The 40,893-nt window shown below is 52.5% G+C and carries 35 protein-coding genes and 1 pseudogene; 17 read left to right on the top strand and 19 right to left on the bottom strand.

Going from position 1 to position 40,893, the window contains the following annotated elements; all coding sequences use genetic code 11:
• Positions 1 to 23 precede the first annotated feature (23 nt).
• Both ACFQEY_RS18620 and ACFQEY_RS18615 read right to left on the bottom strand, forming a co-directional pair.
• Complete coding sequence (locus ACFQEY_RS18620) at positions 24 to 2,498, bottom strand: hypothetical protein (protein ID WP_379771511.1); 2,475 nt, start codon at positions 2,496 to 2,498, stop codon at positions 24 to 26.
• Entirely contained in the window at positions 2,498 to 4,204 is a 1,707-nt protein-coding gene (locus ACFQEY_RS18615; protein WP_379771509.1) for a hypothetical protein, read from the bottom strand. Before ACFQEY_RS18615 ends, ACFQEY_RS18620 begins: the two co-directional genes overlap by 1 nt.
• 568 nt (positions 4,205 to 4,772) lie before the next feature.
• Here ACFQEY_RS18615 and ACFQEY_RS18610 point away from each other — a divergent pair.
• Positions 4,773 to 5,657: a hypothetical protein gene (locus ACFQEY_RS18610; RefSeq protein WP_379771507.1), complete on the top strand. Its 885-nt coding sequence runs from the start codon at positions 4,773 to 4,775 to the stop codon at positions 5,655 to 5,657.
• 1 nt (position 5,658) lies between these two features.
• Here the strand turns inward: ACFQEY_RS18610 and ACFQEY_RS18605 are convergent, their stop codons facing one another.
• From ACFQEY_RS18605 to ACFQEY_RS18560, 10 genes are all read right to left on the bottom strand, one after another.
• Entirely contained in the window at positions 5,659 to 5,958 is a 300-nt protein-coding gene (locus tag ACFQEY_RS18605) for a DUF3006 domain-containing protein (protein ID WP_379771504.1), read from the bottom strand.
• Entirely contained in the window at positions 5,955 to 7,289 is a 1,335-nt protein-coding gene (locus tag ACFQEY_RS18600) for a lamin tail domain-containing protein (RefSeq protein WP_379771502.1), read from the bottom strand. Before ACFQEY_RS18600 ends, ACFQEY_RS18605 begins: the two co-directional genes overlap by 4 nt.
• 53 nt (positions 7,290 to 7,342) lie before the next feature.
• Entirely contained in the window at positions 7,343 to 7,789 is a 447-nt protein-coding gene (locus tag ACFQEY_RS18595; RefSeq protein ID WP_379771499.1) for a hypothetical protein, read from the bottom strand.
• A 17-nt stretch (positions 7,790 to 7,806) separates the two neighbouring features.
• On the bottom strand, positions 7,807 to 7,962 hold the full coding sequence (locus ACFQEY_RS18590; protein ID WP_162498093.1) for a hypothetical protein: 156 nt from the start codon (positions 7,960 to 7,962) through the stop codon (positions 7,807 to 7,809).
• A 197-nt stretch (positions 7,963 to 8,159) separates the two neighbouring features.
• Entirely contained in the window at positions 8,160 to 11,009 is a 2,850-nt protein-coding gene (locus tag ACFQEY_RS18585; RefSeq protein ID WP_379771495.1) for a UvrD-helicase domain-containing protein, read from the bottom strand.
• Positions 11,006 to 13,591, bottom strand: a complete 2,586-nt coding sequence (locus ACFQEY_RS18580; protein WP_379771493.1) for a PD-(D/E)XK nuclease family protein — start codon at positions 13,589 to 13,591, stop codon at positions 11,006 to 11,008. Before ACFQEY_RS18580 ends, ACFQEY_RS18585 begins: the two co-directional genes overlap by 4 nt.
• A gap of 420 nt (positions 13,592 to 14,011) precedes the next feature.
• Positions 14,012 to 15,844 (bottom strand): hypothetical protein, encoded by a 1,833-nt coding sequence (locus ACFQEY_RS18575; RefSeq protein WP_379771491.1) that lies wholly within the window; start codon positions 15,842 to 15,844, stop codon positions 14,012 to 14,014.
• Positions 15,841 to 16,242, bottom strand: a complete 402-nt coding sequence (locus tag ACFQEY_RS18570; RefSeq protein ID WP_379771488.1) for a hypothetical protein — start codon at positions 16,240 to 16,242, stop codon at positions 15,841 to 15,843. The genes ACFQEY_RS18575 and ACFQEY_RS18570 overlap by 4 nt, the downstream gene beginning before the upstream one ends.
• A 192-nt stretch (positions 16,243 to 16,434) precedes the next feature.
• Positions 16,435 to 16,620, bottom strand: coding sequence for a hypothetical protein (locus ACFQEY_RS18565; protein ID WP_379771485.1), 186 nt, complete (start codon positions 16,618 to 16,620; stop codon positions 16,435 to 16,437).
• Between the two features lie 178 nt (positions 16,621 to 16,798).
• Entirely contained in the window at positions 16,799 to 20,245 is a 3,447-nt protein-coding gene (locus tag ACFQEY_RS18560) for an Eco57I restriction-modification methylase domain-containing protein (protein ID WP_379771483.1), read from the bottom strand.
• A gap of 1,072 nt (positions 20,246 to 21,317) precedes the next feature.
• Here ACFQEY_RS18560 and ACFQEY_RS18555 point away from each other — a divergent pair.
• From ACFQEY_RS18555 to ACFQEY_RS18545, 3 genes are read left to right on the top strand one after another with little or no spacing between them, the layout of a single operon-like run.
• The gene (locus ACFQEY_RS18555) at positions 21,318 to 22,070 is read left to right on the top strand and encodes a nucleotidyltransferase domain-containing protein (RefSeq protein WP_379771480.1); all 753 of its coding nucleotides are present in this window, start codon (positions 21,318 to 21,320) and stop codon (positions 22,068 to 22,070) included.
• A gap of 3 nt (positions 22,071 to 22,073) precedes the next feature.
• Complete coding sequence (locus tag ACFQEY_RS18550) at positions 22,074 to 22,718, top strand: Cap15 family cyclic dinucleotide receptor domain-containing protein (RefSeq protein WP_379771477.1); 645 nt, start codon at positions 22,074 to 22,076, stop codon at positions 22,716 to 22,718.
• Positions 22,719 to 22,756: 38 nt separating this feature from the next.
• Complete coding sequence (locus ACFQEY_RS18545; protein WP_379771474.1) at positions 22,757 to 23,032, top strand: hypothetical protein; 276 nt, start codon at positions 22,757 to 22,759, stop codon at positions 23,030 to 23,032.
• Positions 23,033 to 23,125: 93 nt separating this feature from the next.
• Here the strand turns inward: ACFQEY_RS18545 and ACFQEY_RS18540 are convergent.
• The 3 genes and pseudogenes from ACFQEY_RS18540 to ACFQEY_RS18530 all read right to left on the bottom strand — a co-directional run.
• Positions 23,126 to 23,275 (bottom strand): annotated as a pseudogene (locus ACFQEY_RS18540) (integrase core domain-containing protein); the annotation flags it as partial.
• 120 nt (positions 23,276 to 23,395) lie between these two features.
• Positions 23,396 to 24,979 (bottom strand): hypothetical protein, encoded by a 1,584-nt coding sequence (locus tag ACFQEY_RS18535; protein ID WP_379771472.1) that lies wholly within the window; start codon positions 24,977 to 24,979, stop codon positions 23,396 to 23,398.
• Positions 24,980 to 25,046: 67 nt separating this feature from the next.
• Entirely contained in the window at positions 25,047 to 25,889 is an 843-nt protein-coding gene (locus tag ACFQEY_RS18530) for a DUF8164 family protein (RefSeq protein ID WP_379771469.1), read from the bottom strand.
• A gap of 60 nt (positions 25,890 to 25,949) precedes the next feature.
• On the opposite strand from ACFQEY_RS18530, the gene ACFQEY_RS18525 reads away from it, so the two are divergent.
• The 7 genes from ACFQEY_RS18525 to ACFQEY_RS18495 all read left to right on the top strand — a co-directional run bounded on the left by ACFQEY_RS18525 (position 25,950) and on the right by ACFQEY_RS18495 (position 34,491).
• On the top strand, positions 25,950 to 27,278 hold the full coding sequence (locus tag ACFQEY_RS18525) for a restriction endonuclease (RefSeq protein WP_379771466.1): 1,329 nt from the start codon (positions 25,950 to 25,952) through the stop codon (positions 27,276 to 27,278).
• A gap of 1,417 nt (positions 27,279 to 28,695) precedes the next feature.
• Entirely contained in the window at positions 28,696 to 30,021 is a 1,326-nt protein-coding gene (locus ACFQEY_RS18520; protein WP_379771463.1) for a Cdc6/Cdc18 family protein, read from the top strand.
• Between the two features lie 410 nt (positions 30,022 to 30,431).
• Positions 30,432 to 31,403 carry a DUF7983 family protein gene (locus tag ACFQEY_RS18515; protein WP_379771460.1) on the top strand — a complete coding sequence of 324 codons (972 nt, stop codon included), beginning with the start codon at positions 30,432 to 30,434 and terminating at the stop codon, positions 31,401 to 31,403.
• Positions 31,404 to 31,562: 159 nt separating this feature from the next.
• A complete protein-coding gene (locus ACFQEY_RS18510; RefSeq protein ID WP_379771458.1) occupies positions 31,563 to 31,856 on the top strand; it encodes a hypothetical protein in 294 nt (97 codons plus the stop codon).
• A gap of 103 nt (positions 31,857 to 31,959) precedes the next feature.
• Positions 31,960 to 32,397 carry a TRAM domain-containing protein gene (locus tag ACFQEY_RS18505; protein ID WP_379771456.1) on the top strand — a complete coding sequence of 146 codons (438 nt, stop codon included), beginning with the start codon at positions 31,960 to 31,962 and terminating at the stop codon, positions 32,395 to 32,397.
• A gap of 898 nt (positions 32,398 to 33,295) precedes the next feature.
• Positions 33,296 to 33,727 (top strand): hypothetical protein, encoded by a 432-nt coding sequence (locus ACFQEY_RS18500; protein WP_379771453.1) that lies wholly within the window; start codon positions 33,296 to 33,298, stop codon positions 33,725 to 33,727.
• A 68-nt stretch (positions 33,728 to 33,795) separates the two neighbouring features.
• Positions 33,796 to 34,491: a nucleotidyltransferase domain-containing protein gene (locus ACFQEY_RS18495; RefSeq protein WP_379771450.1), complete on the top strand. Its 696-nt coding sequence runs from the start codon at positions 33,796 to 33,798 to the stop codon at positions 34,489 to 34,491.
• 62 nt (positions 34,492 to 34,553) lie between these two features.
• On the opposite strand, the gene ACFQEY_RS18490 is transcribed toward ACFQEY_RS18495, so the two are convergent.
• Both ACFQEY_RS18490 and ACFQEY_RS18840 read right to left on the bottom strand, forming a co-directional pair.
• Positions 34,554 to 34,901, bottom strand: coding sequence for a DUF6788 family protein (locus tag ACFQEY_RS18490; RefSeq protein WP_379771448.1), 348 nt, complete (start codon positions 34,899 to 34,901; stop codon positions 34,554 to 34,556).
• Between the two features lie 87 nt (positions 34,902 to 34,988).
• Complete coding sequence (locus ACFQEY_RS18840; RefSeq protein ID WP_459864896.1) at positions 34,989 to 35,135, bottom strand: DUF7129 domain-containing putative zinc-binding protein; 147 nt, start codon at positions 35,133 to 35,135, stop codon at positions 34,989 to 34,991.
• An 89-nt stretch (positions 35,136 to 35,224) separates the two neighbouring features.
• Between ACFQEY_RS18840 and ACFQEY_RS18485 the strand changes: the two genes are divergently transcribed.
• Both ACFQEY_RS18485 and ACFQEY_RS18480 read left to right on the top strand, forming a co-directional pair.
• Positions 35,225 to 35,593, top strand: a complete 369-nt coding sequence (locus tag ACFQEY_RS18485) for a hypothetical protein (RefSeq protein ID WP_379771445.1) — start codon at positions 35,225 to 35,227, stop codon at positions 35,591 to 35,593.
• 28 nt (positions 35,594 to 35,621) lie between these two features.
• On the top strand, positions 35,622 to 35,978 hold the full coding sequence (locus ACFQEY_RS18480) for a hypothetical protein (protein ID WP_379771442.1): 357 nt from the start codon (positions 35,622 to 35,624) through the stop codon (positions 35,976 to 35,978).
• On the opposite strand, the gene ACFQEY_RS18475 is transcribed toward ACFQEY_RS18480, so the two are convergent.
• The gene (locus tag ACFQEY_RS18475) at positions 35,970 to 36,539 is read right to left on the bottom strand and encodes a hypothetical protein (RefSeq protein ID WP_144049605.1); all 570 of its coding nucleotides are present in this window, start codon (positions 36,537 to 36,539) and stop codon (positions 35,970 to 35,972) included. The two genes, ACFQEY_RS18480 and ACFQEY_RS18475, sit on opposite strands and share 9 nt — an antisense overlap.
• A 565-nt stretch (positions 36,540 to 37,104) precedes the next feature.
• Between ACFQEY_RS18475 and ACFQEY_RS18470 the strand changes: the two genes are divergently transcribed.
• The 4 genes from ACFQEY_RS18470 to ACFQEY_RS18455 all read left to right on the top strand — a co-directional run bounded on the left by ACFQEY_RS18470 (position 37,105) and on the right by ACFQEY_RS18455 (position 39,051).
• Positions 37,105 to 37,704 (top strand): hypothetical protein, encoded by a 600-nt coding sequence (locus tag ACFQEY_RS18470; protein WP_144049604.1) that lies wholly within the window; start codon positions 37,105 to 37,107, stop codon positions 37,702 to 37,704.
• Positions 37,705 to 38,151: 447 nt separating this feature from the next.
• Positions 38,152 to 38,316 carry a hypothetical protein gene (locus ACFQEY_RS18465; RefSeq protein ID WP_379771438.1) on the top strand — a complete coding sequence of 55 codons (165 nt, stop codon included), beginning with the start codon at positions 38,152 to 38,154 and terminating at the stop codon, positions 38,314 to 38,316.
• Positions 38,317 to 38,494: 178 nt separating this feature from the next.
• Positions 38,495 to 38,797 (top strand): type II toxin-antitoxin system HicB family antitoxin, encoded by a 303-nt coding sequence (locus ACFQEY_RS18460; RefSeq protein ID WP_095638286.1) that lies wholly within the window; start codon positions 38,495 to 38,497, stop codon positions 38,795 to 38,797.
• 5 nt (positions 38,798 to 38,802) lie between these two features.
• The gene (locus ACFQEY_RS18455; protein WP_095638285.1) at positions 38,803 to 39,051 is read left to right on the top strand and encodes a type II toxin-antitoxin system HicA family toxin; all 249 of its coding nucleotides are present in this window, start codon (positions 38,803 to 38,805) and stop codon (positions 39,049 to 39,051) included.
• A 99-nt stretch (positions 39,052 to 39,150) separates the two neighbouring features.
• Here the strand turns inward: ACFQEY_RS18455 and ACFQEY_RS18450 are convergent, their stop codons facing one another.
• Positions 39,151 to 40,452, bottom strand: a complete 1,302-nt coding sequence (locus ACFQEY_RS18450) for a site-specific recombinase (RefSeq protein ID WP_095638284.1) — start codon at positions 40,450 to 40,452, stop codon at positions 39,151 to 39,153.
• Positions 40,453 to 40,893: the final 441 nt, after the last annotated feature.

Below are 40,893 nucleotides of genomic sequence, written 5' to 3'. Positions count from 1 at the left end.
TCGACCTCGTTTTCCTAAACTCATTACGCCGTGATCCCGCTGCTGTCTTCCATTTTCAATAGAGCATCAATTTTTTGTTCGTAATCAGTAATCTGCTCTCGCAACGAAGTTACTGAGTTGACCAGAGCAGACGATTCCTCAATGTCATTGAGTGTCTGCTCCAGAATCCTTCGATCGCTGACAATATCGACCTCATCATCCCAATGAATAGATGGGATGTGGTCCGAAAGCAATGAGTCAGCCACTTGGAGCTTGTCTAAATGCTCAACAACATCTTGGATAACATCTCCCACATACTCATCCCCTGGATCATATCGTGGAACACGTTCCATACTTTCTGTCCTCTTCCGTTCATCTACCTCTCGTATCTCTTGGATGTGGGTGGCTAAGTCTGCTGTTTCCAGTCTGATCCCGTCGGCTTCTTGCAGCCGCTCGCCTAGCAACGACACGGAATCCTCAGTCGTTGTTGGAAGAGTCTCTGACCGAGACGCACCTATGGCGAATGAGAGCAGTTCTCGCAAGTCTGCGAGCCCACATATGCTACCATAGCGGGAATCGATCGTGTGAGAAATATCCTCCCAACTATCCTCACCGAGGATGGTAAGTGCATCATCGACCGAAGCTAGGTGAGACCGGAGAGCATTCGGAATCCCGTTTTTCTCCTGAAAGAAATCTGTTGGTTGCTCTCGTTCCCGGAGACTTTTGTTCGTCTGGTTGGCGTAGCATGCGGGGCAGTACTCAATTGACTCACTAATCGAGAGAAATTGATCGGTTAATGTCTGAATTTCTGCATGCAACTCTTCGCGATTGGCTTGATGCTCTGTGTCATCGTCTAAGGCAACCTTTCGGGCCTCAAGCTTTGCTCGCCGGTTCTCAAACTGTGCTTCAACCGTTGTGACCCATTCAGCAACCGTATCCGCATTTATTGGCTCCTCAAGCTTCCCGAGCTCATCAGCAAGGAGTTGGAGATCGGATAACCTGATCCCCCGTGAACTGAGGATTGCAGCGGCAAATGTGGATGAAGGAGACAAAGTGTCCCATGGCGATGTATCGAACTTGTTTCGAAGATTCCCCAGCGTAGCTATCTCCTGCTCCAGACGCTCGATTTCTCTTAAAATTTCCCTCTGTGTGGTGAGTTCTGAAATCTTGTTTTCAAACGTAGTCTGCAGCCCCTCAATCGTGTACGACGGCTGCGTCGTATCGAGCGTATCAATCCCAATCTGGATACGGGTGTATCGATCCTCCCACAGTCTCCAGCTTTCTGTCCACTGTGGCTCTTCTTCTGTTTCATCCTCCTGATTTGTTGAGGACGGGACTTGTACTAGCTTCCTTGTGACGCTGGAAAGATTACCCGCAGCGGTTGTTGCTTTCGAATACGACGCTTGAACTTTCTCCAGTTGTTGTTCCTTGGTACTCCGCTGCTCCTCTAAGTCTGTAATCTCATCTTCGAGATCGCTAATCTTGCTGTATGCCTCTTTCTCCAGCTTCTCTTTCTCGTCTCGAGCCTCGGTAAGCTTGTCACCGTAGAGATAGCGCTGGATTGTTTCCTCAAGATCCTGGTCAGAGCCTGTTTCTAGAAACCGGGTAGTCGCTCCCGCTTCGTGATAGTTCACCCGATAAAACTCAAGATGGCGGTCAGCTGGTCCTGTCGGTCGATATCCGTACCAGCCCGCAATACGCTGCTTAACCTTGCCAGGCTGATTAGACAATTTTGTCACCTCTCCCGCCTCATTGACGAGCGAGACCTTCAGATCCTGATAATGGCTGCTTCGCTGTTCATCTCGCTTACTCTGTCCGACCATCGATAGTGTCGTGCCGTCAAGCAGACTCGTCTTTCCACTCCCATTTTTTCCGTGGAGAAGGGTGAGCCGATCAGGAGAAATTGATCGCTTAGAAGCGTTCTGCCTGTATTCACTCCCTAAATTGATCTCATCAATGATTCCCTCCTGAGTAGAGGCTTCAACGGGCGCTGGTTGATTCGCTTCACTCGGGTTATTCTCTTTTAGTCTTTTCAGGCGATCTTCTCGAGTGGTCTTATCTTTCTCAAATAGGAAGGTGAGGTTTTCGTCGATGATATTCTGAATTAGCTCTCCTCTGTCAAACGTCTCCTCTACCGCTTGGATTTCTGATTTAACTTCAGAAATTGGTGCTAAGAATACCGGGAGATCTAATTCATCAACAGAACGGCGAAGGGCATATCGAGTGTCTTGTTCGAGATCTTGCCGGACGTCGTCCTTCAGCTCACGATCCACGACAGCCCAGATCAATTGGATATTCCAGCGGTTGATGTCATCGTCATAGAACAACACTTCCAACTCTTTGTTATCTACTTCCAGCAACTCTCGCTCATCGTCCCCTGGTTCTAGAAACCGAACAAGAAGTGTGCTGTCGGAGCCCTTGCTCCTCCCCCGAGTGATTTTGTAGAGGTTTCCTGGTGTCTCAATAGCCTCAATCGATGCCCCCGGGAGGATTTCTCGAAGGCGGTCATGATATTTCATTATTCTAGCTCCTCTAATCTGGTTGGATTATCGATCCTGTTCGGATCTTTGAGTGGGGCAGTCGCATCCTCATAGCCTGCAAGCGTTTTCATTCGATATTCGTCCCCCAATCCGTCGACCACCACAACTGGTTTGAATCGCCGATCTATCGCGTCATACCAATCATATAGCCACTCCGCACGACGCTGTTCCTTAGACTGCTTATCATCTTCCAAGACCGAAAGCTGAATCGGTACGTCTCGGCCTTGGTATGTCGCGTTGACTGGCGTATCCTCGATCCCAAACTGATCGTTGATTTCGATATCCCGATCACTCTCTGCATGATTGAGATGGAAGTGGCTTCTTCGTGCAATGTCATCAGGCAATGGACGCTGTTGTGATGTACTGTTCTCCATCCTTCGATGAGCGTGATAGCGTAATCGTGGTGCAAATGTCTCCCCGCTCTCTGTGGAAAACGATCCAATTGCTGCCCACGTGAGATCTTCATGTGGATTGAATGTCCCTGGCGGAATCACTATATCCTCGAATAGCAGCGCTGTCAGGATTTCTTCAGTGACCGCATTTGATTTCGTCCGCTTTCGAAACTCGGTGCAATTATCTGGTTGATCTGGCAGTGTAACCCTATCTGTGTTCTTGTATTCTCCCCCGGAATACTCCCAGACATTCGTGATCCGCATATCCGGAACTGTCGGGGCTTCAGTTACCCCTCCAGGTTGATACACGCGATGGAACTGATACTCACTGATGACATCATCCACAACCGAACAAACATACTCGTAGTGGCCCCCTGTGTTGGAACCAGCTACTCCACCTAAGCGACATGTGTCCTCGAATCCATCGCCGATGTTAGTATACCTATCAGCCTTCGCGAACACGCCTGAGTAGCCAAACTCATCTGAGCCTGACGGCGAGATATTACTCCAGTTTGCATTGATATATGTCGTCGGGCTCCGGGTATCGAATAGCTCTGTCCGGAATCTGCTCCATCTATCGTGGAGTGGCTCTGGATTACACTGAACATGTACAACGATTGCATCCTCTTTCTTCCCAAACTCCTGGACGGATTCTCGCAGACTTTTGTCAAGTATATCTGAACAGGTCCACACAGCTATCTTTGTTCTCGTCCCGTGGGGATCGAGCTGCCATATACCCTCACCGAGGGCTAATCGACGCTGCTCCGAGGTTGTTGCCCAGGCGCTCATGTACTTATTCTTGAACTGAATGAGGAGCGTATCCCGCTGGGTATGCTTCCGGGCAGCTGATTTAATCGGAATAATTGTTGGAGTGACGAATGATTTCGCAGTTGGATCTGGCACCCGACGAGCATCAGCAGTCGCCCGCTCATCCGCAGTGATGCAGTCATATCCAGCCCCCTCGAGCTGGTCAAGAAGTGGGCCGATGTTCTCGACAGCAACAGGAGCACAGCCCAGAATGAATAGGGGACTGTCAGTGCTGAATAACAACTGCTCGTGATCTGTTACCCAGTTGAGGTCATAACTCCACTCTGGTGCGGTTGCGATCCCAGACCCACTATCGATTGCAGTCTGCAGGAATGCTTCTGCCTTTGATTCCATCTCGAGTGGATTTGGGAATGTCTCCACATCTTCGACTTCTCCGTCGGGCTGCCAGATCGTGGCGCTCTTCTGGGATGTATCCTCATCAAATATCGAATACGGAGCAGCAATGAAGTCCTCGAGGGCTTTCATGGCACTTTGAAGCCGATGGTAACTTTTCCCGGACGTGAGCATCTATCATTTAGTCTCTCGTAAAGCTGAAATATCTTACTCTCGGGACAGGAGGGATATTTCCCAACGATGGACCGGTAGCTGATTCTCTTCGTTTAATCCTTACCCAAAAGTCAATCCAGGATGGAGAGTCTGTGACCTCTATGTTGTCACTTCCGAGTAACAGCGTGGCCGGCTTTGACAACTTGTGGTTCCTCGACGAAGAGATTCCCTACAGGAAGGTATAGCATTTCAGCTACAATTGATACGGACGCTGAAGACCGTCATCAAAAAGATCACCATCAAACACAAACCGGACGGCTTTCAGTCCACGGAACAACCCACTTTTGCGAAGTACATCTCGGAGGGCTCGAACGTTGAACCATCTGACGCACCGACAGCGGGGTCATTGCGGGTAAGACACCAAGACGTATCTTCCGGTTATGACACGGATTTAGATACCGTATTTGGTGGTTGCTCCGATCTAAATTCTCATTTCTCTCGATACTGATCTGGCTCTTTTTATTTGCTCCTAGACAACCCAGCGTGAATGTCTCGACGACAGGGAGCCCGAACCTCAACCGACGCGATGGAGATTGCCATTCTCTCTGGGGTAGTTGGTGTCCTCGTCACTGTCCATTTCTTCCTCCCCGAAGCACTCCGCTCGCAGTTCCTGTTCACGTACGGCGAGCCCACTGTAGTCTCGGCATGGACCGCGGCAATCCTCCACGATAGCGTTTCACATCTAGCGTCCAGCGTAACGTGGTACGTGATCGTGATGGCATCAGCGTGCGCACTTACCACGACCTGGAAGCGTCGACGTTCGTTCTGGCTTGCTGTAGTCGGCTGCCTCGTACTCGCACCGCCGATGACAAAGCTCGTGGATTACTGGCTGCTGAAGGTCCAGTGGAATCTCGTTGCGGACGCGACGACGGCACGCGGATTTTCTGGAGTCGTGAGCGCGTTTGGTGGATTGCTGTACGTCTCACTCGCACGTACAGTGACCGCGAGGTATGGCTATGCCGCCGGCGTCGCGACGACGGGAACAATTGTCCTCGGAGCGCTCTCCGCGCTCGCATTCACGTCTGCTGTGTTGTCTCCGTCTGTAGCTGTCGTCCTGTGTACGATTGTTGCCTTCGCGATCGGAATCGGGATTGTCAGCAACAGGCCTAAGATTCCGACGTGGCGGGCATGGGCCTGGTCACAGCGTGATGGGCTCCTGCCTATCGTAGTTGGCTGTGTAGTAGTCGTCGTACTCCTTTCGCAGCTATTCCAAGTCCAACTGGATGAAACGGGGCGATTTGTCAGCGTAATCGCTCATGGAACAGGGTTTGCGACCGGCATGATCGTTACTGTACTCGTGCTCATTACGGAGTATGTCGGCCAGCAATCGACTGAGAAACCGAGTAACCAACTCGAAACATCACCTGAGTGATCTACGAATCATCCTCCGAAGGCGGGCATTTTGAGAGCCGATCAAATCGGTTTTGTGCTGCCTCTGATCGCTCCGTGGTCTGCTCGGGTTCATACTGCGCTGTATCCAGATTGCCGTCGACGACGGTGACTGTGAGGATCGCATCAGCATGTTTCCCGTCCTCAGGGAGTCGATCAGCTTCCAAGACAGCATTCCCTACCTCCTCGCCGTCTCGTTCGAAAAACACGGTAGCGAACCCATCTTCGATCGAGTCCACCACGGCTGTGTATTCGCCGTCTTCAAGAGCAGCTAAATCAATCATGAATATATCTCCTCTAGGACACGCTCTCCGTTAGCATTACTGACGATCACGGTGTCCCCGTCGTTGTTCCAAATCGGCGACCCAGAACCCCAGTACAACTCAGTAGTTGTACTTGTCCCACTTCCTGTGTGTAGTGTCACTGTTTCACCGGTAGCAAGCTCGAACCCCTCGGGAACAGTGTACCGCTGGCCTGCTTCGTCTTCGATCGTCCAGCCAGACAGATCCAGCGTCTCGTTACCGGTGTTCTCAAAGACGACGTATTCATCATTGAGATTGTCTCGGTCATCACCAGCCGCGTCCGCGTGGATTTCGGCGACTGTCAGGCCAGCCTCAGCCGTCGTCTCATCAGGCGCTCCAACGTCGATCGGATTGTCCTCACGGAGCGTACTCGGATCAGTCGGGGCATCCCGCTGGGTTTGGACGGTAACGTTCTGTCCGTCACTGGTCAAGATGATGTTGCCGTGTGTTGCGGTCCAATACGCCGGGAGTGATCGCTCAGAGAGTCGTTGGAGGACCTCCTGGTGGGGATGTCCGTATTGGGAATCATATGCGCTCGAGATTACGACTGCTTGCGGATCGACCGCATCAAGAAACGCTCCACTTGACGAGCTCGCAGAGCCGTGGTGGCCGGCTTTCAGAATTGTCGACTCAAGTTCTGACCCGTATTCGTCGACGAGGTATGCCTCCTGGTCGTCTTCGGCATCGCCTGAGAGCAGGACGCTCGTTTTGCCGTGGGTGAGCTTGAGGACAATGCTGTTCTCGTTGCGATCTTCGTTTTCGAGGTACGGATCCGGTGGGCCGAGGACATCGACGTCGACATCGCCAAAGTCGATGGTGTCGCCTTCGCGCGTTTCGTACAGTGTCACGTCGTGTGCTTCGATCGCGTCGAGATACTCGGCGTAAGTTTGTGTGCTTGATGCGATACCGGGGTCATACACCGCCCCAATCCCGTCGGCTTCTGTTTCGTAGTACTCAATGATCGCGGCGTTTCCACCGATGTGATCCGCGTCACTGTGTGATGTTACGAGGTGGTCGATCCGGGAGATATCGTGACGTTGGAGATATGCGAGTACGTGCTCGCCGTCGTCGTTATAGTGGCCCGTATCGACGAGCATCGTCTCACCGTTCGGGCTCGTAATGAGCGTACTGACCGATTGACCGACGTTGATATAGTGGATCTCAACACTCCCGTTTGTGGTGACGGTTGACGACCCGTTGGCTGGGTCTGGATCAGCTGGAGCTGGATCGCCCGGTACCACGCCGGTACATCCGGCGAGGACGACCATCCCGGCGATGATGAGAAGAGTAGTGAGTTTTCGTGGCGATTCCATGGTCACAGTCTTCGCTGGTGGGGCGTAAAGCTACGCGCCTCCAACGAAGTGGTTCATGCGTCCAGTAGATCTCGAATATCGTCTTCATCAAGTGCATTCATTTCCTCAAAGTACTCTTGAACGTCAAACACGGTTTCAAGCGAAGTCAGCCTCTCCATCTTTGTCTGCGCCTCATGTGAGTAGGTCGCAAGAGCACGTTGTTCGTAGTCGTGATCATCGTCAATATAAAAGATATACAAAATGTCGAACTCCGCATTCCCTCTTGGGATACGTTCGACAACCTTGGAGTACAGACGGATCTGCGAGCCAATAGCAATAATATCTAGATTTTGTATCTCCTCACGGACAAAAGAACTTGGTGGACTTTCACTCTGGAGGATTGATAGAATCTTTTTCAGAATAGCCTGCTGCTCACTACCCTCTAATCCGGCCAGGTTCGAGCTCGCTTCTGAGGTGAAAATGACCCTTGTCTCGTCGTCCGATAACGGAACGTAGCTCACAGAGAGAAGGCTGTAATTTAGAAATTAAGGGCAGATTCGAGATCGTCTTTGGTTGCCGTATCACCGTTTTCAAGATCTCGAAGACCACGTAACACACCGACTGGAACGCGCGGCTCACAGGCCTCTTCAGCTTCCGGCTCGCCGTCGTTCTTGCGTGTCGGAACGTTACTCATTACACCAGAGGTTATTCCGGCAGGGTTATAAATCTACGTCTAGACAGATCTTCTTAGGAAGATCTGTCTAGATGAGAATCTACCGCGATATCATACTGTGTTCTTAGGCATCTATAGGCCATTTAGGCTCATCTTAGGGCTTATTTAATATGATGTGATAGAATATATTCGGGGATTTTAGATTTGTACAGAAGAAGTCATACACGATGTGTTCGGACCATCTCTCTGAGTTCTGATTTGCTGAGATGGGTGATCCTGCGCCGATTGCCATCATTGGTGTAGAAAATCGAAGCAGTGACCGACCGATCTGGATATTGGTCGGCAACGACGTGGTAGTAAATACTGAGCTGTTTCTCGTACTCATCTTCGGCGTGGGTTGTGAGGTCAGTTTTGTAGTCGATGATATCAACCCGGTCAGGCGTAATATGGAGCAAGTCGATGATCCCACCGATCGTCACCTCCTTGTCATCAACAGTCAGTGGAAGGAACGCGTCGATCTCAGCTTTCTTCTCGCCGTCAAGTGAGTCTAAGAATTCCTTCACATTCTCCTTATCAGGGTTGTCCCCGGTGTCGACAGCCTCACCGAGCACATACCGCTCTGCGAACTCGTGGACCTCCGATCCGAATTCCATCCCTCGACCACCGGTGCCTCCTTCGAACACGGCATCGTCGATGAACGTATGCGGGGAGTAGCTTGCTGGCCCATCAGGATCCGGAATGTCAACGGTAAACGGTGAAGACTCGTTGTCTACTGCGCTGAAGGACGACAGATCTGGATCGACTGTTTCGATATTAACGGGGAGTTCGTCGAGGAACACATTTGGATTCTCACCCCCGGTTAGAATGACGTGGCTCTCAGCACGCGTAATAGCCACGTAGAGCAGTCGGCGTTCCTCATCGTAGTTCTGGGAGAGACACTTATTGAGAACGTCTGTCTGCCAGTTGTCGTAGACGTGTGGGACATCGTGAGCCTCCTCAGAGTACACCTTTCTCTGTCGGAGTCCGATTGGGTCTGTGTACGCGATATCGCTCCCGCTGCCACCGGTTGATGGGAACTTGTTCGTGTTCATATTCGCGAGGATGACAATCGGATATTCGAGCCCTTTCGTTGCGTGGATGGTCTGAACAGTCACCGCATTCGTTCCCGCACCAGCGTCGACCTCATGGGTGCTGCCGTCTTCGATCGCGGCTTCGATAAACTGGATGAGCTCTCCACGAGTGAACGTTGTCGTCCCATGGACCGACTGAATAGTGTCAAGGACAACGTCCGCGGTTGGACCACTCCGGTCGTACCGATCGAACACGCGACGGGCGACACCCCCGAATGTCTTCATCTCCCGAAGGTTTTCACGGAAGGTAACCATCGCTTCAGGGTACGCCCCGCGATCGGTGATCGCTTTCACCTCGTCGATTGTGTATCCGGCCTCTTCTAAGACGAGTGCCCAACCACGGTCGGCGTCACGTTCGAGGATGCGGAGCCACGCTAACAGCAATTTCGCAGCATCGGTTCGGAAGACCTCGATCCCTCCCTCGTAGGCCATCGGCAGGTTGTATTCGCTTGCCGTGTCGAGTATGTCCCGTCCGAAATCGCGGGTTCGGGTCAATACGGCGATATCACCGTACGTCGGCACGCGGTACTCGCCATCGTCACCCTCAACGGCGTAGTCATCATTGTCGACGATGTCATCGATTTTCGCGAGAATCGCCTCGTGTTCATCCTCACTCGTGAGCGCCTCGATACGGCTCTCGTCATGGTCTGTGTTCGCCTTCAACCGTGTGACCGCCTCGGAGATTGCCTCAACATCGAGTAACTCACTGTTCGTCGCACGAGCCGTCAGCGCCTGTGTCGAGAACCTTAGGATAGATTGGGTCGACCGGTAGTTCCGTGTCAGTTGTTTGCTGGCAGCCGTCGTCGTCGGGAATGTGACGCGATCTGCGTCCCGATTCAGCTCTTCGGCGAACCGGTCGAGTCGCTCGTCGAACTCTCGGATGTTGTCGACATCGGCGTATTGGAAGCTGTAGATGCTTTGCTTCCAGTCACCGACCACACAGATATTCTCTGTGCCGGCCAGAAGAAGCATGAGTTTGAACTGGATCTCACTGGAGTCCTGGAACTCGTCGACCATCACATACTCGTAGCCCAGTCGTTCTCGAAGATCGTGGTCTTCACACAGAAGGACGAACGCAAACAGCTGAAGGAACCCGAAGTTCAGGTAGTTCCGTCGAAGCGCAAACTCAAGGTAGGCGTGATACACATCGTGAACGAACTGCTTGAGTGCTGTTCGATCGTCCTCGAAAACGCGTCCAGCGACATCCGCTGGAATCTGTTTGCCGTTCCCGCGAAGCTCCCATCTCTCAGGTGCCTCTGGGAGGTAGGTTTTCTCTTTCCCATATTTGCTGAGCTTCGACCGGAGCTTCGACTGCTTGCTGCCACCGTTTCGAGGTTGATTTATATCGGCGAACAGCGTCTCAAACGCCGCAAAGTCACCGTCGAGGTGTGATTCACCGTCGCGGTACCAGCCGGTTTCGGTGGGAAAGACACCCTTCGCAGAAAGCTCTTTGATGAGATCGAGCAGTTCTTTCGTTTCTGAGATCGCTGTGAAGAACTCGTTGTACTCAGGGTGCGAGTCGATGAACTGGCCGATGAACTCTCGAAACAGCGCCTGTTCGATGATATCGTCTTCGATGATCCGCGTCGAGCCGGTGATCGTCTCCTCCACGCCGAGATATGTTGGCGCATCATGGCCGTGCTCATCGAGGATATCGTGTGCCAACGAGTGGAACGTCTGGATCGGGGCGTTCGAGAGCTCCCGCATTCCGTACTCGCTGTTCCGCACGATCCGTTCTCGCATCTCCTCAGCTGCGTTGTTCGTGAACGTGACCAACAGGACATCAGACGGATCGATCCCGTCCTGATCGACGATGTTCGCATACCGCCGGGTGACAGTGAAGGTCTTCCCGGTGCCAGCACCAGCGTCGACGATGTACAGTCCGTCGGTTGACTCAATGAGGTCGCGTTGCTCCGGGTTTGGCGTAACGTCGCTCATTGGTCACCCTCCAAGAGCAAATCACGATTATTCACCCGCCGGTAATTCGGCTCGCCGGCAAGTCCCTCAATGGGAAACGGCTCGTCACCTGTACGACGTCGGTTGAGCTCTGTCAGTCGCTCCTCAACAAACGACTCAAACGCATCCAGGTCAGGTTTAAAGAACGCACCTTTCTGTTGGCGGGCGATTTCCCGCATAACCTGTTTGCTCCCCGTCTTTACGTACTTGTACTCTCCAATCTCTGCCTCGAGTCGTTCAATCATCGTCCGGCCGAACTCTGACTCGATGAGTTCGTCGCTGTCAGTTGTCTCAACGAGTGGTGCGGCATCGAAGAGAGCAGCGTACGTCTGATAGTCGATCATCGAGAGAATTTTCTGGCACTTGTTCGCCCCCTCCTCACGAAGGTACTCGAAGAACTCCTCTGTTCGGACGTGATCTGTGAGAGATCCGGGATAGTATGTCACTGTCGTCAGCGCGTCGTCGATATCGACGTCACCGGCGATGGCGTCGTCGACGAGTTCAGTGACGTAAAAGAACGTGAACGAGAGCTGTTGAGCGGGCGTTTGTGAGCGCCAGTAGGTGAGATATAGCAATGCTTGGAAATCCGGTTCGTCGGATGGTTCGTCAATCGCAGCGTCTTGGACAATTGAATTGGCGTCGTTCTCACTCCCGCTTTTGTAATCCAGCAGCTCGGTTTGCGACTGGACAAGGTCGATCATTCCGTTGATACCAAGATCCTCATCAACAAACCGGCGTTCAGTTACCGGCGACTCGATATCGTACCCGAAGTAGTCGGCAATAGCGTTCTCAGTACTGCTAGAGGGTGTAAGGAACGCTCCGTCTGTCGGGGGGTTGTCGTCGAGGTACGAGACGATTGTTTCGAGGCTTACACGGTACTCAGTGCGGCGAGTCTGTTCATCAACGGAGCGGATCAGCGGACGGACTTCATCAAGCATGAGATCAACGACTTCTGTCAGCGCCGCGTCGTCGACGACCGCAGGATAGGTGACGTAGAACTCCGCAAAGTCATGGAACAGGTTGCCTTCAGTGAGATACTCTTTCTCTGGGCCGTCGACGATCCGGCTGAAGTAGTAGTCTCGGGGTGAGTTCACGTAGGTGTTGAGACTCGACTTACTGATCGTCTCGACTGGGTCAGGAGACACGTCAACGGACTCTGTGTTGAATACAGCCCCGTCGTGTGGTTCAGATCGGAGTTGATGGGTAGTAGACGGCAGTTCTGAGAAGCGATCGTACTCTCGTTCAAGGAGCTCTTCGAAGTACAGACACGGGGTAACCGGCGATCCGCCGGTTGCATCCTGAACGAGATAGTGTTTCTGGCTCCCGCTCTGTAACAGTAACTGGAAGCTCTTGAGATTCCGCGTGAACTGAGCATCCTGATCAACCCACGGACGACGTGGTGCCGAGTGGGTCCATCGATCATCGAGGCCTAGATAGAAGACAACCTCACGACCGACGTATGATGCTGACTTCGCGTCGGCGAGCAGGACGCCTTCATTGTCTCGGTCGACAGGTACCTCATACGTCTGAAGATAGAACGACAACTCGTCGAGGCGCGCTTCCGTAACGATCTCGTCGGCGATCCCCAGCTCTTCTAGCTCCGTTCGAAAGGCATCAAGTGTGTCGTCGGCACGGTGTTCGAACGCCGAGAGCGCGTCCGAAAACGTGTACTCCTGGATCTCGTGACAGAAGTCGATCAGCCACGACAGATTTTCATCATCGAGTACGTGGAGCCGCTTGTCTGCCTCACGGTCGGCCACATCACAGTCAAACGCTGTCAGCAGCGATCGAATCTCGCTGATTCGAGTGTCAGTTCCACGGTGGGCAGTTCGGAGGAAATGAAGGAACAAGCGGTGTTCGCTGCGATCAGTAAAGCCCGGTCCGCCGAAGAATGGGATGTCGGCTGCCTCGAGTGCGGACTCAATGAGCGGTGAGTACTCGCTTTCCTGATCGAGGACAATCCCGACGTTTTCGGCGTTTGTCTCGGTGACCGCATTCACCACCGTTTCGATGATCGCTGTCGGTGACTCATGAATACGGAACGGGGGCAGCTCAAACTCTGTGTCGGCAAAGAGACTGACCGTATCGTACTCAGTAGGCAGATACGCTCGTTCGAGTTGGGTAAGCATCTTCGGCTCGACGACGACCACATCGAGATCTGAATCAATAGTGTCGGTTGTGAGCTTCATCGAGGCCGTTTCAAGATCACCGATTCGCTCAACAGCTCGTTCGGTAGCCTCGTCGATGTAGCCGTCGTACTCGAAGATAGCCTCGTGGGATCCTTGGTGTTCCCAACACTGGAGGATATTCCCGACTGCGTAGGCGCACCGTTTCCACGAAATATCTTCATTTGCGATCATGCCGAGGAACGCGAGTCGGTCCTCAGATTCTTGCCGGCGACCGACCGCAAGGCGACGTGGTGGAATAGCAAAGGGACCGAGGTGTGACCGATCAAGCTGGCGGTTGAGGGCACTCGCGAGCGGTCCGTCTGGAGTAATCACTCGGTCGTACGATTTGACTTCGTCGTAGAGTTGACGTGATGATTTTGCGCGGGGAAATGGCACATCACGTGGAGTCGGCGGTATCGGTTAAATCTTTGTTAGGATGTTATCCACTCTGAGTACCTGCGATTTCCTCGGGTTCTTACATCGAGATCGCTCCTCGAACTGGTAGTGATCGCTAACAATCTGGCCCCTTTGAGAACCGTTGATTGGGCTAAGGGGACCGAGTTCTGGCCCACTCGAGGTGGTATATAAATAGCGGAGGTTTGCGAATAATTCGAAAAGGGCTAGCTTTTAGACGGTTTCAATTGAGCGCGCTTGTGAATCAGATTGTTGGTGAGAGCCCACTAGTTCAGGTTAGTTCTAGGCTATGATCCAGCTGGATGTAGGTCCATTCTAGAGAGGGAATCCAAGCAATCTGCCTTTTACAAAACAGCTCGCCACTAATAATATTCTGCGCAATATCGTTAAGAATAGTTGAATTCAATTTGTCTGTATCCGGAGGTAATCGACGAGGAACTGGGTGTAACCCTTCTCATTATCTGGCGTTCTGAACTCCACGTAGATTTCTCCGTTGTTGTCGATATAATTGGAGGCTTGAGTGTTCAGTTGGATGGCCGTTTCGGGGGGCGCACTGTTAGTACTGCTCCGAGTTTGACTCTGATCGAGTGAAGATGACTGTAGAACGGTTCCACTGTCGTCAAGGATGGCAACGTTGACCTGTCCAACGTTGTTCCTCTCGAAGAAGTACGCGAACTCCAGAGTGTACGTCGAACCAGTATCGATATTTTCCACTCTCATTCCGACATCGATCGTTTGTTCTAGTTCGTTATTGACGTAATTCGTGTTTATCCTCGCATTATTTCTGTCTTCGACAGTCATACTGTCAAAATTATCTATATTTCCAAACGGACCTTGCTGTGTAGGAATCGAGCTATCCTCGTTAGCTTCTGTGGTCGTGTCACCGTCGTTGAACGCAGAGACGTACGTTATGGAGGTCTGTCCGCCACCGCCACCACCGCCGTTGGCTCCGTCAAACAGCGAGAACGTTGTGTTGAATCCATCGCCATCGCTTCGGCTGACATAAACTGGTAGACCAGTAGTGACGGTATCCTGTGTTGGCACTGACTGAAGTTGAATCTCAACTGTGCGACCGGTGGCAATATTTGTGCTCGGGGTGAATTCAATGGCAAACGTACCGGCGTTGTTGACGGTGTTGAGGCTCCCGGAGAAGTTCTTCGTAATCTGACCGATGTTGTTGTAGTCAACGGGGCCGTTCGCGTTGCTCAAGTCGATCGCCACCGTCTCGCCAGCCGGAATCGTACTGCCGGTCGGTGAAAATGTGATGTTCTGTGTTGGGGTCGAATCAGTCGGGAGATTCTCAACAGTACCAGTTAGTGACGGCGTTGAGATCGTGCCGTCGCTACTGTCACCGCTACCGCCACCATCAATACGTGTATTATCAGTCTGAGTCGGAGCTTCAGGTTCCTCCTGTATGCCAACTGTATCCACAGTTAGGTTGTTAGCAGTCGTATTGAGCGTCAGGTTGTAGATATTCTTGTTGTTAATGTCGTTACCTGTGTCGTTAACGCCGCCGTAGATATCACTATTCGTCGGGAGATCTGTCTTGTTTTTCCAGTTGTCTCCGCTCAACCGCGTCGGAACAGTGACAGTTAGATCACCGTTCGGAATGTTACTAGTGACATTCTCAGCTGGGCGGAGTTCAAGCGTAACCCGTCCAGTCCCGCTCCGACGAAACTCGTTTTGGAGAGCCGTAATTTGTACCTCTCCGCCATCAATGAGGGCCTGATCTTCAATAACCGCGATTCCACCTCCCTCGTCACGAGCATCAAGGTAAAGCACCGATGCGTCATACCACGTTGGCGATCGGTCAAGCTCGTTGTACCCTGGCTGATACTCAATAAATCGCGTTGGAATCGTTATCGTCCCTTCAGGTGTGCCACTATTGTTTGAGATCGTGATCGGATATGGGTCCGTCGTTCGTATGATTCCAGCTGGTGAGGGTGGATTTATTGTGAATACACGGGTTGAATATGTAGTACCCAGCTCAACCGTCTGGTACTGTGGCTGGTCGATGCTCCCGGCTTGTAGAATACCTGCTCTGAGCTCGATAAGATCGTTGCGGACCTCTCCAGAGTGTTGGAACTCGGTCTCTGCATTCTGCTGTGGAACGATTTCTACCTGGTATAGTGAGAGCGCAAGGATCAGAAACCCAAACAAAATAACGACCCCGATTACTGTCGAAACAGCACGATTGTCGTCTATTACGGACATATTACTTGAGTGTCCACTCATTGTGGATTCACCTGAACATGCTGTGTGTCTTCTACCGACGGCCAGATGGCTAGTCGAATATCTGCAGGGCTGGGAATGATATAGAGGAACCAGTACGCTATCATAAGATGATGGAGATAGTACGGATCGGCGATTTTAATCTGTTGCCAAATACCGGTTTGAATAGCGATGGCAGCAGCCACGCCGCCGACAAATAGAGGGGCAAGTGCAATCATCCGAAGTGTGGCTTTTGCCGGGAGTCTCTCAAAATCAAGGCGAAGTCGGAACGGGACCCATGAGGTCTGTTCAATCGAAAGCGGGCAGGCAATCCGGGCGACTGCTAGGTGGGTCAGTTCGTGGAGTCCTATCGCAAGAACTGGGAAACAGATAACAAGAAAGATTGCTTGAACTCCAGCCATACCAAGTCACTATTTGCTAAGCATTTAAATGTGGTACTGAGATTTGACGTTCATGATAATCGGCTACAGTGCCACATTTCGGTCTTACGGCCCCTATCTCGACATGTAGTCCGCCCAAACTCGTGACTGCCCACAATCAGTTGAGTCGCTATCTCATATCGAGACGATGCGTGTCAGGCTCCGTCGTTTTCGCTACTGGCGTTCGAGAAGTTCAAACGCCTCGCTGAGTCGGGAGATGTACTCGTCGGGTGGGAACTGCCACCAGACCTGTCCACTCATGTGAGCCAGTAGGAGTACGTGGGTGTCAATCGGATCGGAGGTCCGGTGGAGTATCCCATGTGTGGTCATAGTGCTGTCCGGGTCGACGTCGGTATCCATGACGGGCTCAGGCGCGGTTGAACGTTGGAGTGCCAGCCACGTTGTTCCGCCGAAGGAGATCACAAGCTCAGAGTCCAACGCCCAGAGTTCTTATTTGAGGAGGTGTTGATACGAACGGGCCCGGCGGCAACTCCAAAGCCGTCAACGCGGTACTTCACGACTTCACCGGGGTGGGTATCTAATTCAATTCGTCATCTTCCCAGTCGAATGAGACATCAACCAGCTGTGTTTGATCAACGTCGCTAAGCCGGTACTGCTCATCGTATTTTTTGATATATTCAACTTCATCTTCACTTAACCCATACATCGGGCCAAGAAGCTCATCAGCCTTGTCGGCAATCGGCTTCAAAGCACCTGCTTGCTCAATCATTTCTCGACTGCCTCCTAGGAACCTGCTTTCCATTTCATCCCAGAGAGCATCAGAGAGTTCGACGATTGCCTCTTCTTTCTCTTCCAGATCTTCTCTTGCTGGCATCGGGAACGAATCGATAGACTTCCAATTAACATCACGTTCGTTTTCATAAACCATCCAGTAAGTATAGAACATCGATGACTGTAGCAGCAGGAATCCAGCTCTCCGCTCTAATTCGTTATCGAAGTAGAATGGGTCGAAATCCTGTGGTACATCACCATCAGGGTATAGATTCTCTAAACACGGATTGATGAAGTACGCGGGGTGCCGTGACCGCCATACAACGTGAGGTGTCTCATCAGAACGCTGTGAAACATCCCCAATTACGGTATCAGAGGAATCTCTGAGTTTTTCGAGGATGCTGCGAAGAGTCTCTTCCCCAATCTTTGGCAGGCTTTTGTCCTTTCCATCGTCGACTCGGTCACCTAGTATCAGTCCATCAATCGATTGGTATCTGATATCGGAGAATACCTCTTTTCGGTTGTCCTCAGTAAATCGGAGGAACTTGCTAGTCCGGAAAGAGCCTTCTCCATCATCACTTTTTCTTGCAGTAATAATCCCGGTCCTGGCTTGAGAGCCCGCGAAGACTTGAGACGGTCTTCGGCTGAAACACGCGACATTTGACTCTCCAAGTTTTTCTCGGATTACTTGGCGTACACTGGAGGCATTACTCTGGTACGCGAACATCAAGGCAGCAATATTACCAAAGTAGCCGCCTTCGTTCATGATCTGGATCTGCCGTTCGATGAAGGGGGCGACGACGTCGTTTACATTACCCGTCTTGTACCCTGCCGTGAACCGCTTCTCTAGATCACTTTGAACGTCGCCGTACGGAGGATTGCCTACGACTAAGTCGAACTCGACGACGTAACCATTACCGCTCTCTTTTTCACGAGCAGCCTCTGGGAACCGGACAGGCCAGTGGAATGGCTCATACGACAGGTTCGGATTTTCAGGTCTTGAAGAGAACGAGTGTAGTTTCTTCACATCACTTTGGAGCGACTGTCTTTCTACCTCGAAAAAGAATCCATCTCCAACAAATTCAGAAATTGAGTTAGCTGAGTTCAGATTGCCTTCTTCCAGTTTAGCACTCTTCCCGTATCGAGGCTCTACATTGAACCCCGCATCTTCCAGATCCTGTTTTATACCGTCAGAGAGTTCTTCGTTATCGTGACGTCTGAGCGTAACCTTCTGAATAGACGGATACAGGTTGTCTAACCCGTCGGTCAGATTCTCCCACTCGGATTTAGACTCCACTACGTCCTCGATATAATGGTTTAGCTGGTCGAGGAAGTAGTCGTTCAGTTCGGGCCGCATTTCCTCAATACGACGGTCAAGTTCTCTGCGAGAGATCTCTCCTTGACGATACTGATCCCGGATATCACGGAAGCTAGAAAGATCCAGTTCGAATGAAGTTAACGCAGTCTGTCCTTCGCTGCGAGGTGGAAGCCCGATCAGCGAGTTACCCGGAACGATGTTAATGTCGATGTTTGGCAGTTCGCCGTAGTCCTGTTCCCAACCCTCTTCCACCATTTTCAACCATACTCGGAGTTTTGCAATTTCAATAGCGATCGGATTGATGTCGACGCCATAAATCGAGTTCAATACTAGTTCTTTCTTGGACTGGTAGACCTCAGCATCAGATAGATCATCCCCGTACAGGCCGCGGAGAAGCGACATCCGAATCCGGTGGATCTCGTCCATTACACCTGTCAAAAAGTGACCGGAACCACAAGCAGGGTCAACAATTTTCAATTCACCCAACCTCTGATAAGCCTCATTTAATGCATTAGGATCGCTGAAGTACCCCTCTCGTTCTTCGATTTCCCGTAGCATTTCCCCGAGCTCATAGTCACTAACAAGCTCTTGAGCTGTCTCCTCATCCACATTGGAACTCTCGGAGAGACGAGTACTGTAGGCGTCAACGAGGATCTCGTACGCCTTCGGATCAACAGTCTCCCTGTTAATCAACTGGATTACGTCGCTTGGGGTGTAGTATGCTCCCTCGTCTTTCTGGCTTTGACCACTGTTGATGTGGTTAATCGTCATCTCGAACACTTGGCCTAGAACAGAGGGATCGAGGCTGCCGTTATCCTGTTCAAGCTCAGATCCTTCGATAAGGTCCCGAACCACGGTAATTAGCATCGGGTCGTCAACGTCGTACTCCCGTTCCTGCTCTTCCGGTGCGAATAGACTCCCATTCAGGTACTCAACGTCGTCAAACCAGCCACCGCGATGCTTCGAGATCCGGTCGTCCTTCTCAGTATTAAATAGGGAGTAGAAAATCGGCTGAAGCTGAGTCTTGTACAGACCACCAGTAAGCTGGTCAACACCTTGTGCCTCCTGGTACTTTTCCACCCGCTCTGTGAGGAATCGCTCTGGAAGAACTTCGTTGTCCTCTAGGAATTTGACGAACAGCAGCCTATTCACCAGTTTGATAGCGAACTTCCGTTTGTCGCCCTCTGAAGCAGTTTCAGGGGCTTGGATATTGTCGATAAGAGTTGTATCGTAGTCGTAGTCGCCGGAACCTTCTCCGAATAAAATCTGGACGTACAGGTCGTAGAACTCCTCGATACCCGCCTGTTTCTCTCTGCGGATTCTTTTCGGAGCCTCCTGAGTTAGCAACTGGTTGAAGCTGTCGTGGCTGAATGTTTCATAGAACAGTTCGGCTTTTTCATCTACGTCTACCTCTGAGACACCGGTGTACGAAACCGAGGTGCGTTCGGAAGCGATTTTCAGTAGTTCCTGGCGGAAGTCGATTGGTGTCGGATCGATTCGATCGTAGTCAAGATAGTCTCCACCGAGTTCGACGCGGATTACTGTCCAAGTGATCCCGTCCGTGGCGATACCGTATTCGGCTCCTTGGCTTGCTGCCCGGTTATTCAGGTAGGTCTCGATATCTTCGGCAGCGTCTTCGGATCCGTTGAGTTTCTTGTCCTCGCCAATCACCTTGACATCAAGGTTGGTAATTCCGAAGTCAGGATATCCTTCTCCTCCACCGTGGATCTCTGGCTCCCAGTAGAGATCGACTTCTTCGAGAAGCGGACGGATGAGGTGTCGGCGAATCCAAGGCTCGGGCTGACTTCCTAACTCTGCGGTGTTTGGACTGTAATCACCTTGTAGCGTCTCTTCCAGCTTTTGAGGGCCAAGGTGGTCGTCTAGATCGTCGACGAAATCCTCTAAGATAGAACGGACTTCATCCGGACCAGGCATGGATAACAGGTACGTTGACTGGTCGGGACTTAATCGCTTCCCCCTGAACATATTCATCTATGGGCTGCCGAAATATCGGCGTCAGAAGTTCACCTTCACCCAGTTATTTTCGAATCTGCTCTGCTGAATCCGCAGAAGGAGTTGGGATCGGTCACTCTGTACTCAACTTAGGAGTGCTGTCGAGAAAAGTCAGAAATGGATTCTTGGCAGAGAGAGTGAAGATCGAAATCGCCAGGTGGATCGATCCAACTCCTCGACGACGAAGAGTGAGTTGATCGCCTCTTCAGAGATCATGATCACCGTGCCGTCATCGAGTTTAACAGAGCAACTCTTCACATTATTGTAGTCCGAGACAGCAGAGAGTCAATTGTGGTTATGATTATTGCGCTAATTCCTCCCACTCGGTAGCAAGACAAACCCGCAACGGGCGTTTTTCGGTTTCGTTCACACGACGTCCGACATCAATTCCTTATGTAACATATAGATAACATCGGAAAGCAAGAGTTACATAAGGAATTACGACGGTGTTGAGCAGCTACTATACCCACCCGATTTCGACGGGTGTTCAGCTGTCTTGCTCTTTATCAATACCTCTAGAACACTCGTCACAGTCGACATCGCCCGTGGCGGCTCTGTTGAAATCCTCAGATGCTGATAATTTTGAGAGGCTATGCTGGATACAGAGCGCGAGTCGGTAACTGAGAATTAAAACGGTTTGTGTGGTTATCCGAGCCCGATCTCTTTGTGACGCTTGTAAAGATAGACCACACCGGCCGGAACATCGATTGCCATGGTCACCTCCGGGAGAAACTGACAGAGTTTCGAGAGTCGTCGAAACAGTCACGACACGATGTACCTCCAACAACCGTTTAACGGTACACAGAGCAAGGTGAAAGTGATACCGGGAGGTTTTAGCGTCCGGTCAGAAATAAACCTGTAACTCCCTCCCATGGCTATCGACTCTAGCACTCTAGAATCATGGGCGCAATACAATAACGGGCCAATCGAATCGGCCAAGCGCACTCACAATAAGATCCAAAACGAGTTCCGATCCAGCGAGGTGCTGTCGGACGTGAACTTCGACCCCTATCTGCAGGGCTCCTATGCGAACTACACTATCGTCCGAGCCAGCTCCGATGTCGACATTGTGGTCCAACTCACGGACATGTACTATGCCGATGTGTCTTCACTCTCTTCTGACGAGCGAGACCGATGGCGACGGACCTCCGGTGACCCCGATTACAGCTGGCAGGAGTTCCGGACCGATGTCGTCGACGTACTGGAGTCTCGCTTCGGCTCCGCCGCTGTCGACCCGGTCGGAAAGGCCATCGAGGTCGACACGAGCAATTTCAATGCCGACGTGCTCGTCTGCGCGAACCACCGAGACTACTACCACTACCCGAACGGCTACCACTCGGGCATCGCGTTCTTCGACCTCAGCAACACGAAGATCGTAAACTACCCGAAGCAACACATCGACAAGGGAAGTACCAAGCAGTCGAACACGAACAACCGCTTCAAGGAGACTGTACGGATCTTCAAACGAGCGCGGAACTACCTCGTCGACCACAATCAGCTGGACAAGGAGAACGTCCCGTCGTACTTCATCGAGAACCTGCTGTACAACGTCCCGGACGGTCGCTACACCTACGACAAGCAGGACCGCGTATTGAAGATCCTCCGATACCTGGACGATACCAACTACAGCGATTGGTCCTGTCAGAACGGTATCACCGGAATGTTTGGTTCCGGGCCAGCAGAGTGGAACACACGCTACGCGGACCGATACGTCGACGCGATGGTCAACCTCTGGGACAACTGGTAAGCCATGCACACGTACTCCACGGATAACGATCTCCGTCCGAAGGTCTACGGTGTACTCGCGCTCCTTGCCTATGGACTGACGGTTCTCGTCGGGATGGCGACCGATGCCCTCTCGACAGTCCTTCCGTTTGGTGCCGGGGTCGTTATCTCGTGGGGACTCGCTTTCGCCGTTGTCTGGAAGATCCATGACAACTGGTTCTGGAAGACCGGTATCGCGAGAGCCCTGGGGTTCACCCGTGTCCCAGACCTCAACGGGCGATGGGAGGGGTACATTGTCACCTCATACGAGGGTCACATTTCCGACGAAGCGCTCCATCCCGATGACGATCCTAGCGAGGACGGCCAGAAACTGAAGGCGTGGCTCGATATCGACCAAACCTGGCGGAAGATCAACATCCATTTCGAAACAAAGCAGACGCCCTCTGACAGCAATGGTGCGACCATGCTAACAGAGGAGGGCAAGTGGCCAAGCCTTAGCTACCAGTACGAGAACGCGGGATCACCACTGGTCGAAGGGTTAGATATGCACTTCGGGACTGCCTCTCTGGAGTACCGCAACGAAGGCGGCAGGGAGACACTCGAGGGATTGTACTACACCGGACCTGGTCGCGATAACAACGGGCTGATGTACTTCCAGAGAGTCGAGTGACCGGAACATCTTTGCGTTCGTGACAGATGTTATTGACTATGACCGAGACCAAAAAATGTCCTAACTGCGACGGGAGTGGTGCGGTAGCCGACCAACAGAGGGGGTTCAGCGACTGTCCCAAGTGCGACGGATCGGGGACCGTCAGTCGTGGGATGCACGAAAAGATGACACAGGACCAGCGACAGGCGCTCGGCACTGGTGGTGGACTCGCAGCAGGCTTTGCTGCTGGCGGACCGATAGGCGCGGTAATCGGTGGCGGGCTAGGCTATCTTCTCTCATCCGACAATCATGACGACGGCGTTGGCGGCAATTAATGAACTTAAACTGCTGTCTAGCAAAGCTTCGGAGCCATTTCTCTAATTTCGATTGGTGAAGCACACCACCCCGAATCAATATTAAGGCACTGTCTAGTTTAGCACCTCCTCAGCTGGCGTCCGATTGTTGAGTGATTGGTGCGGTCGTTGGTAGTTATAATAGTGTACGAACTGTTCAATCCATTCGGGGACGCTTGCCCGACTGCCCACCCACGACTGGTGAAAACGGTCAATTCGAAGTTCTCACCGGCCAGAGGCTCCAGACGAATATATATCTGAAGAATAGAATTTCAACAAAGCTAGATTACTGCGGGAGAGGTTAGATTCGGTGTGTTAGTCTACCCAATCCTAGGATCCAGTTAATTAGACTTCACGGTACTCAGCGTTAATTCTGGCACCTACACGGAGTGTGTCGAATATGATGGTGGAGGCCTGTGTGAAATCGGCTGCCGAGTATTTGAGCTGTCCGTGCGCAAGCTTGTTACGAAGGTTGTGTCCAGAGGTATTGGTATACCGGTATTGCAGATATTTTCCGAAGTTGAGGTCGATATCTTCCTCGATTAATCCGAAAAGGCCTCCAAGACCTTTCTGCTCGTAGACTGTACCTTGATTCTTGGTTACGGCCTTCCCCACTTCCTGGTACACGTTTGCGGTGATACTCTCTAATCGGGGTATCGCAATGTGAATTGATTCAGCGTATCTTCCCTCGAAAAGGTTGATCAGTGCGTCTGTAAGGAAGGCCTCATCTTGAATTGATACACCAGGTATGAGCGAGAGAACATTATAGAAATCAGCTTCGAATAACTTGTTCTCGTCAATCAACTGGTGGAGAGCGACAGCTAATATATGGTTGGATACTTCCATACCGGGAATGTAGCTTGACGGTGCTTTCTCTCCTTCTTGGCCAAACCCAGGCTCAGACCCAACAGAATCACCTTCTCCAGAAATCACATGCCTCGGTAACATATTGGCAGCAGGATGCTCTCCCGCTATTTCCAAGGCCTTCTCAAAATCTCCTTGCCCGACCGGCGAATAGAGCAGCATGGCGAGTGCCTCCCAAGAACTACTCTCTTTTTTTGATTGTTTGAACTGGTTGACGATCCTGGAGACGTCTTCGCTGATATCGACTTCTTCTGCTCTTCGAGGCATTTCCTCAATGGCCTCTTTATTCAATTCACGGATCTTGAGCCGCCAACTGTTCTCTTTTTCATCGGACAGGTAGGATTGGCAGGTTGCAACTGCTCTCTCCAGGATACTTGCTTTTATCATACTTTTCGCAGATTTCTTCTGCTCAAACTCGTCTTCGTATGACTCGATCATTCGGGACTGTTCGGAGGAAACGTCCTCCTCCAACTGATTTTTGATTGTTATCTGGTATTCGAGATAGTCCCGTTCTGAGGTGTAGTTCTTGTTTTTCCGTTGCTGGGTCGCCCGATCTTCAACAAGATCCAGAAGAGAACTAATATTATCGTCCTCCATCGTTTCTAAGTTCTCCAGCATTTTCTGTACATGAGTTCGTAATTCTCCGAGGTGAACATCGCTCTTACCGTAGAAACGGGTGTGAAGAAAATCAAGTACTTCACCGAATTCGGTTGTAGGATCGAATCCGCTGAGCTCTTCCCGATACTCCATGGATTTCAACAACGAATAACTGGCCACGCTATACCACTCGTTCTCCAGTGCCAGTTCGTGGAGATCATCAAGAGCAGTTAATGCGGCTTGGATTCCATTTTCAAAGTCTTCGTGACCGGAACTCTCCCAAACCTCAACTGCCTCTATCAAATCAGAGACAGGGTGATCGCTGGGCAAGGCCTCTAACTCTTCCTCAACCAGACCCGAATGGTTCAAATCCGATTCTAAGCCTTCCAGTATTCGGCGAATGTCTCCCTTCAAATGATAATCCTTCTCAGGATCCACATCTGCCTGCTGCAACTTGTCCGAAATCATTACAAACAAATTCAAAAAACAGATTGATAATATCTTGCCTATCTCGGGGAGTTTGAGGAAGTATCTATCACATCTCCGTATAGAGTACGAAGAGGGCCACACCAACAGCGAGGATGCTGATTAGTTCCCGGAGAAGACCTAGATCCATGATCGGCTCAAATAAAAAACGAGTTATAAACGTTAATGCGGCAGTGAGCGCGATAACAGCAGTTAGCCACCAGAACTTATCACGACGCGTCCGAACCCTAATTGGAATACTTTCTTTTGTTATCTCTGTTCTTTCCTCGTCACCGTATAGTAGTACTAGCTGTAGTGGATATTCACCGCTATACCAAGATGAAGAGTACCATTCTGCGTTTTTTGTATCAATTTCAAGACGAAGAACGGCTCCATCATGTGCGAAGGTTTCACCGACGACATTCGGGTAAGCATGTGGCTCATAACTTTTTGGATCCCATGGAACTCCTGGGTCATCAACAAACACCACGGAAGGTAACGGGGTAGAAACAGGAAGCCCATCAAATGAACGTTCATCTACAAGGCCTAATCCCCTGGCTGGAGGCCCTCGAACTAGATCTTGGACATCACCATTCTGAATATACCCAGATACATTCGGAATAAGCCGCACAGATCCTTCTTTTATCTCGAAAATGTTCTCTACAGATCCAAATACATTGAGGCGTGTTTTATTTGGCATTCCGTACCCGGAGATGAATAGATCTAGCTTGATGGTATCTCCAGGTTCGATCTTTGTGTTTCTGAGTGAAGGGACAATCTCATAGTTAGGGGAAACATCACCATATTTGACGGCAGGAGACGAAGAAATCGAATACTGATCCTGTGTCTCCAACCACATTTCGCCCACATATTCATCAACATCAAGATCCGCAATGAAACCAAGATCACTCATTCAAGACTTGTCAGGACGGCAGAGCAAAAAATACTCTGAATGGTCTAACAATACCAGACTATGACCGGAATCGTGATCCTCCCCGCTGGTCGCGACGACGCGTTTGAGGACTACAAACAGTTCATCCGAGATGGGCACCCAATTGAGGATATTGAGTCCTACCTCAATGACGAGGATCTCGAACTGTTTCGGACGACATCTGACAACGATCTCGTCCACGTCTGGGGTACTTCAGTAGACGGGACGTGGCGGAACGTCGAGCGAAACGACATCGCGCTCGTCTACCACGATGGCGCGTTCGTCGCGAGGGGACAAGTCCTCCAACTCCGACATGACCCCGACCTTGCGGAGTATCTCTGGAGAGAGAACGTTGAACACGGTCGCTGGAACGAGGAAAGCCCGTGGGAGTACATGACCTTCCTCACCGATGTTGAGGAAGTCGACGTCGACATTGAGGAATTCAACGAGCTCGTTGGCTATGACGAGACCTACCGCCCGCAGGGATTCACACGAGTCGCAGACAAGCGCCTCAACCAACTCTCTGGCGAGGAATCAGTCGAAACCGCCATTGCCGACCTCACCGATGCCGGCGAGCGTGTTCACCCGGTCGACGACGAAGACGACGGACCCACTCCCGACCTCGCCGACCAACTCCGGGCGGCCAGCACAGATGGGAACGCTCATGAGGAGTTCGAGAAACTCGTTGCGAAGGCCTTCTCCCGGCTGGGCTGTGCCGCCGACTGGATCGAAGGAGGGGGTGACACCGACGTGGAGATCCGATCCCCCGAACACGTCGTTGTCGAAGTGAAGGCCCGAGGGAACGGGCGAGTCAACTCGCTAGAGGTCACAAACGTGGACAAACACCGACGCCAGCGTGGAGCCGATCACGCCATCGTAGTCGCCCCAGGCTTCGCTCCAAAGGTGATCGATAATGCCGAGACGACCGAATTGACAACCATCGCCGTCGACGACCTCGTCGAGCTCCTCGATCGTCGGGACGAGTATGCTGTTCCACCCGAGGAGATACTGGCTCTCTTGACACGCTCAGGGGCCTTCCAAGACGACAGACTCGACCTCCTCGATGAGTACATCCAAGACCGCATCGATGCTGGAGAGACCTTGCTTGCGGTCATTCGAGCTCTCGAGCGTGCCGACGGAGCCGTGGAGACAGCGGAGGACGTCCGGTGGATCGTCGTAGGCATGGAGGACTCGAACGATATCCCAACCATCGAAGAGGTTCGATCCGCCCTCCAACTTCTTGCGCATCCCAGCGTGGGAGCCGTCGAGCAGGACGAAGAAGGGTATCGGGTGACGACTGGCTATGAGAACGGGATCCAATTGGTTCGATCCCTCGCAGATGTCGTTCAACCATCGGGAAGGGAGGAGTAGATTGGGGCGATCCGGCCCATCCTGATTACGTCGCCTCTTTCGTAGTCCCCTTGTCCTCTCGTGAATAGCTTCGGAAATGGTGGTGTGCGGATTCCCGCGATCACTAGTCAACAAAAGCTGCGGAAACGGTGGAGAGTCAGACCCGATCTATATCAGTTATTGACCCACACACCACTGCTTCAAGTGAAATAACAGACTCCATTAGCGATGGGTCTTTTCGGCAGTTTTTCATGAGAGTGAGCGATCATAACCAAGATACTTCGGGTTTTGCTATCTTTGTTGGTTAATCACAGCATCCTGCTATCTAACTACCGAACGTCGGATATTGCCTCGATTATACACTTGTCGGGAACACGTTTCTCTTGGGCGGCGATCTGGTTTCACACTACAGAGTTGGTGCTGCCAGTCGCTGTGATTGGTAAGAGGAGTGCGGGTCGTAGTGGGTGTGCTGGGAGAGGTTGATCGCCTACGTCCCCACACACCGGCACTTCGAGTATTTCAAACTGTACACCAGTAGGTCGACGCTGAGATCCAGCCGCTCTCTCACACACTATCCGTTCGAGTGTAACCACCGACGCGGTCGCGAACAAAACTGCTCTCAGCGTTTGGTAAGAGTCTGAGCAACCGTTATCGGAGATACACCCACCACTGTTTCACGAATTTAGCGAGAGTGTCGGAGAATGAGATTCATAAACCTATCTGGAGGAAGTCGATTCACGAATTGGGTTCCGGGGCAAGAGAGACGCAAACTCAATAAGTCCGCCTGACACCCACCAGTGTTTCAGGAATTAATTCAGCTGGACGAACACCATTTCCTAGAATTCGAGTGAGTGCGTTACTCGAAACGGGAAAGTAGTTAACACTCGGTTTGGGGAGCTGAGAAGCCCTACCTCCGAAGAATAGAGACCAGACACGTCTCTCAAGAACTCGTCAGGAGAAGTGAACATGACATTTCCGGATGAGCAGTCAAATCGAAGTAACGGATACCGTTGGGACCCCCACCACTGTTTCAGCAATTCACCCGAATTAGAGATCGGGTCGAATACGAAGACGAGTCCCGCCACAGGTGTATCTCTTATAAACTCTTCAGATGTAGGTTGCTATGATTGTTTAAACTGCTCTATCTACTCCCTTACTACTACACTTACTACTACTAAAGGAAAAGAATATATAATATAATAAGAGTCGCTGTGTCTTTAATCTGGCTAAAATAGAGGTATTAGTGGCTGATAACCGTGTTTTCGTAGTATAACGTGTGTTTCCGTCAGGACTGATCGTTCCCACTCTTTCGCACGAGAATTGCTGAAACGGTGGTGGGGGTGTGGTCTGTCTATTTCGTTTGGAACCTCCAGTTGACGACATTCTAGACATTGCTGTAACCGGGGTTTTATTATCTCTTGCCCAGAGGGTTCCGCATATGACCCAGTTCTCGAATACCTCGCCTATTTTCCAACGAGAAGAGGTCCTTCGTGAGGAATACCATCCCGACAATCTCCCCGAACGAACTGACGAGATGGATGATCTTCATATGTCGCTGGCTCCCGCAGCTCGCGGAGTCGGTGCCAACAACGTGTTTCTCCACGGAAAGGCCGGTCAAGGGAAAACTGCCGCTGCGAAAGCCAAACTCTCCGAACTACAAGCCCATGCCGAGGAAGAATCCGATCATCTGGATCTCACGACAGCATATGTCTCCTGTGAATCGCATGATCTCTCAACGTCATACAAGGCTGCTTCCCGTATCTACCAAGAACTCACCGGCAACAGCCGGCCGACTGGTTACGCAACCGACGTCGTGATGGACATGATGTTTGAGGCGATGAACGAGATCGGTGGCACGATCATCATCGTCCTCGACGAAATCGATACGCTCGGAGACGACGACCGGATTCTCTACAGTCTCCCCCGAGCTCGAGCGCAGGATTACGTTGAGGACCACGTCTTCCCCAGCATCATCGGCATCAGTAACGACCTCCAGTGGCGGGATAATCTCAGTCCGAAAGTGAAGAGTTCGCTCTACGACGATTCCGTCCTATTCTCACCGTATGATGCGACGCAGCTCCAGCAGATCCTGCGCCGGCGCGCAGCGAAGGCGTTCCGCGATACCGAACTGACTCCGATCGACGAAGTCGACGCCGATGGAGTTCCGGAGGGAACTGTCGTCGAAATCGACCAATCCGGGCAGGAGTATCTGTTTCGAAGTGGTGTACTCACGGATGACGTGATCCCACTGGTCGCTGCACTTTCGGCACAAGATACGGGCGACGCTCGCCAAGCGATCAAATATCTCCGCAAAGCCGGCGAATTGGCGGATAAACACGGTGACGACCAAGTTAGTGCAGAGCACGCTCGTGAAGCCCAGGCGCTCGTTGAGCGAGAAGCCGTCGTCGAGGCTATGCGTGAAATGACGACACAAGCCCATCTTGCCCTTGCCGCGCTCACAGCTCTGGAAATTTCTGGAGATGCTCCCGTCCGAGCCAAACCGATCTACGGCGTGTACAAGAGTGTCGCCTCGCGAATCGATGCCGACAAACTCGGTCAGCGACGGTTCAAAGACCATCTCCGTGAACTCGACATGCAAGGTATCGCCGAAGGCGAAAAGGTGACCGCGGGTTCGATCGGTGGTCCTGCTTGGGAGTATCAGCTACAAGTCGATACCGGAATCGCTGTCGAAGTTCTCAAGGATACGGCTCGGTTCGCAGATTTCGACTTCGAGCATATCAGTGCTGATCGACCGAACGCGTAGTCTTGTTGTTGAGTGATTTTCGACTCCCAGTTCATCTATACAACACCCCCCACCGTTTCAGCAATTTCAGGATACCTAGCGACCTCCCCTGCTCTTCTGAGGACACCCCACCATTTCGTGAATTCCTCCTGATAACACGTGTGGCGTGGGGCTGTCTGCCTCGCGTAAAATCTCTGAAAGTGCTGAGCGTATTTCAATCTCAATCAGTCAGACGGAATTCACGAAACGACCACTGTCATCCCACACCTAGACAGTACTGGGGACCTTGGAAAGATCCTCTGAGGATAGGCTCAGAAATTAACCAACAAGCTGGTGCTTCCGCTGTTTCTGTTGGTTAATTACGGAGAGAGCTATCACGCACGCCCGTATGCTTTGTTTCGCAGTACTGAATCCCCAGTATGTAGTTTCGAGTGACGTGGGACAACCTCCTCGACAACGTGGAGGAACTTCCAGCAGACGCTACACTTCTCACTCCGCTCTCTCAGAAGCCGTTTCACATTACCGACGTCCAGCAACACCGAGTGCTGATCGAGTATCAGGGCGACAGTGAGACCGTCCCGCTCCAGCGGGAGCAGTTCGAGACGCTGTTCAAGCGTGTTGACGATGCGACTGGGTCGTTCGATCTCGATCGCCTCCCACCCGGGGCTGAACCGTATGCCACCGTCATGAGTCTCCATCCGCGATTCACTATCGACGACCGGGACGGCACCCTCTCTGAAAGCGAGACGCCAACAGCGTCGCCACTCGTCGATGCGCACACGGTTGAACAGGACGATGGTCCACGAGAAGAGCCCGACATCTCGGTGTACGCAGATGCGCTTCTGTTGATCGACGCGCTCGAGCAGCACGATGTGACGTCACTAACGGAGTTGGACGTGCCGACGCTGGTGAACCTCTATACATTGCTGTCGGATGTCCAGCGCAATGCCAACGATCTTCGGCAAGAGGTCCGTGGCGTCTTGCTTGACCGCCTCCATCACGATCAACCCGTGAGTGGGCAATACGGGTCTGTTCAACGAGCTGTCCGTCGGAATCGAACACTCAAAGATGACGAAGAAGTCCTTGAGCTACTGGAGGCAGAAGGGATCGACCTCGAGCGCGTGCTGACCGTCGACACGAGCAAACTCGACGATGCGCTGGAAGTGACGTCACTCTCTGAATCCGACGTATACGAGATTGAAGAGAGCGAGTATGTACGGAAGGCAGACGTCGACGAAGAGATGAAAGAAACTCGTCTCCAAGGGCTCAAAGACCAGTTGGCTGGGGCCGACGAAGACACAACCGAGCTCCAAGCTGAAATCGAAGAGTTGGAGCAACGTATCACCGAACTCACTAGTTTTGACTCCGGGACATCCTATCACACTCGTTCAACTGGTGGGTAGCCGGCGTCTGGGCGGATACTGTCACAGCCGAGACTGCGGGAGGACTGTTCTATCGTACTCGTTAGGAGACGACAGACCGGCCACGGCAACTGACCAGATAGTGTACCCGGACCGTGCTCAAGTCGGGTTTTTATCACTAGCATAGACCTATAACTTGGTATGACCGACTCGGCGTCTCCAAGTGTCTCTGTCTCGTTATCTGAGCCTACTAATGTTTCAACAGTCCTAGACCGGGCCGGAATCGATTACGTTACGGTTCATGAGCAGCGACTGCTCGCGATCTATCATACCGGAATTTTCAATGTGACAACCGAACCGGAGTCAGTGTCGAATGCGCGCACACTCGAGATCGAATGCTGGGAAGCACCCTTGCCGTCTCGTGGTGATGAGCGATCACCGCAGGAGCTTCTCGAGGATTTTGCGGCCGTGTTTGATGCCGACGATGAGTCCTGAGGTGGTCTCTCGGGTACTTTGGTCAGACCGGCGCTAATCAGTTGAAAACGCTAGAAACGCTAGAAACAAGTCCGCTGGCACGAGTCAACATAATACACGATTTATGAACATTTCTGAGACGCTCCAGACACTGTATACTGCGACTGTTGAGCAAGACGATGGCACCTACCAGATACCTGTGCCTGACCGTGAGATAGCCACGGGGACACTCTCTGAGGGTGAAACGTACCGTGTTGCGCTCATATCGACATCGACGTCGGATACCGAACCCACCGACACGACTGAGGTCACTCAATCAGCTGACCACACTGGTCAGAAACACGAATACGACGGCCCGCCTGTCGAGGAAGGTGAACAGCGAGACGTTGAAATCGAGAACCTCGGTGACCAAGGTGACGGGATCGCGAAAGTTGAGCACGGTTACGTCGTGATCGTTCCCGAGACGAATATTGGAGACCGAGTCACCGTCGAGATGCAACAGGTGCGTGAGAACGTTGCGTTCGCTGATGTTGTTGATGACACCCCTCGCGGGGAAGTCTAGGACCCGCAGGTTGGCACGAACGGGTGGTTATCGCAAACTTCTCACACTACTATAGGGTGTCATAGACGATTTGCCATGACATTTATTTCGTGAATTCACAGCCGAATCAGCCGATAGAACGCGCTTGCGAACTGAACGGCAAAGGGAATATACACGGTGGGGTAGAATTAGTACATAGTGATTGAAATGGCTCCATTGAAATCTACAGTAGGTGAAATGTACTGTTCCGGTTACGAGGAGTACAGCTAATTAGTTCAATGTTCAAAGATTTGATTGAAGACTACAGAAAGGAATATCGAGAAGCCAATGGCGATTTTGACCATCGTATTGCGGGCTACGGATTAATCGGACTTGCTATCTTGGTCGTAAACGCAACAATTGTGACGACCGGTAAGAACGAGCTCGGCCTTACAGATTCAACAGTCTTCTTACTAATCGTTCTCGCAGGGGCCTCTCTCCCTTTTATACTGTGGTACCCGTTGCGAAAAGTCGGTCTTTAGTGAGGTTGTTGCTGATTGGCTCCATTGAATCTTCTCCTTCAGAGATATCCTCATCTGGCAATCCTCTGTCTGTACAGTCGCACTCTCAACAGGTGCGGTTATAATCATCTACCGTTTCAAAGACAAAATAGATTCAATGTACTGAACGATTCTTGAGACCCCTGTACTGAGCGATTCGTGAGTCCCCTAGATTGACCGCAACCGTATCAAAATGTGTCACTTTTTGAGGATTTCAACAGAGCCTCCAGACTGAAACAGCTGGTTGCCGATAACCGCAAGCTGGGGCTCCAACCGATTTTAGACGACATGATGACCTCGGCTTACACGGCTATCTGCTTCAGCACAACAGCACATAGCACAGCAGCATACTCTTACAATAGTACACCCAACACGTGACCATGACAATGGACATGGAAGAGTTTGAAGCAGCGGGGAACGGGGAGGAGGGACTATCCACTAGCGAGGCAGTTGTGAAGTTCCTCCTCGAGAACAGGGATCGAGCGTGGAAACGCCGCGAGATCGCAGACGAAATCAACCGTGATCCGAACACCGTGGGAACGAACTTGAGTCGGTTGAAAGATCGCGGTCTCGTTCGCCACCGCAAAAATCATTGGGCGATCACAGACGATCACCATCGACTCGTCGAAGCGACCCGGTTCTCAAAGGTATTCTCCACGCTCAACGAGTCGGTTGGATCGATCATCGAGAGCGAAGAGGAAGCAAAAGCGTGGAGCGACGCACAGCCGGATCGGCCTCATCCAAGCGTTGGTGACGGTGAAGAAGACACCCAAACCGTCGAATCTGAAGGAGACAACGATGACGACCAGTGATTTGTTATTTTTAACTACTGTGTCATTTATTTATAAATTTCATATAGTAGTGAGCCGTAGCATGGCATATGAGCCATGAGATGGAATCAAACCCCGCACAGAGTGTATCCATATCTGTTCCAATACCCGTCTCAGACGCGGATTTATTCAAAAGCAAGGCAACGAACGACATCTTGCTATTTTTAACGAACCACCGATTCAAACAGTTCTCAATGCGCGAGGTGGCTGACCAGATTGGCCATTCCCAACAGACGGTTCGGAGGGCGGTCAACACCCTCGTCAAGAACGGATTAGTGGTTGAACACCCCGACAACAACCAGCGGCTCGTTCAGATCAACCGAGAGCGACTTGCTGTGCCGGACGACCCTCTCCTCCGAATACCGCAACCAGAGTTCCAGAAACCCGTGAAAGCCGCGGTCGACGAGCTCACTGGCCGTCTCGACGGCGTCATCGGGATCGTCCTGTACGGAAGTGTCGCGCGTGGCGAAGCCGATCGGCGCAGCGACATTGACCTCTGGGTACTCACCACGAACGAACGAGCCCCAAACCAGCGGGAGGCGAACGCTGTTGGTCGCGACCTCGAAGACGCCGAGTTCGACGGCAACAGGTATGCTTACGACATCGACGTTGAAGCGGTCCAAGCGATTCCCACGTATACCGACGACATCCGGGAAATTGTCGTTTCAGGAATCCCGATCTACAGCACTAACCAGTTTGAGACGGTCGAAAAGTTCCTCCTCGAGGAGGGTGGTGGCGATGAGTGATGGGTATGTATTGAGTGATTCCTGTGTAGGTGTGAGAAGACTTCTATGACGCCCTCACACTACTATTCATTCCCCGGCTTGCCGACATACTCCGATTTCATTGTCCCATTCTCACGATAGTAGCGGTAGAGATACGGGCCGTGCATATCCGCGGGATCCCCGCTTGCGCATTTACAGCTGTCGTCGCCACAGGTGACTTTCTCTTTGACGACGGTCCCGCTTCCTGTGCTGTCGGACTCCTCGACGGGTTCGGCAGTCTCGGGAAGCTTGTCGGTGTCAACCGACTGGTCGCGATACTCGATGAGTACCTCGACGTAGTTCTGTATCTCATGGAGTGTCTCCGTATCCTGTTTCGGGAGCCCTTCTGCGAGATACTTCGGGAGCGAGGTGGGTGGTGACGGCTGCTTCATACCTTATGTAACAATCGGAGCCATATCAGCGTTCGGGTGCTACATAAGGTATTGAAGTTTCTCTACCACCCGTGAGCACTTCAGCAATTACTCGAGATCGTAGGCCGCAATCTCGTCAGAGCCACACTGTGGACATTCATCGACGTCCTTCTCCACACTGTATCCACAGTGGCGGCACTCGTAGTGCGCTGTCGATGGCAGCTCGAGCCGACGTACCGCGACCGGTTCCCGCAACCGTCAGCTGGCGAGGTGCCCTCGCTCCTCAAGGATGCTCTCACGGCACACCCGGACGAACAACCGTACTTCATCCGGCAAGGCGTGGCATGAGTTCGCTCGTGCGTACGAGGGCGTCGAGGGGGCCCCCCTGTGGCCGTCTACAGTACCCCACTCCACGCCGCGACATCGACAGGGATCGCGGCGTCGAAGAGCCGATCTCCGAAGACCGTGAGCGGACATCGTCCGAGGACAAACCCACGGTGCCGGTGTTCTACAACGTCCCAAGCACCGCCGCCGATCGCGCCATCGAGCGGTTCCACCACCGCATCGAGAACCCATTCAGAGATGACTCGCCGTACCAAGCGCAGATGATCCGGCTCAGTGATTTTATCTACTCCGAGATCAAGGAGGAACGGTCGTGTGGGTTGATAGAGTGCCGCTCAGCAGGTACGCCGCGGATGCTGGGGTCGAACTGAAGGCGGAACTGTCGAGCACGGGGGCATGATGACCGGCGACAACGCAGACTGGGAGAAGCTCGCTCGCCACCTAGCGGAGGACCAATGTCATGACAACCGAGCCGCCTTCGAGGACGAGTTCCGCGCCCTCGCGAAGACCTTCCGCACCGGCGAAGAGGTCACACCAGAAGACATCCGTGAGCTCCGACGGGTACTGAACAAGCCGCGTCGCTTCGTCGAAGAGAGCGTCGCCCCATCCGCCGGGTGTGAACCCTGGGGCCAACCCGTCCAGTCGATGCCAGGAGCGCGCGTCCAGGTGCTGTATGGTCCGATGGCAGCGTTCAACAACGAAGACGAACATCGGGAGAGTGCGGCGTCTGACACAGCGGTCGCCCGTTTAACTTGAGTCAAAGCGCTCTACAAGCTCTTTTACGGTCTTCCCTCGCCGCTTGATGGCCGTTCTGTGCGCTCTGTTCAAACTCATTCTTTCAGGATCTCTAATTATCTCGTGCGCTTCTCTGTACGCAGCATTTTCACTGTACTGCTTGACATACGCTACCCTATCTGCACGTTGATGATCTCGCAGATATGCGTTATAGCCATCCTCAAGAACCCGGTCAGGTTTGATTTGTGCGGCGGTAGCAGCTCTACATAAATACGCAGCTGAGTCACGTAGTGAGCGTTGCATCGGAGGATTTGCCTTCGAGCGTTTCGGATTAGATTCGATAAAATGTTCAAGCCCAGCTTCAATCACACTCCTCCCACCAGGGAACCCAGATCCAAGATCTCCTTCACGGGGGATGCCAAGCTCATCTTCATACCCATGTCCGATGCGCCCATAGTTGTCTCGAGGAGCATACCCAGGTATCGGCTCATCTTCCGGTTGTTCTGGTCTGTGGTCGTCTCCAAATGTCGTTCGGAGCTCATCTGTTGACAGGCAATTGTATATGAGTGCTAGATCATGCATGGCGGCGCGGAGCCGCTGTCGGATCTTGTACCTGAACGCACGGTCGGCGTCACCAGATTTGTCAACATTTCCTTGGAGATAGTCGCGTTGTTGACGAGTTAAGACCGCCCCAGGACGCGAATTGTCTGATTGGGTCACGTGAACGCATACGTTCACGAAGTCAAAATGTTATCGGCAGTACAAAAATGGGGTATGAATGGCAGACTGAAGGAAACGAAGAGACAGCTCCCGTGGAGAGGACTCGTATTGGCCGTTGTTTTCTTGATAACGGTTTCGTGGATTCTGGGATGGGGTAAAACTGGAATCGGGGTTGCTGCAGTCTTAGTCGCACTTTGGGATGCTCGGAATTAGCTGTTGATATTGGATCTACTACTGACCACTGGCAGATCAGAAATATCAGTGATAAATCATTTTAATGAATTTAGCCCATAACTTGCCCAGCTTCAATAGTACCACTTTCGCCCCGGTTACATTATTTTTAATTCGTTAGTATACATCGACACTTCATGGTCACCCAATTCGCGTATCGTAGCCCGGTTGATCGACAGAAACAGCTCTCATAATTATGCCAGGAAACGAAGAACATCGACGAGGAGCTGTAATAACTGGAGGAGTTGTCGGGATCATCGCCGCGGCAGGTCTGTTCCACCTATACGGAAATGCCCTTGCGTCGGTTGGAGTACTTACCGCGTTCTTCATCCTGCCTGCGATCGGTACTGATCTCCCAGATACTGATTCACATAGCTCCCTCCCAAGAAAAAGACTGAATCACCTCCTTATTGGGGTGTGTACCCTAGGTGGGGCTGTTGTAATCTACCGGTTCAGGGAGACACTTATTTCGGCAGTGTCTAGTTGGACCCAGAGCACGTACGTCGCATATCAAGAGTACATCATTATTGGCGCTATTGTATTCACTCTCTTTCTCGCAGCCAAGGCTGGCGTCCCAAAAGCTGTACAGGCTGTAATGCCGGCTCATCGCGGTCCCATGCATAGTGCGCCTCTGTGGATCGGCACCTTTGCGGTTCTTGGTGTTGCTGGAATCTATTACATCCCGTTCTTATCGATCCAGTCTCCCGGGCTTCCTGAGGCTGTATTTGGAGCTGTACTGGTGGCTCCGCTCTGGGGTGTTATTGACCATCTTGGAAGAGATGGTGAACTCACGTGAGTTGTACAGGGGTTCTGTTGAGTACCCGTTTTACGCCCTCACGAGAGCAGACGGCGCACTCCGACAAACCCGCCAAACCCTGCTAAAACAACGACTAACGCTGTTAGAGTGGCGAGTATAACAGCGGCAGTTACGGACATATATTGACGTTCATTTTCACACACAAAAATTTCCGGTCAGTCACCTTCTGATGGCTTTCCCGTGGTGTCTTATCCAGATTGGTTTTCTACATCCACAGAATCAGGTTCTAGTCAACGCGTGACCTGTGTCTGACTTAATCTTAAGATTAGGCCAACAGCTTCTCCCGGACGAGAAGCTGATAGCCGTGGGCAGAACAGGTGTCGCTACTTCGTGGTCACCGCCCAGTAGCCATGTCCCAGAGGAGGGCAACGTTGACGACGCCAAGGATGATACCGGTTTATCCCTTCACAACGGGTAGAGAAAGACATGAGCCGCGAAGCCCCCGCCGACGCCGACATCATTTCGGACGAGGAGCTCACCGCGCTGCTCGCCGAGGCCGAGGGGAGAACGCCCGAGGAGATTGAGCGCGGTGCCGCCGAGATCGAGATCGCTCCCCCCGAGGAAGCGATTGCCGTCGACGTCGACGAGTAGTGCTACTGCTTTGACGCGGTTTCGGTCCACCGAGAAGCAGCTACAGGTGATCCACTGACTGACGGTCTTGTTCTCGAAAACAACTCAACTCGACTCCATGGCGGCCACTATCGATGGCCTGCGTTTTGGAGATTTACCGGCCGAATGCTTATCACACTACTCAGGTAATACGCTGATAATGAGCACTGAAACGAGTACGAACGACGATCCTCAGGGTGGGCGAACCATCACGCTTACCCAGGCGGACGACGGCTGGTGGGTTGCCCGTGACGAGGAGACAGGTGTTGCGAGCCAAGGTGAGACGAGGCAGGATGCCCTCGACAACCTCGACGAGGCAGTCGCACTTCACAAGGGTGAGATCGGCGAGTCGATCGATACTCGGGAGGAAGAGGAGAAAGTACTCGAGGAACTCGGTATCGATCCGGATGAGGTAGCGCAGGCTCGTGATGAGAACGATGGCCTCCCTGACTTTATGCAGTAAATCGAATGGCGTCACGCGATTTCTCTGGGCGCGACATCGTCAAGGCACTCACGAAAAACCGCTTCGTCATTGTTGACCGGACTGGTAGCCACGTCAAGTTGCGGTACGAGCACCCGACAAACGACGATGATGTCCGCGTCGTCTCTGTACCGCAACACGATCGGATCCGAATTGGTACGTTGCGCAACATCGCAGAGCAATCCGGGGCGGAGGACTTCGAGAAGTGGTGTCAGTGGATCGAGCAGCAGTGCTGATACGCTACTCAGCTAATCCCTCGAAGATATTGGACTGGACTCTCAGGCGGATCTACTGATTCAGACGTTACTATCGTATAGAAACATGAGAGTCGGGTCTTACCGCTCGTTTACCCGGTTGTCTGTCTGCGAGAACGCTTCGGTCGCCATGTCGGCGCGTTCGGCCGCCTCGATATGCTGGTAGGCCTCGCGGACCTGTTCCTCGCTGTTGTCGAGGTACCGCGCCGCAGCGGCGTATCCGAACTGCCGGACGAGTACCTCCCCGACGCCCCGGCGCCCGCCGTGAAGTTCGAGATAGTCCCCGTCGAGTGTGAGGTCCAGCTCGTCGCGACGTTCGGCAAGCGTATCGTGAGTCCAGAGCCGTTCCATGATCGACCGGGCGCCGCCGGTGGTGAGCGGCTTTGGCGCGTCAAGCTCGTGTTCGGCGGCGACGATCAGGTCGGGCGCCCCGCCTCGAATGCTCTCGATTGCGTCGTCGTCGAGGCCGGCGTCACCCAATCCATCAGTGACGTGTGAAGCGAGCGAAGGTCGATGAAGCGTCGTGAACACCGGCCACGAATCCGGGACATCTAGCACCTCGGCGTACCGGCGCAACGGCCCGATGACGGGTTCGGGGAGCGACGCCTCCTTCCACTCGCGACTTTTCCGGAACACCGTCACGCTGCTGTCCGCGAACGACACGTCACGCCATCGGATCCCGTTGCGGCCCTCGCGGTCCTCCTTCGGCGCCGAGAGAAACTCCGACCCGCGCAGGCCCGTATACGCAACCACGTATACGAGTGCCTGTTCGCGACACCGCTGGTACGCTTCGAAGCGCGCTCGTTGTTTGGCCCGCCACAGCTCGCTGTCCGGATCACCCCTGTCGGCGTGCGGAACCTCGATCTCGCCGAGCGCGTCGAACGTCTCGGAGACGCGCCGGTCGACGAACTGCGTGATCAGGTCCCGGTGGATCGGTTCCCACGCCTGCTGGTCGCCTGGACGTCGGCCATCGTTCTCGGGGAGCGGGTCCTCGGCGTCCGATTCGCGAGCATAGTGGCGCGGGATGTACCCCTGCGCGTGTGCCCACCCGCACCACGACGCGACGTGGGCATAGTAGGTGAGCACTGTCCCGGCGGTGTTCCCTTCCGACGAGAGATACCGCGCATAGTCCGAGAAGACCGTCGTGTCGAGGTCCGCAAACCGGACAGTATCGCCGTCGACGACGCCGGCCCACGACTCGGGCGGGGAGGCGTTCGCACTATCGCTTCTCTGACCGAGACACCATTCCTTGAATCGATTTATTTCACGCTTGGCGTCCGTCCGGTACGCGCCGTCCTCGCCAGCGTCACCCTTCCCCTTGTCCGTGAGGAATTTTGTGAACGTGTCGTCGATCGCGGTCTCGACGGAGCGGCGGCCCGTCATTGGACTACCGAGATGTGAGGGTTGTTCCGTCGGAACGCCGCTCCAGCAGTGACGATCGGGCTGGAGCGTGCGTCGGTGGAAGGGTCGGCCATGATTCTGATTCTGCCTCGTTTGGGGTCACGGGTGGGGGTCACTAAGAGTTTACTCCGTCTTACTCAGCTAAGACTAAGTAACGTATTCAGCCGGATATTGGTGCGTCTGTGAGATTATTGCCTGATTTCTGCCGCGAGAGCGGTTCTGCGCCGTTCGAGGCGCTTTCTATATCTTATGTCGCTATACACAATTAGACCCCACCGCGAAACAGAGGTTGAGAGTTTGGAGTGCTACAAACCGCTAGCTAGGCTACATATTCTCGATCGACATCCGAACGTGACGCCCATGCGGGTCGCAGGAAGCTATGCTGTGAGCGCGGGCCCCGGGGTCCAGGTATTGCCGTCGAGG

It is taken from the genome of Halorubrum trueperi, from assembly GCF_042662525.1.
GTDB classification, from domain to species: Archaea; Halobacteriota; Halobacteria; order Halobacteriales; family Haloferacaceae; genus Halorubrum; species Halorubrum trueperi.
The sequence above is the reverse complement of the archived record's forward strand: the minus strand, read 5'-3'. Positions and strand labels throughout refer to the sequence as shown.

Coding starts and splice junctions, on each gene's coding strand:
- ACFQEY_RS18620 (WP_379771511.1), bottom strand. CDS start 2,498: ATGAAATATCATGACCGCCTTCGAGAAATCCTCCCGGGGGCATCGATT.
- ACFQEY_RS18615 (WP_379771509.1), bottom strand. CDS start 4,204: ATGAAAGCCCTCGAGGACTTCATTGCTGCTCCGTATTCGATATTTGAT.
- ACFQEY_RS18610 (WP_379771507.1), top strand. CDS start 4,773: ATGTCTCGACGACAGGGAGCCCGAACCTCAACCGACGCGATGGAGATT.
- ACFQEY_RS18605 (WP_379771504.1), bottom strand. CDS start 5,958: ATGATTGATTTAGCTGCTCTTGAAGACGGCGAATACACAGCCGTGGTG.
- ACFQEY_RS18600 (WP_379771502.1), bottom strand. CDS start 7,289: ATGGAATCGCCACGAAAACTCACTACTCTTCTCATCATCGCCGGGATG.
- ACFQEY_RS18590 (WP_162498093.1), bottom strand. CDS start 7,962: ATGAGTAACGTTCCGACACGCAAGAACGACGGCGAGCCGGAAGCTGAA.
- ACFQEY_RS18585 (WP_379771495.1), bottom strand. CDS start 11,009: ATGAGCGACGTTACGCCAAACCCGGAGCAACGCGACCTCATTGAGTCA.
- ACFQEY_RS18575 (WP_379771491.1), bottom strand. CDS start 15,844: ATGAGTGGACACTCAAGTAATATGTCCGTAATAGACGACAATCGTGCT.
- ACFQEY_RS18570 (WP_379771488.1), bottom strand. CDS start 16,242: ATGGCTGGAGTTCAAGCAATCTTTCTTGTTATCTGTTTCCCAGTTCTT.
- ACFQEY_RS18565 (WP_379771485.1), bottom strand. CDS start 16,620: ATGGATACCGACGTCGACCCGGACAGCACTATGACCACACATGGGATA.
- ACFQEY_RS18560 (WP_379771483.1), bottom strand. CDS start 20,245: ATGCCTGGTCCGGATGAAGTCCGTTCTATCTTAGAGGATTTCGTCGAC.
- ACFQEY_RS18550 (WP_379771477.1), top strand. CDS start 22,074: ATGCACACGTACTCCACGGATAACGATCTCCGTCCGAAGGTCTACGGT.
- ACFQEY_RS18545 (WP_379771474.1), top strand. CDS start 22,757: ATGACCGAGACCAAAAAATGTCCTAACTGCGACGGGAGTGGTGCGGTA.
- ACFQEY_RS18535 (WP_379771472.1), bottom strand. CDS start 24,979: ATGATTTCGGACAAGTTGCAGCAGGCAGATGTGGATCCTGAGAAGGAT.
- ACFQEY_RS18530 (WP_379771469.1), bottom strand. CDS start 25,889: ATGAGTGATCTTGGTTTCATTGCGGATCTTGATGTTGATGAATATGTG.
- ACFQEY_RS18525 (WP_379771466.1), top strand. CDS start 25,950: ATGACCGGAATCGTGATCCTCCCCGCTGGTCGCGACGACGCGTTTGAG.
- ACFQEY_RS18520 (WP_379771463.1), top strand. CDS start 28,696: ATGACCCAGTTCTCGAATACCTCGCCTATTTTCCAACGAGAAGAGGTC.
- ACFQEY_RS18510 (WP_379771458.1), top strand. CDS start 31,563: ATGACCGACTCGGCGTCTCCAAGTGTCTCTGTCTCGTTATCTGAGCCT.
- ACFQEY_RS18505 (WP_379771456.1), top strand. CDS start 31,960: ATGAACATTTCTGAGACGCTCCAGACACTGTATACTGCGACTGTTGAG.
- ACFQEY_RS18500 (WP_379771453.1), top strand. CDS start 33,296: ATGACAATGGACATGGAAGAGTTTGAAGCAGCGGGGAACGGGGAGGAG.
- ACFQEY_RS18495 (WP_379771450.1), top strand. CDS start 33,796: ATGAGCCATGAGATGGAATCAAACCCCGCACAGAGTGTATCCATATCT.
- ACFQEY_RS18490 (WP_379771448.1), bottom strand. CDS start 34,901: ATGAAGCAGCCGTCACCACCCACCTCGCTCCCGAAGTATCTCGCAGAA.
- ACFQEY_RS18485 (WP_379771445.1), top strand. CDS start 35,225: ATGAGTTCGCTCGTGCGTACGAGGGCGTCGAGGGGGCCCCCCTGTGGC.
- ACFQEY_RS18480 (WP_379771442.1), top strand. CDS start 35,622: ATGACCGGCGACAACGCAGACTGGGAGAAGCTCGCTCGCCACCTAGCG.
- ACFQEY_RS18475 (WP_144049605.1), bottom strand. CDS start 36,539: ATGCATGATCTAGCACTCATATACAATTGCCTGTCAACAGATGAGCTC.
- ACFQEY_RS18470 (WP_144049604.1), top strand. CDS start 37,105: ATGCCAGGAAACGAAGAACATCGACGAGGAGCTGTAATAACTGGAGGA.
- ACFQEY_RS18465 (WP_379771438.1), top strand. CDS start 38,152: ATGAGCCGCGAAGCCCCCGCCGACGCCGACATCATTTCGGACGAGGAG.
- ACFQEY_RS18460 (WP_095638286.1), top strand. CDS start 38,495: ATGAGCACTGAAACGAGTACGAACGACGATCCTCAGGGTGGGCGAACC.
- ACFQEY_RS18455 (WP_095638285.1), top strand. CDS start 38,803: ATGGCGTCACGCGATTTCTCTGGGCGCGACATCGTCAAGGCACTCACG.
- ACFQEY_RS18450 (WP_095638284.1), bottom strand. CDS start 40,452: ATGACGGGCCGCCGCTCCGTCGAGACCGCGATCGACGACACGTTCACA.